51 protein-coding genes and 1 tRNA gene (1 of these 52 only partly in view) are annotated in these 56082 nt (G+C 72.3%); 35 read left to right on the top strand and 17 right to left on the bottom strand.

What is annotated here, in order from left to right; all coding sequences use genetic code 11:
• From ACIOGZ_RS16720 to ACIOGZ_RS16735, 4 genes are all read left to right on the top strand, one after another.
• On the top strand, nt 1–268 hold a 268-nt coding region (locus ACIOGZ_RS16720; protein WP_400986291.1), incomplete at its 5' end, for an acyl-CoA dehydrogenase family protein.
• Between the two features lie 133 nt (nt 269–401).
• On the top strand, nt 402–1100 hold the full coding sequence (locus ACIOGZ_RS16725; RefSeq protein WP_363583972.1) for a TetR family transcriptional regulator: 699 nt from the start codon (nt 402–404) through the stop codon (nt 1098–1100).
• A 204-nt stretch (nt 1101–1304) separates the two neighbouring features.
• Nucleotides 1305–2690 carry a chloride channel protein gene (locus ACIOGZ_RS16730; RefSeq protein ID WP_400986293.1) on the top strand — a complete coding sequence of 462 codons (1386 nt, stop codon included), beginning with the start codon at nt 1305–1307 and terminating at the stop codon, nt 2688–2690.
• Between the two features lie 225 nt (nt 2691–2915).
• Nucleotides 2916–3638, top strand: coding sequence for a DUF2278 family protein (locus ACIOGZ_RS16735; RefSeq protein ID WP_400986295.1), 723 nt, complete (start codon nt 2916–2918; stop codon nt 3636–3638).
• Nucleotides 3639–3663: 25 nt separating this feature from the next.
• On the opposite strand, the gene ACIOGZ_RS16740 is transcribed toward ACIOGZ_RS16735, so the two are convergent.
• From ACIOGZ_RS16740 to ACIOGZ_RS16770, 7 genes are all read right to left on the bottom strand, one after another.
• The gene (locus tag ACIOGZ_RS16740) at nt 3664–4335 is read right to left on the bottom strand and encodes a prolyl oligopeptidase family serine peptidase (RefSeq protein ID WP_400329625.1); all 672 of its coding nucleotides are present in this window, start codon (nt 4333–4335) and stop codon (nt 3664–3666) included.
• 90 nt (nt 4336–4425) lie between these two features.
• A complete protein-coding gene (locus tag ACIOGZ_RS16745) occupies nt 4426–5907 on the bottom strand; it encodes a phytoene desaturase family protein (RefSeq protein WP_400986297.1) in 1482 nt (493 codons plus the stop codon).
• Nucleotides 5908–5984: 77 nt separating this feature from the next.
• A complete protein-coding gene (locus ACIOGZ_RS16750; protein ID WP_400986299.1) occupies nt 5985–6629 on the bottom strand; it encodes a flavoprotein in 645 nt (214 codons plus the stop codon).
• Nucleotides 6630–6646: 17 nt separating this feature from the next.
• A complete protein-coding gene (locus tag ACIOGZ_RS16755; RefSeq protein WP_400986301.1) occupies nt 6647–7177 on the bottom strand; it encodes a hypothetical protein in 531 nt (176 codons plus the stop codon).
• Entirely contained in the window at nt 7174–8085 is a 912-nt protein-coding gene (locus ACIOGZ_RS16760; protein ID WP_363583946.1) for an alpha/beta hydrolase, read from the bottom strand. The genes ACIOGZ_RS16755 and ACIOGZ_RS16760 overlap by 4 nt, the downstream gene beginning before the upstream one ends.
• Nucleotides 8082–8930, bottom strand: coding sequence for a hypothetical protein (locus tag ACIOGZ_RS16765; RefSeq protein WP_400986303.1), 849 nt, complete (start codon nt 8928–8930; stop codon nt 8082–8084). Before ACIOGZ_RS16765 ends, ACIOGZ_RS16760 begins: the two co-directional genes overlap by 4 nt.
• Before the next feature lie 106 nt (nt 8931–9036).
• Nucleotides 9037–9210 (bottom strand): cypemycin family RiPP, encoded by a 174-nt coding sequence (locus ACIOGZ_RS16770; RefSeq protein ID WP_350878031.1) that lies wholly within the window; start codon nt 9208–9210, stop codon nt 9037–9039.
• A gap of 505 nt (nt 9211–9715) precedes the next feature.
• Here ACIOGZ_RS16770 and ACIOGZ_RS16775 point away from each other — a divergent pair.
• Both ACIOGZ_RS16775 and ACIOGZ_RS16780 read left to right on the top strand, forming a co-directional pair.
• Entirely contained in the window at nt 9716–10414 is a 699-nt protein-coding gene (locus tag ACIOGZ_RS16775) for an ATP-binding cassette domain-containing protein (RefSeq protein WP_400986305.1), read from the top strand.
• A gap of 5 nt (nt 10415–10419) precedes the next feature.
• Nucleotides 10420–12096, top strand: coding sequence for a DUF6297 family protein (locus tag ACIOGZ_RS16780; RefSeq protein WP_400986307.1), 1677 nt, complete (start codon nt 10420–10422; stop codon nt 12094–12096).
• Nucleotides 12097–12304: 208 nt separating this feature from the next.
• On the opposite strand, the gene ACIOGZ_RS16785 is transcribed toward ACIOGZ_RS16780, so the two are convergent.
• Nucleotides 12305–12392 (bottom strand) — tRNA-Leu (locus tag ACIOGZ_RS16785).
• A gap of 291 nt (nt 12393–12683) precedes the next feature.
• Here ACIOGZ_RS16785 and ACIOGZ_RS16790 point away from each other — a divergent pair.
• The 3 genes from ACIOGZ_RS16790 to ACIOGZ_RS16800 all read left to right on the top strand — a co-directional run bounded on the left by ACIOGZ_RS16790 (nt 12684) and on the right by ACIOGZ_RS16800 (nt 15696).
• A complete protein-coding gene (locus ACIOGZ_RS16790; protein ID WP_063346934.1) occupies nt 12684–14015 on the top strand; it encodes a M20/M25/M40 family metallo-hydrolase in 1332 nt (443 codons plus the stop codon).
• Between the two features lie 249 nt (nt 14016–14264).
• Nucleotides 14265–14507, top strand: a complete 243-nt coding sequence (locus tag ACIOGZ_RS16795) for a chaplin (RefSeq protein WP_400329642.1) — start codon at nt 14265–14267, stop codon at nt 14505–14507.
• 313 nt (nt 14508–14820) lie between these two features.
• Entirely contained in the window at nt 14821–15696 is an 876-nt protein-coding gene (locus tag ACIOGZ_RS16800) for a chaplin (protein ID WP_400986309.1), read from the top strand.
• Between the two features lie 333 nt (nt 15697–16029).
• Here the strand turns inward: ACIOGZ_RS16800 and ACIOGZ_RS16805 are convergent, their stop codons facing one another.
• Nucleotides 16030–16239 (bottom strand): DUF5703 family protein, encoded by a 210-nt coding sequence (locus ACIOGZ_RS16805; RefSeq protein ID WP_280681853.1) that lies wholly within the window; start codon nt 16237–16239, stop codon nt 16030–16032.
• Nucleotides 16240–16605: 366 nt separating this feature from the next.
• Between ACIOGZ_RS16805 and ACIOGZ_RS16810 the strand changes: the two genes are divergently transcribed.
• A complete protein-coding gene (locus ACIOGZ_RS16810; RefSeq protein ID WP_063346931.1) occupies nt 16606–17211 on the top strand; it encodes a hypothetical protein in 606 nt (201 codons plus the stop codon).
• 86 nt (nt 17212–17297) lie between these two features.
• On the opposite strand, the gene ACIOGZ_RS16815 is transcribed toward ACIOGZ_RS16810, so the two are convergent.
• Complete coding sequence (locus ACIOGZ_RS16815) at nt 17298–19532, bottom strand: helix-hairpin-helix domain-containing protein (protein WP_400986311.1); 2235 nt, start codon at nt 19530–19532, stop codon at nt 17298–17300.
• A gap of 49 nt (nt 19533–19581) precedes the next feature.
• The gene (locus ACIOGZ_RS16820; protein ID WP_350878016.1) at nt 19582–20562 is read right to left on the bottom strand and encodes an aldo/keto reductase; all 981 of its coding nucleotides are present in this window, start codon (nt 20560–20562) and stop codon (nt 19582–19584) included.
• 251 nt (nt 20563–20813) lie between these two features.
• Between ACIOGZ_RS16820 and ACIOGZ_RS16825 the strand changes: the two genes are divergently transcribed.
• Nucleotides 20814–21860, top strand: coding sequence for an LLM class F420-dependent oxidoreductase (locus ACIOGZ_RS16825; protein WP_363583931.1), 1047 nt, complete (start codon nt 20814–20816; stop codon nt 21858–21860).
• Nucleotides 21861–21883: 23 nt separating this feature from the next.
• Here ACIOGZ_RS16825 and ACIOGZ_RS16830 read toward each other — a convergent pair whose 3' ends face one another.
• A complete protein-coding gene (locus ACIOGZ_RS16830) occupies nt 21884–22867 on the bottom strand; it encodes a magnesium and cobalt transport protein CorA (RefSeq protein ID WP_363583930.1) in 984 nt (327 codons plus the stop codon).
• 196 nt (nt 22868–23063) lie between these two features.
• On the opposite strand from ACIOGZ_RS16830, the gene ACIOGZ_RS16835 reads away from it, so the two are divergent.
• The 6 genes from ACIOGZ_RS16835 to mshC all read left to right on the top strand — a co-directional run bounded on the left by ACIOGZ_RS16835 (nt 23064) and on the right by mshC (nt 29057).
• Nucleotides 23064–23756 (top strand): MSMEG_4193 family putative phosphomutase, encoded by a 693-nt coding sequence (locus tag ACIOGZ_RS16835; protein WP_363583928.1) that lies wholly within the window; start codon nt 23064–23066, stop codon nt 23754–23756.
• 356 nt (nt 23757–24112) lie between these two features.
• The gene (locus tag ACIOGZ_RS16840) at nt 24113–24688 is read left to right on the top strand and encodes a DUF3090 domain-containing protein (protein WP_350878006.1); all 576 of its coding nucleotides are present in this window, start codon (nt 24113–24115) and stop codon (nt 24686–24688) included.
• Nucleotides 24689–24744: 56 nt separating this feature from the next.
• Entirely contained in the window at nt 24745–25530 is a 786-nt protein-coding gene (locus tag ACIOGZ_RS16845; RefSeq protein ID WP_063350993.1) for an SCO1664 family protein, read from the top strand.
• Nucleotides 25531–25598: 68 nt separating this feature from the next.
• On the top strand, nt 25599–26528 hold the full coding sequence (locus ACIOGZ_RS16850; protein WP_363618098.1) for an AraC family transcriptional regulator: 930 nt from the start codon (nt 25599–25601) through the stop codon (nt 26526–26528).
• A 65-nt stretch (nt 26529–26593) separates the two neighbouring features.
• Complete coding sequence (locus tag ACIOGZ_RS16855) at nt 26594–27499, top strand: carbohydrate-binding protein (protein ID WP_400986313.1); 906 nt, start codon at nt 26594–26596, stop codon at nt 27497–27499.
• A 328-nt stretch (nt 27500–27827) separates the two neighbouring features.
• Nucleotides 27828–29057: a cysteine--1-D-myo-inosityl 2-amino-2-deoxy-alpha-D-glucopyranoside ligase gene (mshC, locus tag ACIOGZ_RS16860; RefSeq protein ID WP_363618102.1), complete on the top strand. Its 1230-nt coding sequence runs from the start codon at nt 27828–27830 to the stop codon at nt 29055–29057.
• A gap of 91 nt (nt 29058–29148) precedes the next feature.
• Here mshC and ACIOGZ_RS16865 read toward each other — a convergent pair whose 3' ends face one another.
• Complete coding sequence (locus ACIOGZ_RS16865) at nt 29149–30099, bottom strand: PAC2 family protein (RefSeq protein WP_363583922.1); 951 nt, start codon at nt 30097–30099, stop codon at nt 29149–29151.
• A 371-nt stretch (nt 30100–30470) separates the two neighbouring features.
• Nucleotides 30471–31562: a hypothetical protein gene (locus ACIOGZ_RS16870; protein ID WP_400986315.1), complete on the bottom strand. Its 1092-nt coding sequence runs from the start codon at nt 31560–31562 to the stop codon at nt 30471–30473.
• A gap of 143 nt (nt 31563–31705) precedes the next feature.
• On the opposite strand from ACIOGZ_RS16870, the gene metH reads away from it, so the two are divergent.
• The 3 genes from metH to ACIOGZ_RS16885 all read left to right on the top strand — a co-directional run bounded on the left by metH (nt 31706) and on the right by ACIOGZ_RS16885 (nt 38040).
• The gene (gene metH / locus ACIOGZ_RS16875) at nt 31706–35212 is read left to right on the top strand and encodes a methionine synthase (protein ID WP_363583918.1); all 3507 of its coding nucleotides are present in this window, start codon (nt 31706–31708) and stop codon (nt 35210–35212) included.
• 153 nt (nt 35213–35365) lie between these two features.
• Nucleotides 35366–36067 carry an HAD family phosphatase gene (locus ACIOGZ_RS16880; RefSeq protein WP_363583916.1) on the top strand — a complete coding sequence of 234 codons (702 nt, stop codon included), beginning with the start codon at nt 35366–35368 and terminating at the stop codon, nt 36065–36067.
• Nucleotides 36068–36420: 353 nt separating this feature from the next.
• On the top strand, nt 36421–38040 hold the full coding sequence (locus ACIOGZ_RS16885) for an ABC transporter substrate-binding protein (protein ID WP_363583914.1): 1620 nt from the start codon (nt 36421–36423) through the stop codon (nt 38038–38040).
• Nucleotides 38041–38128: 88 nt separating this feature from the next.
• Here ACIOGZ_RS16885 and ACIOGZ_RS16890 read toward each other — a convergent pair whose 3' ends face one another.
• On the bottom strand, nt 38129–38800 hold the full coding sequence (locus tag ACIOGZ_RS16890) for a response regulator transcription factor (RefSeq protein WP_063346919.1): 672 nt from the start codon (nt 38798–38800) through the stop codon (nt 38129–38131).
• Nucleotides 38800–39708: a RecB family exonuclease gene (locus ACIOGZ_RS16895; RefSeq protein WP_363583912.1), complete on the bottom strand. Its 909-nt coding sequence runs from the start codon at nt 39706–39708 to the stop codon at nt 38800–38802. Before ACIOGZ_RS16895 ends, ACIOGZ_RS16890 begins: the two co-directional genes overlap by 1 nt.
• Nucleotides 39709–39876: 168 nt before the next feature.
• Here ACIOGZ_RS16895 and ACIOGZ_RS16900 point away from each other — a divergent pair, with 168 nt between their 5' ends.
• From ACIOGZ_RS16900 to ACIOGZ_RS16910, 3 genes are all read left to right on the top strand, one after another.
• Nucleotides 39877–41097, top strand: coding sequence for a site-2 protease family protein (locus ACIOGZ_RS16900; protein ID WP_363583910.1), 1221 nt, complete (start codon nt 39877–39879; stop codon nt 41095–41097).
• Between the two features lie 45 nt (nt 41098–41142).
• A complete protein-coding gene (locus tag ACIOGZ_RS16905; protein WP_350877994.1) occupies nt 41143–42102 on the top strand; it encodes a tRNA (adenine-N1)-methyltransferase in 960 nt (319 codons plus the stop codon).
• Between the two features lie 125 nt (nt 42103–42227).
• Complete coding sequence (locus ACIOGZ_RS16910; protein ID WP_363583908.1) at nt 42228–42833, top strand: hypothetical protein; 606 nt, start codon at nt 42228–42230, stop codon at nt 42831–42833.
• 13 nt (nt 42834–42846) lie between these two features.
• On the opposite strand, the gene ACIOGZ_RS16915 is transcribed toward ACIOGZ_RS16910, so the two are convergent.
• Nucleotides 42847–43152, bottom strand: a complete 306-nt coding sequence (locus ACIOGZ_RS16915; protein ID WP_363583906.1) for a ferredoxin — start codon at nt 43150–43152, stop codon at nt 42847–42849.
• A gap of 283 nt (nt 43153–43435) precedes the next feature.
• Between ACIOGZ_RS16915 and arc the strand changes: the two genes are divergently transcribed.
• The 12 genes from arc to ACIOGZ_RS16975 form a co-directional block, all read left to right on the top strand.
• Complete coding sequence (gene arc, locus ACIOGZ_RS16920) at nt 43436–45202, top strand: proteasome ATPase (protein ID WP_363583904.1); 1767 nt, start codon at nt 43436–43438, stop codon at nt 45200–45202.
• Nucleotides 45203–45432: 230 nt separating this feature from the next.
• Nucleotides 45433–46944, top strand: a complete 1512-nt coding sequence (dop, locus tag ACIOGZ_RS16925) for a depupylase/deamidase Dop (protein WP_208869055.1) — start codon at nt 45433–45435, stop codon at nt 46942–46944.
• Nucleotides 46945–47118: 174 nt separating this feature from the next.
• Entirely contained in the window at nt 47119–47337 is a 219-nt protein-coding gene (locus tag ACIOGZ_RS16930; RefSeq protein ID WP_031069167.1) for a ubiquitin-like protein Pup, read from the top strand.
• Nucleotides 47338–47500: 163 nt separating this feature from the next.
• Complete coding sequence (prcB, locus tag ACIOGZ_RS16935; RefSeq protein WP_363583902.1) at nt 47501–48343, top strand: proteasome subunit beta; 843 nt, start codon at nt 47501–47503, stop codon at nt 48341–48343.
• A gap of 31 nt (nt 48344–48374) precedes the next feature.
• Nucleotides 48375–49130, top strand: coding sequence for a proteasome subunit alpha (gene prcA, locus ACIOGZ_RS16940; protein WP_363583900.1), 756 nt, complete (start codon nt 48375–48377; stop codon nt 49128–49130).
• Nucleotides 49131–49251: 121 nt separating this feature from the next.
• Nucleotides 49252–50613, top strand: coding sequence for a Pup--protein ligase (gene pafA, locus ACIOGZ_RS16945; protein WP_363618116.1), 1362 nt, complete (start codon nt 49252–49254; stop codon nt 50611–50613).
• Between the two features lie 136 nt (nt 50614–50749).
• Complete coding sequence (locus ACIOGZ_RS16950) at nt 50750–51736, top strand: FKBP-type peptidyl-prolyl cis-trans isomerase (RefSeq protein ID WP_363583896.1); 987 nt, start codon at nt 50750–50752, stop codon at nt 51734–51736.
• Between the two features lie 246 nt (nt 51737–51982).
• Nucleotides 51983–53293, top strand: a complete 1311-nt coding sequence (locus tag ACIOGZ_RS16955) for an FKBP-type peptidyl-prolyl cis-trans isomerase (RefSeq protein ID WP_363583894.1) — start codon at nt 51983–51985, stop codon at nt 53291–53293.
• Nucleotides 53294–53432: 139 nt separating this feature from the next.
• Nucleotides 53433–53840: an FKBP-type peptidyl-prolyl cis-trans isomerase gene (locus ACIOGZ_RS16960; RefSeq protein WP_400329704.1), complete on the top strand. Its 408-nt coding sequence runs from the start codon at nt 53433–53435 to the stop codon at nt 53838–53840.
• 165 nt (nt 53841–54005) lie between these two features.
• Nucleotides 54006–54998 carry a WYL domain-containing protein gene (locus tag ACIOGZ_RS16965; RefSeq protein WP_350877984.1) on the top strand — a complete coding sequence of 331 codons (993 nt, stop codon included), beginning with the start codon at nt 54006–54008 and terminating at the stop codon, nt 54996–54998.
• A gap of 26 nt (nt 54999–55024) precedes the next feature.
• A complete protein-coding gene (locus ACIOGZ_RS16970) occupies nt 55025–55972 on the top strand; it encodes a WYL domain-containing protein (protein WP_363618486.1) in 948 nt (315 codons plus the stop codon).
• Between the two features lie 3 nt (nt 55973–55975).
• Nucleotides 55976–56082, top strand: the start of a protein-coding gene (locus ACIOGZ_RS16975; RefSeq protein WP_063346907.1) for a hypothetical protein. The gene runs 124 nt beyond the window's last position; only the first 107 of its 231 coding nucleotides appear in the window; the start codon lies at nt 55976–55978; its stop codon lies off the right edge, out of view.

Here is a 56082-nt window from a genome sequence, read left to right on the forward strand (position 1 = left end):
GCTGGAGGCGGCGCGGCAGCTGACGTATGCGGCGGCGGCGAAGTCGCAGCGTGGGGACGGGGATCTGACGTTCTTCGGGGCGGCGGCGAAGTGCTTCGCGTCGGATGCGGCGATGGAGATCACGACGGACGCGGTGCAGTTGCTGGGTGGGTACGGGTACACGCGGGACTACCCGGTGGAGCGGATGATGCGGGACGCGAAGATCACCCAGATCTACGAGGGGACCAACCAGGTCCAGCGCATCGTCATGGCCCGCAACCTGCCGTAACAGCGCCTCCGAGGTGCACCGACGGCCGGGCCGAGCACCCGGTCCGGCCGTTCGGGGCCGATGCTATGTTCCGGGAATGAGCGAGAAGGAAGAGCAGGACCTGCCCATGAACGACGGGCCCACCAAGCCGGCGATGCGCGAGGCGCTCGTCGCCGCGGCCTTCGAGCTCTTCCTGGAACGCGGCTTCGAGCAGACCACCATCGACGACATCGTCTCGCTCGCCGGGGTCGGCCGGCGCTCCTTCTTCCGCTACTTCCCGGCCAAGGAGGACGTGGTCTTCCCGGACCACGAGCGCAGCCTCGCCGAGATGACGGAGTTCCTGGAGTCCGGCACCGGCGAGGAGGACCCGGTCAAGCACGCCTGCGACGCGGCCCGGCTCGTCCTGCGGATGTACGCCGAACAGCCCTCCTTCTCCGTCCAGCGCTACCGCCTCACCCGCAAGGTCCCCGGCCTGCGGGCGTACGAGCTCTCCGTGGTCTGGCGCTACGAGCACACGCTCGCGGCCTACCTGCGCGGCCGGTTCGCCGACCGGCCGGACGGCCCGCTGCGCGCCGACGTGACCGCCGCCGCCGTCGTCGCCGCGCACAACCACGCCCTGCGCACCTGGCTGCGCTCGGGAGGCGAGAGCGACTGGGTGGCCGAGGTCGACGCGGCGATGGCCTTCGTCACCGGCACCTGGAACGACCGCCCGGGCGGCGAGAACGGCGCGGGCGGGGAGTCCGGGGAGTCCGGGGCGGACGATGTGGTGGTGCTGGTCGCCAGCCGCCGGGCGCCGCTGTGGCGGATGGTCCAGGGCATCGAGAGCGCACTCGGCGACGCCCACCGGCTCTGACCGCCGGCCGCTGGCTCTGTCCGCCGACGCCGAACCGCTCCTGCCGACGCCGACCCGCCGCGGAGGGCGCTCCCACCCGAACGGCGCAACTCCGCTCGTCCGGCGCCCGACTGACGGGCCGCACGCCGTGCGGGCCGCCCGGCCCCGGGCGAGACTCGGTCGCAGGACGGGGGCCGCGCGCCCCGGGAGCGCGAAGGAGCGGCGATGCCGGGGACGCCCCAGCAGGAGAACGGTGGCCCCACCCTGCGCCAGGTGCTGCTCGGCAAGGGCTACCTCGGCCTGCTGCTGGTCGCCGCCCTGATCGGCGCCCCGGTCTCGCTGGTCGCCTTCGGCTTCGTCGGCCTGGAGCACCAACTCCAGCACTGGGTCTGGGAGAGCCTGCCGGTCACCGCCGGCTTCGACCGCGCCCCCTGGTGGTGGCCGCTGCCCGCGCTGCTGCTGGCCGGCCTGCTGCTCGCCCCCGTGGTCACCCGGCTGCCCGGGCACGGCGGCCACGTGCCGGTGGACGGGCTGGGCGGCCCGCCCACCCCGCCGGGCGCCGTCCCCGGCGTGGTGCTGGCCGCGCTCGCCTGCCTGCCGCTCGGCGCGGTGCTCGGCCCGGAGGCGCCGCTGATGGCGATCGGCGGCGGCCTCGCGCTGCTCTCCGTCCGGTCCGCCAGGCGGTCCCAACACCCGGAACTGGTACCGGTGTTGGGCACGGCCGGGGCGGCGGCCGCGATCTCCACCATCTTCGGCAGCCCGCTGGTGGCGGGCGTGATGATGATCGAGGCGGCCGGGCTGGGCGGCCCGCGGCTGATCGCTCTGGTCCTGCCCTGCCTGCTGGCCAGCGGGGTCGGTGCGCTGGTCTTCACCGGCTTCGGCCACTGGACCGGGCTGTCGATCGGCGCGCTCTCGCTGCCGCGGGTGCCCGAGAGCGGCGTCCCGGACCCGGGTGACTTCCTCTGGGGCGTCCCGCTGGCGGTGGTGATCGCCGTGGTCTGCGTGGCCGGGCAGGCCCTCGGCCGGCGGGTCAAGGCCTTCACCACGGGCGATCCGGACGGCCCCCGGCCGGTGCCGACCGCTCGTCGGACCGCCGTCCGGACGGTGCTGTGTGCGATCGCCGTCGGAGCCTGCCTCGCGGCGTACGCCCTGCTCACCGGTCGCTCACCGGAGGAGGCCGCGCTCTCCGGGCAGGCCACCCTGGGCGCGCTGGCGGCCGACCCGGCGGCCTGGCCGATCGGCGCGCTGCTCGCCCTGGTGCTGTGCAAGACGGTCGGCTGGGGGATCGCCCTGGGCAGCCTGCGCGGCGGCCCGATCTTCCCGGCGATCCTGATCGGTGCCGCGCTCGGGGCGGCCTGCGCGCCGCTGCCCGGCCTCGGCACCGCGCCCGCGCTGGCCGCCGGACTGGCCGCCTCCGGCGCGGCCGTCACCCGGCTTCCGGTCACCAGCACGGTGCTGGCGGCGGCGTTGCTGGGTGGTCAGGCCGCCGATGCGATGCCGCTGCTGATCGTCACCGCGGTGACGGCCTTCGTCACCGGCGAGCTGGTCCGGGGGCGGTCGAGACGCGTCCACGCTCCGCCCGGCGGGGGCAGGCCGGCACCGGCCGACTGACCGTCCAGCCCTCGTCCGGTCCCCGTCCAGCCCTCGCCCGGCCCCCAGGCGCCGGCGCCCCGACGTCAACGTTCTGCGGCGCGAAAATCCCTTCGGGGGACGGCAGATGAACAACTGCGGATTCCACGGTCCCCGGTCGGCGGGGTGCGCGATAACGGAGGCACCCCGGCCGACCGGCCGACGGGGCACCAGGACCAGCAGCCAGGGAACCGAGGAACGACACCCATGCCGATCAGCGACTACGGCGTGCTCGCCGCCACCGCCGTCGACCGGCGCCGCGAGGGCGCCACCGACACCCCGCACTACCAGATCCACCTGCGCGACGCCGGGGGCACCGACTACCGCGCGGCGGTCAACGTCCTCTCCCAGCAGGCCCCCGCCGACCTGCGCTACCTCGCGGTCGAGGACTTCCGGCACCCCGTCACCGGCCTCCTCCCGCCGGCCGGCAGCGGCTGGAACCCGGTGCCGTCCCGGCCGGGCACGGCGGGCCTGGACTTCGTCCGCGGGCGCCTGTTCGACCCCGCGGCGATGCGCGTCCTGCCGCCCGACCTCCCGGGCCCGGACAACGACCTCGCCGACGCGCTCGACCAGCACGTCCAACGGGCGATCGCCGACCCGGCGGCCGCGGTGTACGTCTTCGGGCAGCGCTTCGGGCCCGAACCCGGCGTCCCGGACAAGGTGTTCGGCTTCCTGCCCGGCAACGGCGTGCACGACGTGCACATGAACCAGGGCAACAGCGGGCGGTTCCGGACGGACGACGGCGTCTACCAGGACGGCGCGCTGCTCGTCCACCTGCCGGCGGAGAGCCGGTGGGCGGCGGTGTTCCTGGCCTTCCAGTCGCAGTCCTGGCACACCGACGACCGCACCGGACACGCCCTGCCCGCGTCCGTCCCGAACCCCACCCGCCCCAGGACCGGGCCCCGTCAGGCGACCGGCCCCCAGCAGTAGGTCCTGTCCGGCCGACCCTGGCGGATCAGCCCGCGCTGTGGGACCGGCGGGACTGGGCGAGCAACCAGGCGTAGACCTCGGGGTCGTCGTACGTCCGCGTCCAGGAGTCGTGGCCGACCCCCGGGTAGCGGGTGAACCGCACCGGACCGCCCGCCTCCCGCAGCGCCTCGACCACCCGCTCGGTGTGGGCGACCGGGACGACGTCGTCCTCCCCGCCGTGGAAGGCCCACACCGGGAGGTCGACGAGGCGCGGCGCCGCCTCGCTCAGCCCGGACCCGCAGATCGGCACGGCGGCGGCGAACCGGCGCGGATACCGGGCGGCCAGCGCCCACGTGCCGGTGCCGCCCATGCTCAGCCCGGTGACGTACCGCCGGTCCGGGTCGATCCGGTACGTCCGCGCCACCTCCTCGACCAGGGCCGCCAGCGCGCTCACCTCCGCGACCCACGAGCTGTGCGCCGGGCACTGCGGGGCCACCACCACGAACGGCAGCTTCGCCCCGGCGGCGATCTGCCGCACCGGACCGTGCACGGCGAGCGCCGCCAGATCCTCGCCGCGCTCCATGGCGCCGTGCAGGAACAGCAGCAGCGGCCACGGCCCGGGGCCCTCGTCGTACCCGTCCGGCAGCGACAGGGCGTACCCCAGGTCGTTGCCGTCCTCGTCGACGGCGAAGCGGTGGTGCTGAACAGGTGCGGACATCGGTCTCCTCCAAAAACGTCAGGGGTTCCACGGGGCGGACCCGCCGCCACCACCCTTACCGAGGAGCCTCTCCGATTGATGACGCCGCCGTCACGGTTCACGTCGCAAAGACGCCGGACAGGGCCCGAGCGAGGGCGGCGCGGCGATGCCGAACTCCCGGCGGAGCGCGGAGACGGCGGCGAGGTAGCCGCTCATGCCGTGGACGCCCGGACCGGGCGGTGTGGACGCGGAGCACAGGTAGACGCCGGGCAGCGGGGTCGCGTACGGGTTCCACCGGGGGGTCGGGCGCATGAGCAGCTGGCCGAGGGTCAGGGCCCCGGCCCCGATGTCCCCGCCGACGTAGTTCGGGTTGTACGCCTCGTACTGGACGCCGTTGGTGCTCCGGGCGGCGACGACCGTCTCGGCGAACCCGGGCGCGTACTTCTCGATCTGTGCCGTGACGGAGCCGGTGGGGTCCGCCGCGTACCCGTTGGGCACGTGCGCGTACGCCCAGACGGGCCGCTTCCCGGCGTGGACCCGGTCGGGATCGGCGACGCCGGGATCCACCAGCAGCACGAACGGGTCGCCCGCGTCGACACCGCGGGCGACCCCGGACTCCCGGCGGTAGATCTGCGCCTGCGACCCTCCGAGGTGCACGGTGGCGGCCCTGGCCACCTCGGTGTTCCGCCACGGGATCGCCTCGGACACCAGGAAGTCGACCTTGGCCGCCGCGGGCCCGTACCGGAACCTGCGGAGCCGTCGCCGGTAGGCGGCGGGCAGCCGGTCGCCCGCCACGGCCGAGAACTCCTTCGGCCCGGTGTCGAACATGACGACGCGCGAACCGCGCACCTGCGCCAGGTCGGTGATGCGCGCACCGGTGTGGATCTGCCCGCCGTGGCGCCGGATGTCCTCGGCCAGGCCGGCCGCGATCTCCGAGCTCCCGCCGCGCGGCACCGGCCACCCCGAACTGTGCGCCAGGTGGCCGAGGAAGACCGACACGGCTCCGCCGACGATGCTGGGGAGCCTGCCGACGGCGTGCGCGGCCACCCCGGCGAGGAGGGCGGCCGCCTCGTCGGTCGCGAACCGGTGCGTGGCGAGCGCCGTCCCGTGGACCAGGGACCGCCACGCGAGCATCGCCGGAGTCCGCAGGGACGGGGGGACGGAACGGAAGTCGGAGAGGAAGAGCTCCCCGATCTCGGTGCTGCGGCCGATGAGCGGTGCCATCAGCCGCCGCCAGCCGGCGCCGTCGCGGCCCAGCGCGTCGCAGGTCCGGTCGAGGTCCTGGTACGCCACGGCGGCCCGCCCGTCCGCCAGCGGATGGGCGTAGGACGCTTCCGGCCGGAGCAGGTCGACGCCGCGGGCCGACAGGTCGAACCGGCGGAAGAACGGCGACACGGCGGCCATCGGATGGACGGCGGAGCAGATGTCGTGCCGTACGTCGCTGTCGAAGAGGGCGTGCGTGCGCAGGCCGCCGCCGATCTCGTCCTGGCTCTCGTAGACGTCCACGTGCAGCCCGGCGCGGGCGAAGGTGACGGCCGCCGCCAGGCCGTTCGGCCCGCTGCCCACGACCGCGACGTCCCTGTTCCACTTCATGGTCGGTCCGCCTCGTTCATGGTCGGTCCGCCGCGCGGGATTCCACGGGCGGGGCGGCCGGTCACCGGGAGCTGGTGCTACCGGCGGCCCTTTGCATCGAACATTCCTTCCAGCTCCTTCAGGACCGACGGCAGGTAGAAGCCGGTCTCGCCCTCCCATTTTCGCTTCCCGACGCTGTACGCCGCCACGGTCTGGCTGACCGAGACGTTCGGGCGCCGCAGCAGGAGCTCCATGTTGTGTTCGACGACGGCATTTCCGGCCGGAAAGGCGGTGGCGAGCACGATCGGCTTTTCGGTGATCTGCAACGCCATGGTGGCGGGGGTGTCGCAGTTTCCCGAGGCGAGCCGCATCGCGAAATCGAGCGTCGCGGGGAAGACGGCGAAGGCGTCGACGCGTTCGCCGATCTCCACGTGCGCGGATTCCGGGAGGGAGGGGTCGGCGTAGTCGTCGGTCCACACGTCGCCGCCCACCAGTCGGCGCAGGGCGTCCAGCGTCACGAAACGCTGTGCGGACCTGGTTACCAGGAGATCGCTCGTGATCCGGGGAAACGACTGGCGCAGCCAGTGCAGCCAGTACGGTGTGAGCGCGGCATTGATGGATCCGGTCACGATGAACAGGATCCGCTTCTCGCCCAGATCGGGGATCGCCTGAATTCCGGCGCTTGCGGCGTTTCCGGTGTTCGCAGCGCTTCCGGAGTTTCCGGTGCTTTCGGATTCGGGCATCTCGGTGTTCCCCCGGTTCACAGGGCGAGTTCGGGCGAGATCATGATGGGCTTGATCCCGTCGGCACCCTCGGTCGGGACGGACGCCACGATCATGAACTGGTAGTCCCCCGACTCGCTGCTCCTCCTGCACGCGTCCCGCACGGCCCCGGCCATCAGGTTGTACCCGTCGCTGTTCAGCATCCACTCGAACATGGCCCCGTTCGAGGCGAGCGTGCGCACCTGCGACGCCATGTCGAACAGCGCCTTCGGAACCCGGCTCCCCGGGTTCCACAGCACGGCGAGCGGCTTCGCCTCGTTCCGCATGGCCAGGTTGGCCCACGTGGTCCACCCGTCCGCGGGCGTCGCGCGCGTGCGGTAGAAGACGTACAGGTCCTCGATGCCGGGGTTCGGAGCGAAGAAGCGCCACTGCGGCAGGTCGGGGAAGAACGGCAGGCGCATCTTGATCGGCAGCTTGTCGTCGGGCAGGTTCTCGAAGACCGTCAGCACGACGTGCGTCACCAGGGCGGCCTTGACCAGGGACGTGACGGTCCTGCGCCACGCGCTCATGAGTTCTCCAGGATGATCGCCGCCGTCTGCTGCGCCAGGGCGGGCTTGGCGATGATGGACCGGTGGCTGCTCGCCGGGACGACGTGGAAGTCCGCGGCGACCCGCTCGCTGAGCTTGCGCTGCTGCTCGGTGTTGTTTGCGGCCGAGATGACGACGCGCCGCAGCGGGCCGGCGGCCACGAAGTCCTGGCCGGCGAGGGGCTCGTGGAGGTACTCCTGGCGCGCCGCCAGCAGCACCTGGGGGCTGGAGATCGAGGCCAGGTACGCCCGTTGGATGTCCGGGCGGTACTCGAGTTCCCGCTCGGTGGGGCTCGTCAGCCAGCGGGTGGTGCCCAGGGCCGAGCCGAGCAGCCGTCGCGCGGTGTCCTGGTTGTAGCGCGCCACCCGCCGCTTCGACCCGCGATCCTCACCGAGGAGTACGGCGTCCGTCCCGTCGACGATGTGCAGGACGGTGGCGCGCTCGCGCACGTAGGCGGACTCCGCCGCGACGTTCATGGCGGTGAGGGCGCCGATCGAGTGGCCGCACAGGACGACGTCGCCCTCCGGCGCGAGCTGTTGCAGGAGGAACTCGACCGACTGGGCCGGCCGCAGTCCGCTCTTCGAGCGCCAGTACCCGCTGCGGTGGTAGCGCAGGACCCGGAAGCGCCGGCTGAGCAGCCCGGCCACCCAGTCCCAGGACTCCAGCGGCGCGCCCAGGCCGCTTTCGAGGACCGCGACGGGGGCGGTGGGACCGAGCTCCCCGGCATCGAGCGCGTACTCGATCGCGAGGCCGTCCGGGCCCTGGATCAGGGAGGTCCCCTTGAGCCCGCTGCGCCGGGTGTACTCCTCCTCCAGGCGGATGTACGAGAGGTAGGCGCTGACCGCGGCGGCGGCGCTGAAGGTGGCGACCACCTGGCGTTCGAACCTCATCCCCGGCCCCCGTTCCTGGGCAGGCGGTCCACGGCGTAGAGGACCGCCGCGTGGGCCGAGCTGAATCCCCAGAAGAACCGCGGCAGGCCCATCGTCACGGCGATGCCCAGGTGGAAGAGCTTGACGCCGGCCAGGGCCTTGCGGGCGTCCGCCGGCGCCAGCAGGTAGACGACCGGGAACCCGGTCTCCCAGACGATGGTGAACCACGTCATCGAACTGCACAGCAGCGGGCTCTTCTTCAGCCACTTGGCGACCGCGCTGTCCCCGTACTGCTGGGTCTGCAGGACCTGTTCCAGCGCCTCGCCCGACCGCCAGGTGCTGGAGATCGCCTTCGCCGCGCCGGCGGTCACGTAGGCGATGAAGGTCTGGGCGTTGACCGCGCGCAGGAAGAGGTCGTCGGACTTCTCGGCCTCGGGGACCAGGGCGGTGAGCAGGCGGTAGCCGCAGATCAGGGCGGCCATGTGGTCCGCCCCGTCCCTGCCGAACGAGGTGCGGTACTTGCTCAGGCCGCTGGAGGCCAGCATCAGGCCGGCTCCGGTGATCTGCTGCGCCCGGCTCCTGCGGCCGGTCAGGGTCAGCGCTCCGCCGACGACGCCCATGGCCTTGATGGCGACGGCACCGCCGCGGCTGTCGATCGCCTTGCGGAGGGCCTGCGGGACCACGCTGCGATCACGTTTCGAACTCAGGCCCTGCAAAAGGCCGTTGGGTCCGTAGGCGGCCGTCCTGGTCAAGGCTTCGAGGCCGCTGATGATCTCGCCCACCGCGGCAGGGGCCAGCGTCCAGTAATGCGCGTCCTCGCGCGATATGGGGTGGGAAGGCTCGTTGACGATCTTGGTGAATGGCATTCACGCGTCCTCGTGCTCCAGTCGAGCGGGGCCGGAAAGGGGAACCGCTCGTCCCCCTTTCCGGCCCGTCTGCTCACATGGGTGGTGTCACCGGTGGGTCAGTGGTTCAGCAGCCGAGGCAGATCGTGCTGCCCGTCACGACGACCTCGCATATGGCGACGATGGTGGGGGTGGTCATCGCGGGAGCGTTGTGTGCGTTCACGAAACCCTCCTGCGCCTCCGCGAACGAAGCGTTGACGGCATCGGTCACGAACTCGACACGCGATTCGGTGGCGTTCACTCTTTCTCCTTTTGATGGTGGAGACAGCGGCCAACCCGCAGAGGACCGACGTCCGCTGCCGGCCGCTGCCGTTCGACCATATGTCGTTCCGGTAACCACGGGAAGACCCTTGATGTGTTCATGGTGTGCACAATGCGAATCGGCGGCGGATAATTTCGAAGAAATTGACCAATTCCATTGTAGGTGGACATTCTTCGAATTCTGTGCAATGCCCCTTTTGTTGTGGAGTCACCGGATGCTCCTGTATTCGATCATTGATATCGCAGGTCAGGCCTTGATCGAGAATCCGGGCGGGCGGCGGATTCCGCCGAACAGTCCGTATGGCCTCAAATCGCCCCATTTGACTTGACGGCCTCGGGGCCGACCGGAGGATGCGTGCCGGGCCGTCCGGAGGGCGTATTTGGGTCGGCTTTGCAGGATTGGGGCGCCTTGCTATGATCGGCCCAATGTTCAGAAAAGTGTGAAAATGAACGTTTCGATCATCCGAGAGAAGACGGCTCGTCGATTGAAAAAGAAAACCGGCAAGGCGGCGGACGCACCGCTGCTGCAACTCGTCGACGTCACACACGCGTACGGTGACAGCACCGTGCTCGACCGGGTCTCCCTCCGCATCCACCGTGGTGAGTGCGTTTCCCTGGTCGGGGAGAACGGATCCGGCAAGAGCACGCTGCTCCGCGTGGCGGCCGGCCGGGAGAGACCCTCCGCGGGGTCGGTCGTCTTCGACGGGGAGGAGATCCACGAGGATTCCCTGGACGTGCGCAAGCGGGTCGCGTCGGTGATGGATCCCGGTGCGTTCTATCCGGACCTCACCGTGCGGGAGCACCTGCGGCTCGTGGCGCTGTCGCACGGCATGGGCGCCGGAGCCGATGCCGCGGTCGACGGGGCGCTGGAGTCGCACCGCCTCACGGCGCAGTCCGAACAGTTCCCCTCGGCCCTGTCCTCCGGGCAGACCCAGGCGCTGCTCCTCGCCGCCGCCTTCATCCGGCCGCACGACCTCCTCATCCTCGACGAGCCGGAACAGCGGCTCGACTCCCACGCCCGGACCGCCCTCGCCCGCCTGATCGCGGAGCACCGCGACCGCGGAGCGGCCGTCCTCATGGCCACCCACCACCGGGCCCTGAACGAGGTCGCGGACCAGATCGTCGAAGTCGGCTCGCGTGCGGGGCACTCGGGCCCGTCCGGGGCGGTGCGGGGGGAAGGATGAGCGGTTTGAGCGACAGCGTGGCACCCGCGACCGGGACGAGGGCGCGGGTGCCCGACAGGTCGGGGGACTGCACCGCGGACACCCTGCTGTTCCTGCGCGAAGCCCGGAGTGGCACGCGCCAGGAGAAGCGCAGGAGCGCGTGGTTCATCGCCTACACGGTCCTCCTGGTGGGCGGCTGCTGGGGCGTCCCCGCCCTGCTCCAGTGGACGAGTTCGACCCGGGCGGCCGACCGGCCACCCGTGCAGATCGGGGAACAGGCGTCCGCGACGCTCCTGGCGCTGATCCCGGCGGTGCTGGTCCTCGCCCTGCTGCTCACCGCCCGGGGAGCGATGTGGCGCGGCCCGGTTCTGCTGGACCGGGCCACGACCGGCTTCCTGCTGCCCTCGGCCGTCGACCGGCGAGCCCTGCTCGCGCCGGGGCTGCGCTCCTCGGTGGCGCTGGCCTCCGTGGTGAGCGGCGTCGCCGGCGCGGTCGCGGGTTTCCTGCTGCAGGGCCTGGCCCCGCAGTCGTGGATCCTGCTGACCCTCGCGGGCTCCTGGACGGGCGTCTCGGTGGCGCTCACCACGAGCGCGGTCGGCGTCCTGGTCGAGCGGAACGACCAGTGGATGTCCCGCTACGGCCGCGGGGTCTTCGCCGCGGGGTGGCTCCTCGCCGCGGTCGCCGCCGCCGGCGTGTGGACGGCATGGACGCAGGGGCGGACGGGCTGGCTGCAGGACCTCCTGCTCTGGTCGGGCCCGTGGGGGTGGGCGTCCCAACCGCTCCTGTGGGCGCTCGGCCTCGTGGGTACGGCGGGCGCCGTCGGCACGGTGCTGTCGGTCGGCACCCCGGTGGTCGCCCTCGTCCTCGCCTGGCGGGAACTGCCCGCGATCCCGCAGGCCGCCCTCAGGCTGCGCGCGACGGTCGCCGCCCAGATCAGCACGTCCGTCCTCATGCTCGACCTCCGCCAGGCCCGCTCCGGAGTACCGCGGCTCAAGGAGCGGCGCAGCACCCCCCGGCTCCGCCTCCCCGTGCCGCGGCACCGGCTGCTGCTGGTCCCGTGGCGCGACCTCACCTGCCTGCTGCGCAACCCCCGCCGCCTGGGGTGGGCCGCCGTCTGGAGCGGGCTCGCCGTCGGACTGACCGAGGCCGCCCCCTCCTTCACCTCGACCGCACAGCAGATCGTCGTCGTGCTGTCCCTGGTCGCCGAATACCTGGCGGCCGCTCAACTCACCGAGCCGGCCCGGCTGGAGAGCGACGACCCGCGGCGCTCCACCAACCTGCCCTGGACGTTCAAGTCGCTCGCCCTCCAGCACTCGGCGGTGCCCGGCGGCCTCCTCCTCGCGCTCACCGGAGCCGGCGCACTGGCGTGCGCGCTCGGCGGCCGGGGCGCCGCAGGACTCCTCCCGCTCCTCGCCTCCGTACCCGCACTCACCGCGGCCGCGCTGGTCAGCTCCTACCGGGGCGTCGTGCCCATGCACCTGACGATCGGTGTCAACACCCCTATGGGCAACACCGGCCCCGGCCAGGTGGCGCTCTGGTACCTGCGCGGCCCGCTGGCGGTCGGCACCCTCCTGTTCCCGCTCGCCCGCTCCGCAGCCCAGGGCCACCCGTACGCCGCGGCACAACTCGCCTGGACCCTGGCCGTCACCGCGGTCGCCCTCTGGTGGGTCCGGCGCACCGCCCACCGCCTCCACACCCGATAGCCCCGACCCCACGCCAAGGGCCGGCCGACCCGCCGTCACGTCGGATCGACCGGCCCCACGAGGTCGGCCGACCACCATGCCCGAAGCCACGACTCCCCGGCGGAGACCTCCACCACCACCCGACACCACTCGCCGGGCCGCCGGTCCCGCGGTTGGTCACACGACGGCCGGGAAAAGCAAAAGACCCCTGAATCAACAGGGGTCTTGCTGGTGTCCGAGGGGGGACTTGAACCCCCACGCCCGATAAAGGGCACTAGCACCTCAAGCTAGCGCGTCTGCCATTCCGCCACCCGGACCGGGTGTTGTCTTAGCGGCTTTCGTTCTCTCGTCGGCCGCGCTGACAGATGTAACTGTAGCAAAGATCGGCTTGGGGTCCCAAAACGGTTCGGGGCGGGGGAATGGAGGTGGTGGCGGGGGCAAGGGGGAGTGTGTGGCGGGGGCGTGACCAGGGGGTTTCGGGGGCGCGCAGGGGGTGGATCCGGGTCGGGGGCTGGGGGAGGATGGGCGTACGTGCTCGTACGGCCCGGGTGCAGGTCCTGGGGGTGGCGCGCTGGTGCGTCGGTGCGGGCCAAAGACGAGGAGTGACCGTGAGCGAGCGGAGCGAGTCGGCGGGGCCGAGGGCGACGGCTGAGTCGGAGGTCGCCGGGATCTGTCGCGATCTGATCCGGATCGACACCAGCAACTACGGGGACGGCTCCGGCCCGGGGGAGCGCAAGGCGGCGGAGTACGTCGCCGAGCAGCTCGCGGAGTTCGGGGTGGAGCCGCAGATCTTCGAGTCGGCCAAGGGGCGGGCCTCGACGGTGGTGCGGATCGAGGGCGAGGACCGTTCCCGCCCGGGCCTGCTGATCCACGGCCACACCGACGTGGTGCCGGCCAACGCCGCGGACTGGACGTACGACCCGTTCGGGGGCGAGATCGCGGACGGCTGCGTGTGGGGGCGCGGCGCGGTCGACATGAAGGACATGGACGCGATGACCCTCGCGGTGGTCCGCGACCGGCTGCGCACCGGCCGCAAGCCCCCGCGCGACCTGGTGCTGGCGTTCGTCGCGGACGAGGAGGCCGGCGGCACGTACGGGGCGCGGTTCCTGGTGGACAAGCACCCGGAGCTGTTCGAGGGCGTGACCGAGGGCATCGGCGAGGTCGGCGGCTTCTCCTTCACGGTCAACGACCAGGTGCGGCTTTACCTGGTGGAGACGGCCGAGAAGGGCATGCACTGGATGCGCCTGACGGTCGAGGGCCGCGCCGGGCACGGCTCGATGGAGAACGACGACAACGCGATCACCGAGCTGTGCGAGGCGGTCGCCCGGCTCGGCCGGCACAAGTTCCCGCTGCGGATCACCAAGACCGTACGGGCGTTCCTGAACGAGCTGTCGGACGCGCTCGGGGTCGAGCTCGACCCGGAGAACATGGACGAGACCCTGCGGGTGCTCGGCGGCATCGCCAAGATGATCGGCACCACGCTGCGCAACACCGCCCAGCCGACCATGCTCGGCGCCGGCTACAAGGTGAACGTGATCCCCGGCCAGGCCACCGCACACGTGGACGGGCGCTTCCTGCCCGGCTACGAGGAGGAGTTCCTGGCGGAGCTGGACAGCGTGCTGGGCCCGCGCGTGAAGCGGGAGAGCCTGCACTCGGACAAGGCGATCGAGACCACCTTCGACGGCGCGCTGGTGGAGGCGATGCAGACGGCGCTGCGGGCGGAGGACCCGATCGCCCGCGCGGTGCCGTACTGCCTGTCGGGCGGGACGGACGCCAAGTCGTTCCAGGACCTCGGGATCCGCTGCTTCGGCTTCGCGCCGCTGCAGCTGCCGCCGGAGCTGGACTTCGCCGGGATGTTCCACGGTGTGGACGAGCGGGTGCCGGTGGACGGGCTGAAGTTCGGCGTCCGGGTGCTGGACCGGTTCCTCGACGCCTGCTGAGCACCTTGGGTGGACGGCCCGTTCCCGGAGTGCCGGGGGCGGGCCGTCCGCATTGTCCGAGCTAATGATTTGGGACAGAGCGAAGGAGATCAACAGAAACGATCCTGCAAGGAAATGCGGATCGACCGTGTGTGCGGACCGTCACCGTTGCGAGTGAATGGCAAATCTGTTCCGTACCCCGTTTGCCACACCCTCGTTCATCCCTGTGCAACCCGCCGAACGGGTTGCGTTGTCCATACAGGAGGAATGATGAAGGTCAAGAAGATCGCCGCTGTTGCCGCCGCCACCGGTGGCCTGGTGATCGCCGCCGCCGGTGTCGCGTCCGCTCACGGCGGTGCCGGCGCCGAGGGTGTGGCCGCTGGCTCCCCGGGTGTCGTCTCCGGCAACCAGGTGCAGATCCCGGTGCACGTCCCGGTCAACCTGTGCGGCAACACCATCAGCGTGATCGGCGTGCTGAACCCGGCGTTCGGCAACCACTGCGCCAACTTCTGAGTCACGCTCCGAGCTGCTGAGGCTCGTTGAGCCGACTCATTCGGCCCCCGGGCGGCGGACGCGCCGCCCGGGGGCCGCTTGCATGCGGAGTGAGGGGAGCTGGGTGCAGGGAGCTGGATGCGGAGGGGCAAACAAGAGAGCAATCGCTCGATCGGGTGAAGTTGGTTCGTTCGGCTCAACCTCTCCGCCGCTCTCTCGTTAACTCCTGTGCAGTCGAAGACCTTGCCGGATATCCGGATATACGGAAATTCCGACTTTCGGAAGGTATTTACGTCAAGGTCGTCACGTCGTTCTCGATACGTCAGGGGAAAAGATGAGGAATGTAGCCAAGAAGGGGATCCTCACGGTCGTGGCCACCGGCAGTGTCCTGGCCTCGACCGCCGGCTACGCCTACGCGGGTGCCGAGGCCCAGGGAGGTGCCGCCGGATCGGCGGGCGTCGCCTCCGGGAACTCGGTGCAGGTGCCGGTCGAGGTGCCGATCAACGCCTGCGGCAACACCGTCGACGTGATCGGCGTGCTGAACCCGTCCTACGGCAACCGCTGCGCGAACGTCAGCGGCCACCCCGAGGCCGCCAAGCCGGGCGGCTCCCACGCGGGCTCCGGTTCCCACACCGGCTCCGGCTCCCACACCGGCCCCGGGGCCAACACCGGCTCCGGCCGGGGCTCCTCCGCCTCGGGCACGTCCGCCTCCGGCGTCGCCGCCAACTCGCCCGGCGTGGTCTCCGGCAACAGCATCCAGGCCCCCGTGCACGTCCCGGTCAACGCCTGCGGCAACTCCGTCGACGTGGTCGGCGTCGGGAACCCGGCCTTCGGCAACGACTGCGCCAACGTCGCGCAGCCCGCCCCGGCCCCGAAGCCGGTCGACGACTGCCCCGAGAAGCACAGCCCGTCCATCCCGCCGCAGGCCGGCGGGGAGGTCCCGGGCAACCCGCGCAACGGCGGCCCGTCCACCACCCCCGAGGCCGGCGCACACTTGGCCCCCGCCGTCGCGCCGGTCGCGAGCGGCCAGGTCGCCCCGGTCGCGGCCCGCGCCGCAGCCCCGGTCGTCGCCTCCTCGCCGAGCGGCGCCGTCGGCAGCCAGCTGGCCTCCACCGGCGCCGGTGACGTCGAACTGCTCGCCGCCGCCGGTCTCGCCCTGCTGCTCGGTGGCGGCGTGCTCTACCGCCGCGCCCGCGCCGGGGCCCGCTGAGCCGCCGGTAGGCCACATCCCGCGGCGCCACACCCCCGCGGCGCCGCCGGAGCACGAGGCCGGAGCGTGACGCGCCCGCGGCCGCCTGGAGGTACGGGCGGCCGCGGGCGGGCGGAGGTCCGGTGTGAGAACCCGCATCAAGGCCTGACATGACGTGAAGCCCCGGCTCGAAAGCCCGGCGTGAGATCCCCACCGCGACGGGCGCGTTCCCGGGCCCGGAGCTCGCCGATCCGGAGCTCCCCGACCCGGCCGCCTCCCGCCTGGGCCTTCCCCACCCAGGCGCCCCGCCCGTCCATCCCCGTGGCGGCGGGTGGGTTCAGGCGCGCTCGCCCGTCACCAGCTCCGGACCTGCCGGATGATCCGCCGCCGCAGCCGGACCGTCCGGCTCCCGTCGGGGAACAGCCTCAGCCGGTCGAGCTCCCAGTGCCCGTACTCGGCGTGCTCGGTGAGCAGTTGGCGTGCCGCGTTGCGCGTGGTGCCACGCGGCATGCGCAGCGACTGGTACTCGTACTCCGGTTGCCGGACCGGCTTCGGTGGGGTCAAAACGCTCCTCCTGAGGATCACCTGCGCGCAAGCCTACGACCTGCCTCGGACAGTCGGCCCGGGTATTTCCGGACGTCCTCCCGGCCGTCCGTCCGACCCGGTGGGACGCCCCGGACCGGCCGGGGCACGCCAGCCCGACTGACAGTGCATCAGTCCCGTTGTTCCTCCGGACGGGATACCCCGATCCCGGCGCGCGAAGCGGCACCCGATCGGCCCCGCGCGGCCCGGCCGCACGCCCTTCGCGCCGGGCATGCGCGGGGACAGAACCACGCGGATCGGACATCAGGGGGGAAGTTGCGGTGAAATCGCGGGTGTAGGTGACAACCGCTGTGCGTACCGACACCGCGGGGAGATAGCGTCTGCACCATGTCTGATGCCGCGCAGCCAACCATTGCCGAGGTACGCGCCGCCGCCGAGGCGGTCAAGGCCGCCATCGACCGTCATCTGGAAGCGGTGTCAAGCCCCAGCGCAGCGGATGATCCCGCTGTGTCCGCCGCCTACGAGCAGCTCGCGACGGCGGCCATCGCCTACGACCAGATCCTCTACGAGGTCTACGACGAGGTCACCCCCTTCGAGATCCCCGGGGACGAGGGTCCGGGCGGCTACCACGGCCCCGAACAGCCGGAGGCGATCAGCGTGCTGATCCGCCGCGACTACCACGTCGCCGACCCCAAGCGGCTGCGCGCCCAGGCCGAGCGGCTCGACGAGTCGCTGACCCCCGGCGGGGGCGGCACCAGCGGGGTGAACGCCGCGATCGGTGTGCTGTTCGGCGAGTACGAGCCGGACGAGATCGCCGCCCGCAGCGAGGAGTTCGGCCTGGAGGAGGCGGACTCGACGCTCTGGGTCGCGGCGGCGGAGCCGACCGAGCCGGGGGAGTGGCTGCCGGAGCCCTTCGAGCACGCCGACCCGCAGATGCTGATCTGCCGGTTCGACGTGAGCGAGGTCTACGACGACGAGGACCCCGACGACTGAACCGTTCGTCGTGCGGACACCCGGAGGGCGGGCCCCACCTGTAGGGGGCCCGCCCTCCGCGCGTTCCGCCGACCGGCGCGCAGGACCTAGTACGCCGAGGCGGCGTTCTCGGCGAGGATCGCCCGCAGCCGGGTGGTGCGCGGCTGCGCCGGGCGCTCGGTGACGGCCTGGGCGAGCGCCGGGCCCGCCGCGTGCACCACGGACAGGTGCCGCTCGCCGCGGCCGAAGGCGGTGTAGACCCACTGCCGGGTGAGCGCCGGGCCGGCGTCCTCCGGGAGCACCACGACCGCGCCCGGCCAGCGGCGGCCGAGTGCCTGGTGGACGGTCAGCGCCCAGCTGTGCCGCAGCCGGCCCACCTGGGCGGGCGGGACGGTCCGGCGCGAGCCGTCCGCGTACGCCAGGTGCAGGCCGGTGGCGTCGCCGTCCAGCACCCGGGCCGGGCGGGTGACGCCGGGGGCCGGGGAGTCGACCACCCGGTCGCCCGGGTCGAAGCCGCCGAACCGGCCGGGCCCCGGGTTGAGCCGGGCCTTCGCGGCGGCGTTCAGCGCCCGGGTGCCCGCCGGGCCGCCGTGGCCGGGGGTGAGCAGCACCACCTGCTCGGCGGGGATGCCGAGGGCGCGGGGGATGGAGTCGGTGAGCAGCTGGAGGGCGCGGTGGACGGCTTCGCCGCCGTCCTTCGCGGTCAGGATGACCACCTCCTTGTCCGGCGCCTCGACGGGCTGGAGCTCGCCGATGCCGACGCCGGAAACCAGCTCGCCGATCGGGCCGAAGTCCGGGGTGCGGGAGGCGACCGCCGGGCAGACCTTGGCGGCCAGCAGGTCGGCGAAGAACCGGCCGGGGCCGGCCGACCAGAGCTGGCCGGGGTCGCCGCTGAGCACCAGCCGGGTGCCGTCGGCGAGCGACTCCAGGACGGTGGCGGCCAGTTCGACGTCCAGCAGCGGGGCGTCGAGGACGACCAGGACGTCCAGGGCGAGCGTGCCGTCGGAGGCGCGGCCCGGCCCGGCGGCGCCGGAGAGCAGGTCGGCGAGGGTGATCACGGAGGCCGGGGTGTCGGTGAGCGCGGCGAAGGACTCCCGGCCCTGGTCGGTCCAGGTGGCGGCCCAGGCCCGCAGCCCGAGGCCGCCGGCAGCGGCCAGCAGCGCGGCGGGTTCGGCGCGGGCGGCCTCGCCGCCGGTGTGCAGCACCAGGGCGCTGTCGGCGACGGCCTGGATCAGGGCGGTCGCGGAGGAGGACGGCGCGGCCTCGCCGGCAGCCGCCCACGCCGTCGGGCCGGGCGCGGCGGGGGCCTGCGGAGCGTCCTCCGCCGTGGCCTCCGCGGGGGCCACGCCCGAGTCGGAGCCGGAGGTCGGCTCGGAGCCCGCCTCGGAGTCGGAGGCCGGCGAGGAGTCGGCCGCGGACTCGGCGTCCTCCGTCGTCCCGGCGTCCTCCGCCGTGTTCTCCTCCGGATCCTCCTCGCCCGGCTCCGGGTCCTCGCCCGGCTCCGGGTCCTCGCCCGGCACGAAGGTCGACATCAGCCGGACCAGCCCGTCCGCGAGGCTCTCCTCGGCCAGCGCGAGCCGCTCCAGGGCGAGCAGCGTCCGGGTCGGCGGCTCCTCGTCCTCGTCGCCGCCCGCCGCGTGCGCCTCGGGACCGGTCAGCTCCTCCTGGAACGGCATCGCGCGCCCGTCCAGGACGGCGGCCTGGATCGCCGCGGCCGAGTCCGGCAGCCCGTGGCGGTCGAGCCCGGCCGCGATCTCGGCGACCTCGACGGCGGAGTGGCCGCGCAGCGCCGCCTGCTCCAGCAGCCACGGCACCAGCGCCTGGGCGCGGCGCGGGTCGCCGGGGCCGGCGGCGGGGCCGAGCAGGCCGCGGGCGAAGCCGTCCGCGTGCTCGGGGCGGACGCCGGGCAGGGACAGCACGGCCCACGGGTCGGAGCGCAGCTGTTCGGCGGCGCCGTCGCCGAACTCGGCCACCGCGGCGGCCGCGAGATCGGCCGGGGCGCCCCCGGCGGTCAGCACCTCGGCGGTGTCCTTGAGGGCCTGCGCGCGCTGCTGGTCGGGCTGCGCGGAGGGCGGGGCCGGGGCCTTGGCGTCCTTAACGTCCTCGGCGTCCTCGGGAGCCGCGGGACGGCCCTCGCCCTCCGGCGGTGCCGCCTGCGGGCCGACACTGCGGATCCGCTGCGCCAGCTCGGCGATCGCCGCCGCCTTCTCCGCCGGGCTCGCCTTCTCCGCCGGGCTCGCCGTCTCCGCGGGGCTCGCCGTCTCGGCCGGGCCGACCGACTCCGTCGGGCTCACCGAGACTGCCGAGGTCTCCTCCGGAGCGCCGTTCTCCGTGTCACTCATCGTCCGCTCCAAGGGTCACTCCACTGCGTGTTCAGCTGAACGAGGGGGGCTACAGCTCGCTCCACCCCTGGTCCGGGTAGCGGTGCACCGGCGACGAGATGTCGTCCAGCGCACCACGGATCTCACCCGGAAGCGTAAGCGCCTCCACCGACAGTGCCGCCTGCAGCTGTGCCACCGTACGGGCCCCGACCAGCGCGCTCGCCACTCCGGGCCGGTCCCGGACCCAGGCGAGGGCGACCGCGAGCGGGCTGCTGGCGAGGCCGTCGGCGGCCGTGGCGACGGCGTCGACGATCCGCCGCGAGCGCTCCCCGAGGTACGGCTGGACGAACCCGGACAGGTACGGCGAGGCGCCGCGCGAGTCCTGCGGGACGCCGTGCCGGTACTTGCCGGTGAGCACCCCGCGCCCGAGCGGTGAGGAGGCGAGCAGCCCGACTCCGGCGTCCGCCGCGGCGGGCAGCGCCTCGCGCTCGATGCCGCGCTGGAGCAGTGAGTACTCCAGCTGGGCCCCGGCCAGCGGCGTGCGCCCGTGGTGGGCGCGCTGCCAGGTGGCGGCCTTGGCGAGCTGCCAGCCGCTGAAGTCGCAGACCCCGACGTACCGGGCGCGCCCGGAGGAGACGGCGATGTCGAGGGCGCTGAGCGTCTCCTCGACGGGCGTCATGGGGTCGAAGGAGTGCACCTGCCACAGGTCGACGTAGTCGGTGCCGAGCCGGCGCAGCGAGGCGTCGAGGGCGGCGAGGAGGTGGCCGCGGGAGCCGTCGAAGCGGCGGGCGGACTCCGGCACGCTGCCGGCCTTGGTGGCGATGACGAGTTCGGAGCGGGGGATGAGGCTGTCGGTGAGCCGGGAGATCAGGTACTCGGCGCCGCCGTCGGCGTACACGTCGGCGGTGTCGAGCAGGGTCCCGCCGGCGTCGACGAACTCCTTGAGCTGCTCGGCGGCCTCGTGTTCGTCGGTGTCGCGGCCCCAGGTCATGGTGCCGAGGCCGAGCCGGGAGACCTGGAGACCGGTACGGCCGAGGTGACGCTTTTCCATCGGACGGGCCCTCCACTGGCCGGTGGCACCGGGCGCCCCGGTAGCCCTGAGAACGCGCAGGTGGGGAGAGCGCTCCCCACGTCGGCTGAGCGTAGCGGCCGGTGTCCGGGCAGGGGTGGCGACCCGCAGAACGATCACCGGGTCCGGGCGGCGGCGGGTGTGACCCAGACCACCACTACCGGTCAGTAGCATGACCGGTGAGTGCGCGGCTACCCTCGCCACCAACCCTCACCGACTGGAAGGTTCGGCACATGCGACTCGGAATCAACCTCGGCTACTGGGGTCTCGGCATGGACGCCGACAACATCGCCGTGGCCCAGGAGGCGGACCGGCTCGGCTACTCGGTGTGCTGGGCGGCCGAGGCGTACGGCTCGGACGCCGCGACGGTGCTGAGCTTCGTCGCCGCGAAGACCGAGCGGATCGACGTCGGTTCGGCCATCTTCCAGATCCCCGCCCGCACCCCGGCGATGACCGCGATGACCGCGGCGACCCTGGACACGCTGTCCGGCGGCCGCTTCCGGCTCGGCCTCGGCGTCTCCGGCCCGCAGGTCTCCGAGGGCTGGTACGGGGTGAAGTTCGACAAGCCGCTCGCCCGCACCCGCGAGTACGTGGAGATCATCCGCAAGGCGATGTCCCGCGAGCGGCTGGTCCACGAGGGCGCGCACTGGACGCTGCCGCTGCCCGGCGGCCCCGGCAAGCCGATCAAGCTCACCGTGCACCCGGTGCGCGAGCACATCCCGCTGTACATCGCGGCGATCGGCCCGAAGAACCTGGAGCAGACCGGCGAGATCGCCGACGGCTGGCTCGGCATCTTCTTCTCGCCCGAGCACGCCGCGCTCTCCCTCGACCCGCTGAAGGCCGGCCGCGCCAAGGCGGGGCAGGGCCTGGACGGCTTCGACCTCTGCCCGACCGTCACCATCGCGGTCGGCGAGGACATCACGGCCGGCGTCGACTCCCAGCGCTCCTACGCCGCGCTGTACATCGGCGGCATGGGCAGCAAGGAGAAGAACTTCTACAACCAGCTCGCCCGGCGGATGGGCTACGAGCAGGCCGCCGACGAGATCCAGGAGAAGTACCTGGCCAAGGACTACGCGGGCGCCGCGGCCGCCGTCCCGCACGACCTGATCGACGCCACCTCGCTGATCGGCGACACCGCCCGGATCGCCGACCGGATGCAGGCCTACGCCGACGCGGGCGTCACCACGCTCACCCTGGCCCCGTCCGGCTTCACCCTGGACGAGCGGATCCAGGCGCTGCGCACCGGCGTCGAGGCCTTGGAGCGCGCCGGCCTGGCGTAGCCGCCCGGGGCCGTCGGGCGGCACTACAGCCAGTCGTGCCGCTTGAACACCCGGTGCAGCACTATGCAGACCGCGACCATCAGCGACAGCACCGCCGGGTACCCCCAGGGCTGGTGCAGTTCGGGCATGTCCTCGAAGTTCATCCCGTAGACGCCCGCGATCATCGTCGGCACGGCGGCCAGCGCCGCCCAGGCCGAGATCTTCCGCATGTCGTTGTTCTGCTGCACGCTGACCTGCGCCAGGTTGGCGTTGAGGATGTCGGACAGCAGCCGGTCCATGCCGTCGACCTGGTCGGTCACCCGGGCCAGGTGGTCGGCGACGTCCCGCAGGTAGGGCAGGGTCTCCGGGCGGATGTACGGTTCGCCGCCGCGGGCCAGGCGCAGCGTCGGTTCCAGCAGCGGGCCGGTGGCGCGGCGGACGGTCATCACCTGGCGTTTGTAGCCGTAGATCCGGCCGGCGGTGTCGCGGCCGACCCGGTTGGGGGCGAAGACGTCCGCCTCCAGTTCGTCCAGGTCGGTCTGGAGCCCGGTGGCTACCTCCATGTAGCCGTCGACGATGGTGTCGCACACCGAGTGCAGCACCGAGCTGGGCCCGTAGCGCAGCAGTTCGGGCTGCTTCTCCAGCCGGGCCCGCAGGCCGGAGAGCGGGGCGTCGGCGCCGTGCCGGACGGTCATCACGAAGTCCGCGCCGAGGAAGACCATCACCTCGCCGATGGTCACCGCGTGGGCGCCGGGGTGGTAGCCGAGCGTCTTGAGGGCGACGAACAGGGAGCCCTGGTACGGCTCGATCTTGGGGCGCTGGTGGGCGCTGACGGCGTCCTCGACGGCCAGTGGGTGCAGGGCGAACTCCCTTCCGACGTGGTTGAGTTCCTCGGCGGTGGGCTCGAACAGGCCTATCCAGACGAAGCCGCCGGGCCCGGCGGCGCGGGCGGCGGCGAGCGCGCCGGCGAGGTCGTCGGGGGCCTCGATCCGGTGGCCGTCGTGGTAGCTGGCGCAGTGGACGATCATCGGGCCATTGTGGCCCGGGGAGGGGTGCCCGGGGCGGAGCCGGGCCAGGACGGCCTCGCGGGCCGGTGCCGGCGGCGGCCCAGGAGGACCCGTACCCTGCCCCCGCGTTGCGCGCCCGCACCCCGCGCCGGCACCCGACGGCCGCACCTCGCACCGACACTCCACGCCCGCGCCCGGAGGCCGTAGGCTGAGCCCCATGCCCACCCTGCTGCTCGTCCGCCACGGCCGCTCGACCGCGAACACCGCCGGAATCCTGGCCGGTTGGACGCCCGGCGTGGACCTCGACGACACCGGACGCGCGCAGGCCGCCGCGCTGGCCGGCCGGCTCGCGGGGATCCCGCTGGTGCAGGCCGTCAGCAGCCCGCTGGAGCGCTGTCGGCAGACCCTGGAGCCGTTGCTGGCGGCCCGGCCCGAGCTGGGCCCGCCCGCCGAGGACGAGCGGCTGGGCGAGTGCCACTACGGCGAGTGGACCGGTCGGCCGCTGGCCGAGCTGGCCAAGGAGCCGCTCTGGCGCACCGTGCAGGACCACGCGGCCGCCGCGGCCTTCCCCGGCGGGGAGTCGTTGCGCGAGCTGAGCCACCGGACGGTCGGTGCGGTCCGGGAGTGGAACGAGAAGGTCGCCGCCGAGCACGGCGCGGACGCGGTCTGGCTCGCCTGCTCGCACGGGGACGTGATCAAGGCGGTGGTGGCCGACGCCCTCGGCCTGCACCTGGACCACTTCCAGCGGATCAGCGTCGAGCCCTGCTCGGTCACCGCGATCCGCTACACCCCGCAGCGGCCCTTCGTCCTGAGGATGGGCGACACCGGCGACCTCGGCTCGCTCGCGCCCAGGCCCGGCGCGGCCCCGGCCGCCCCGGCGGGCGACGCGGTGGTCGGCGGCACCACCTGAGACGGTCGCCCCGCCTGACCCGCCTGACCCGCCTGACCCGCCTGACCCGCCTGACCCGCCTGGTACGACCCTGGTTCGACCGGCGCCATCCGACCTGACCGGAGCCGCCCGGCCCGGAGCCGCATCACGTGGGCGGGAGCGCCGCCGCACGCCGCTCCGCAGCGGCCGGCGGCACCACCTGAGCTGGCCGGTGCCACTGCGGCTCGGCTCCCCTGCGGGGGCCCGGAGGTCGTAGGGTGACTAACGAGCCCCGCCGCGTGGCGAGCCCGCGCTCGGGCCGCCGTACGGCAGCCCGAGCCAATGACGTCCGAACGATCCCTGTGATCCCCACGACCGACACGATCCGGAGCGAGAGCGTGCCCCGTCAGGTCTTCTTCTACGACCAGCCCGAACGGTTCGTGGCCGGCACCGTCGGCCAGCCCGGCGCCCGGGCGTTCTACCTGCAAGCCAGCGCCCGGGGCCGGATCACCAGCGTCCTGCTGGAGAAGACCCAGGTGGCGGCGCTCGCCGAGCGGATCGACGAGGTCCTGGACGAGGCGCTGCGGCGCAGCGGCGGCGACGTCTCCATCCCGGCCGCCGCCCCGCAGGACCTGCTCGACACCGCACCGCTGGACCTGCCGCTGGAGCAGGAGTTCCGGGTCGGCACCATGGCCCTGGCCTGGGACAGCGTGGACGGCTGTCTGGTGGTCGAGGCGCAGGCGCTGATCGAGGTGGAGGAGGACGAGGACGAGGACAGCGCCGCGGCGGTCTTCGAGGACGACGACAACGGTCCGGACATGCTGCGGGTGCGGCTGTCCGGCGCGATGGCCCGGGTGTTCGCCAAGCGGGCGCTGGACCTGGTCTCGGCCGGCCGCAAGCCCTGCCCGTTCTGCAACCTGCCGCTCGACCCGGAGGGCCACCTGTGCCCGCGCGCGAACGGCTACCGGCGCTGAACACCGAGACCCCGCCCCAGGCGGATCCGGCTGCCGCCGCCGCCCTCGCCGCCGACGTGCCCACCGCGCTGGAGCTGCTGCGCGAGGGCGAGTTGACGGTGCACGGGCGCCTCACCGAGGCGTCCAACGCCGCGCTGTACTGCACCGCCACACACGGTTCGCTGAGCGCGCAGGCCGTCTACAAGCCGGTCGCCGGGGAGCGCCCGCTGTGGGACTTCCCGGACGGCACGCTGGCCGGCCGCGAGGTCGCCGCGTACGAGGTGTCGGCCGCGACCGGCTGGGCGCTGGTGCCGCCGACCGTGCTGCGCGACGGGCCGCACGGGCCCGGGATGGTGCAGCTGTGGGTCGAGCCGGATCCGCAGGCCGAGCCGCTGCTGGCCCTCCAGGACCCGCGCGGCCCGGAGCACGGCTGGCTGCCGATCGTGCGGGCCGAGGTCGGCGGGGGACGCACCGCGCTGCTGGTGCACCACGACGACCAGCGGCTGCGCCGGCTCGCCGTGCTGGACGCGGTGCTCAACAACGCCGACCGCAAGGGCGGCCACCTGATCCCGGCCGCCGACGGCCGGGTCTACGGCATCGACCACGGCGTCACCTTCAACACCGAGGGCAAGCTGCGCACCCTGCTCTGGGGCTGGGCCGGCGAGCCGCTGCCCGCCGAGGCGCTGGAGGTGCTGACCCGGCTCGCCGAGCGCCTGGACGGCGAGCTGGCCGCGCGCCTCGCTCCGCACCTGACCGCCGCCGAACTGGAGGCGACCCGCGCCCGGGTGGCCGGGCTGCGCCGCACAGGCCGGCACCCGCTGCCCTCCGAGGACTGGCCCTCGATCCCCTGGCCGCCGGTCTAGGGCCTGTGGACCGGTTCGGGCCGGCTGATGGTCTGGACCTGTCCGCGAACCGGCAGCACACTGCTCCGATGGACGCGTTACGGACCACCCCCACCCCCCGTACCACGCCGGACCTGCCGCTGCACCGGCTACAGGTCCCGCTGCCGCACCTGCTCCCGTTCGCCATCGGGAGCTTCGACACGATCGGCCCGCTGTCCCGGGCGGGCTTCCCGCACCGGCACTCGTTCTACGAGATCGTCCACGTCACCGGCGGCCGCGGCGCCCACGTCCTGGACCTGGTCCACCGGCCGCTGGCGCCACCGCAGTTGTGCGTGATCACGCCCGGCCAGGTGCACTACTGGTCGGACGCGGACGAACTCACCGGCCAGGTCGTCCTGTTCAACGAGGACTTCCTGCTCCGGAACCCGCAGGACCTCGCCGCGCTGCGCACCCTGGCCACCCGCCCCGCGCTCGGGCTCGGCGAACAGGCCGGGCCGGTCGGCGCGTTGCTCGCCGACATGGAACACGAGTACCGCTCCAGGCAGCCCGGCTACCAGGGCGTGCTGCGGGCCAGTCTGCACATCCTGATCGTCCGGGCGCTGCGCGCCGGCCGGCCGGGGGAGCGGCCGTCGCCGCCCGGCCGGCCGACCGAACTGGCCTCCGCCTTCACCCGGTTGATCGCCGGCCCGGGCGGGGTGCGGCACTCGGTGGCGTCCAGTGCGCAGGAACTCGGCGTCTCGCCGGGCCACTTGCAGACCCTGGTCAAGCAGGCCACCGGCCGCACCCCGGGCGGGCTGATCCGGCGCCAGCAGACCCTGGAGGCCAAACGGCTACTGGCCTGCACGGATCTGACGATTCGTCAGGTCTCGAAGGAGGCGGGCTTCGCCGACCCGGCCTACTTCTGCCGTTTCTTCCGGCGGGAGACCGGGATGACGCCGGGGGAGTTCCGGGCCCGGGTCGACGGAAATCACCACGATCCCCGGATCGCGTCCATCGCGGCGGCCCCGGACTGCCCGTAACTTTGCTGGTGGCCACCGGTGGCCGGTCCGGCGCGCGCGGACGGGCGGCCGGTTCGGCCCTTGTCATGCCCCCACCATGGCAAGGGCCGCCCCCCACATCCACCCCACCCCCCACCCGAAGGAGAGGGCGCATGCCCACGCCCGACGGCATGATCAGCCGCAAGACCGTCCTGAAGGCCGCCGCCGCGCTCGGCGCCGCCCCGCTGCTGGTCGGCGGCGGCGTCGCGCTGGCCCGCGAGCAGGCCGGCACCGGTCGGCCCCCCGGCCTCACCCCCGAGTGCCACGACGGCGACGACCCCACCATCGAGCAGACCGAGGGCCCCTACTTCAAGCCCAACTCCCCACTGCGCAGCTCCATGGTCAACGACGGCCCCGGCACCCGGCTGACCGTCAGCGGCTACGTCTTCGGCCGCGCCTGCCGACCGATCTCCGGCGTCCTGCTGGACTTCTGGCAGGCCGACGACAACGGCGCCTACGACAACACCGGGTTCACCTTCCGCGGCCACCAGTTCACCGACGCGAACGGCGCCTTCAAGCTGGACACGATCGTCCCCGGCCTCTACCCGGGCCGCACCCGGCACCTCCACGTCAAGCTCCAGGCGCCCGGCCGCCCGGTGCTCACCACCCAGCTCTACTTCCCCGGCGAGCCGCGCAACAGCACGGACACCATCTACGACGCCCGGCTGCTGATGAACGTCCGCCAGAACGGCCCGGGCCGTGAGGGCAGCTACGACTTCGTCCTGGACGTGCCGCAGACCCCGGGCACGCCGAGCCCGACCCCCACCGCCACCCCGACCGGAACCCCCACCGGAACGCCCACGCCGCCGAGCGGCAGTTGGAAGCCCGGGGCCTCGTACAACGCGGGCGACCGCGTCACCTACTCCGGTGCCTCCTACCTCTGCCTCCAGGCGCACACCGCCATGGTGGGCTGGGAGCCGCCGAACGTGCCGGCCCTCTGGCAGCGGTCGTAGCGGCTCCGGCCGCGTCCCCCGGGGTGCCGGGCGCCCGGTCGGCGGCAGGGTCGACCGGGCGCTCAACCGTGTCCGAAAGCCTGCCCGAAGCCTGTTGAAAGCCCGCCCAACGCCTGCCCGACGCCCGCCCGAAGCCTGCCCGACGCCCGCCCGAAGCCCGCCCGACGCCCGCCCGAAGCCTGCCGCATGCCTGCCGGAAACAACGCCGGTCCCGTCAAGGTCCGTTCCTTATCAGTCGGGAAGCGGTCCGGCAATGACAGGAAGCGAATCCAGTCGATCTTGTGTACTGGTTAGGCTTTCAAATGTTCGCAAGGTTAAAGTCGGTTCCATGCATGCCTGGCCCGCCTCCGAGGTTCCCGCCCTGCCTGGTCAGGGGCTCCCCCTCCGTATCTTCGACACCGCAGCGGGCACGGTCCGTGAGGTCGTGCCGCAGGACGGCACCGCCCGGATCTACGTCTGCGGCATCACCCCCTACGACGCGACCCACATGGGCCACGCCGCCACCTACAACGCCTTCGACCTGGTGCAGCGCGTGTGGAAGGACGCCGGCCACGACGTCCTGTACGTCCAGAACGTCACCGACGTGGACGACCCGCTGCTGGCCCGGGCGGTCGAGACCGGTCAGGACTGGGTGGCCCTCGCCGAGCGCGAGACGGCCCTGTTCCGCGAGGACATGACCGCCCTGCGGCTGCTCCCGCCGGCCCACTACATCGGCGCCGTCGAGTCGATCCCGTGGATCGTCCCGCTGGTCCAGAAGCTGCTCGCCAGCGGCGCCGCCTACCAGGTGGACGGCGACATCTACTTCTCGGTCGACTCCGACCCCCGCTTCGGCCAGGTCTCCGGCCTCGACCGGGAGGCCATGCGCCCGGTCTTCGCCGAGCGCGGCGGAGACCCGGACCGCCCGGGCAAGCGCCACCCGCTGGACGCCCTGCTCTGGCTCGCCGCCCGCCCGGGCGAGCCCGCCTGGGAGACCGAACTCGGCCACGGCCGCCCCGGCTGGCACATCGAGTGCGTCGCCATCGCGCTGCAGTACCTCGGCATGTCCTTCGACATCCAGGGCGGCGGCAGCGACCTCTCCTTCCCGCACCACGAGATGGGCGCCTCGCACGCCCAGGTCGCCACCGGCGCCCACCCGTACGCCAAGGCGTACGTGCACGCCGGCATGGTCGGCCTGGACGGCCACAAGATGTCCAAGTCCCGCGGCAACCTGGTCTTCGTCTCGGCGCTGCGCCGCGAGGGCGTCGACCCGGCGGCGATCCGCCTGGCGCTGCTTTCGCACCACTACCGCGAGGACTGGGAGTGGACCAAGGCGACCCTGGACGAGGCCGTCGAGCGCCTCGCCCGCTGGCGGGCCGCGGTCTCCCGGCCGGACGGCCCGGCCGCCGAGCAGCTGCTCGACGAGGTCCGTACGGCGCTCGCGGACGACCTGGACGCGCCCGCCGCGCTGGCCGCCGTCGACCGCTGGGCCGAGCGGCAGGAGGCCGGGGGCGGCACCGACATGGGTGCGCCCGGCCTGGTCAGCCGCACCGTGGACGCCCTGCTCGGCGTCGCGCTGTAGGACCTGCCTCCTCTCAACACGCCGAAGGGGCGTCCGGACCACGCGTCCTGACGCCCCTTCGGCGTTGTCCGGGGCGGGCCCGGGGCGGCGGCTACTCCTCGTCGCCGTCCTGGCTCTCCCGGGCCGAGCCCGGGGACTCCGGCTCGGCCGGCCGCTCCGCCGTGGCGTGCCCGGCCACCGGCTTCTCGCCGGTCGGCCCGACGTTCTCCCGGCGGCGCAGGTAGCGCTCGAACTCGCGGGCGATCGCGTCGCCGGAGGCCTCCGGCAGCTCCGCGGTGTCCTGCGCCTCCTCCAACTGCTGGACGTACTCGGCCACCTCGCTGTCCTCGGCGGCCAGCTGGTCCACGCCCAGCTGCCAGGCCCTGGCGTCCTCGCCGAGCTCGCCCGGCGGGATGCGCAGGTCCAGCAGGTCCTCCAGCTTGTTGACCAGGGCCAGCGTCGCCTTGGGGTTCGGCGGCTGCGCGACGTAGTGCGGCACGGCCGCCCAGAGTGTCACGGCCGGGACCCCGGCGTGCGTGCAGGCCTCCTGGAGCACCCCGACGATGCCGGTCGGGCCCTCGTAGCGGCTCTCCTCCAGGTCCAGCCGGCGGGCCAGCTCCGGGTCGGAGGTGACCCCGCTGACCGGCACCGGGCGGCTGTGCGGGGTGTCGCCGAGCAGCGCGCCCAGGATCACCACCAGCTCGATGCCGAGCTCGTGTGCGAAGCCGAGCAGCTCGTTGCAGAACGAGCGCCAGCGCATGCTCGGCTCGATGCCGCGCACCAGGACGACGTCCCGGGTGGTCGGCTCGGTCACCCGGATCACCGAGAGCCTGGTGGTCGGCCAGGTGATCCGGCGGATGCCGCCGTCCAGCCAGACCGTGGGCCGGTTGACCTGGAAGTCGTAGTAGTCCTCCGCGTCCAGGGCGGCGATCACCTTGCCGCCCCAGGTGTCGTCCAGATGTGCCAGGGCCGCGGAGGCGGCGTCGCCCGCGTCGTTCCAGCCCTCGAAAGCGCAGACCATCACCGGGTCGATCAACTCGGGAACATCTTCCAGCTCGATCACCCAGCGTCTCCCTCCGGTCGGCGGTCGAACCTGCGCCGCCTCGGCTGGCCTGCCGGGGCGCCGACGGGTCGGCTGCCGACTGTCGAACCTCTCGTCACCCATGGAACGCCTCGCCCCATGGTCCCTACCTGCCCAGCCTACGGGCTTTGATGCGCACCGCGGCCGGGCACCGGGACAGTCTGGGGGAGCGTGCCGCCCCGATCCAGCGGATATCCGGACGGTCCGGGCTGACGGGTCGTCAGCTCCTCCGGGGCGGGCGCGGACGGTGTCCGAGCGGCGACGCGGCGCGACGACGCACCCTTCCCGCACGCGCCGTTCCCGCACGCACTCTTTGCCGCGCGCGCCGTTCCCGCACGCGCCGCCGGAACCCCTCAGGCGTCCACCCACCCGCGCCGGTACGCCGCCCAGTGCTCCGGGGTGGCGGCGAAGTCCACGTAGAGCGCGACGCCGAAGTTCCGTCGCCCCGGGTCCTGGCGGCCCAGGCCCAGCCGGACGCCCCGGACGGCGGCCGGCACGGTCTCGGCGTCACCCCGATGGCCGTGCCGGTCGTCCCAGAAGAACGGCAGGCCGATCAGCAGGTCCACCCCGGCCGGGGTGGCCTCCAGCGCCAGTTCGGTCTGCAGGGCGACGTAGCCGCCGAACAGCGGCTCGGTCGGCATGCTGGTGTCGTACGCCATCACGGCGACCTGGTCGACCCGGCGGGCGGTCTCGGTGAAGTACGCCTGGTCCCACCACTTGCCGTGGTCGGTGAGCAGGATCCCGGCGGTGTGCAGGCCGGGCACCGGGTCGAGCTGCGGGGCCGCCACCGAGAGCGCGGCGCCGTGCTCGGCCGTGACCGGGCGGACCTGGTCGAGCAGAGCCAGCCAGCCGGCGCTGCCGGGCCGGATCGGTTCCATGTCGAAGTGCACGCCGTCGAAGCCGAGGTCCAGGACCTGCCGGGCGGAGGCGGCGACCCGGTCCCGGGTGGGGGCGTCCTCCAGGTCCAGGGCGTCCTTCTCCGGCTTGACCTCGTCGCCCAGCCAGCTCTGCACCCGGACGTCCGGCAGCGCCCGGTGCACCGCGTCGGTGAACCAGCGGGCCCGGGGGTGGACGGCGGGCGGCAGCGAGCCGTCGTGTTCCAGCGGGCCGGTGTGCACGTACAGGTCGCGGACGCCGGTGCCGGCCAGCTGCCGCACCAGCGCGGCGACGTCGGCCTCGCCCTTGCGGCCGTCCACCCAGGCGTGGCCGAGCCAGAGCGCGTCCCGGCCGCGGGTGCGGGCCTCGGCGGACGGGTCGCCGGTGTAGTGCAAGCGGATCGCGACGAAGGCCGAGCCGAGCGCGGCCGTCGGCACGGCCGCCGCGAGGCCCAGTGCCAGCAGCGCCCGGCGCCACCAAGACCAGCTCCGCCAGCGCTTGCGCAACGCCCGGAACGGGGCCGCCAGGGCCCCCGTGACGCGTCGCGCGACGGTCGGGAATCGGCCCACGCGGTTGCTCCCCCCTTGCGGTCGAACGCTCAGGATACGGAATGCGACCGCAGGCCGGGGCGCGGGCCGGATACCCTGGCCACGTGCGGGCCCGAGTAAGCGGGCCCGCAAAGCCGACAGCCGTCGCACCAGGGAGAAGCCCCATGGCCACTGCAGCCAATCCGTCCATCACTCAGCAGAGCCGCGCGAACGCGCTGCGTGAAGCGCTCGCCACCCGGGTGGTGGTCGCCGACGGTGCAATGGGCACCATGCTCCAGGCACAGGATCCGACGCTGGAGGACTTCCAGAACCTGGAGGGCTGCAACGAGGTCCTCAACGCCACCCGGCCCGACATCGTGCGCTCCGTCCACGAGGCCTACTTCGGGGTCGGCGTGGACTGCGTCGAGACCAACACCTTCGGCGCCAACTTCTCCGCACTCGGCGAGTACGAGATCGCGGATCGCATCTTCGAGCTGTCCGAGTCGGGCGCCCGGATCGCCCGCGAGGTGGCCGACGCCCACGCCGCCGACGGCCGCACCCGCTGGGTGCTCGGCTCGATCGGCCCCGGCACCAAGCTGCCCACCCTCGGCCACGCGCCGTACGAGACGCTGCGCGACGGCTTCCAGCAGAACGCGGCCGGCCTGATCGCCGGCGGCGCCGACGCGCTGCTGGTCGAGACCAGCCAGGACCTGCTGCAGACCAAGGCCGCCATCCTGGGCTGCAAGCGCGCCCTCGCCGAGGCCGGGCTGGACCTGCCGGTGCTGGTGCAGGTGACCGTGGAGACCACCGGCACCATGCTGCTCGGCTCCGAGATCGGCGCCGCGCTGACGGCCCTGGAGCCGCTCGGCGTCGACTACATCGGCCTCAACTGCGCCACCGGCCCGGCCGAGATGAGCGAGCACCTGCGCTACCTGGCCAAGAACGCGCGGATCGGCCTGTCCTGCATGCCGAACGCGGGCCTGCCGGTGCTCGGCAAGGACGGCGCCCACTACCCGCTCTCCCCGTCCGAACTGGCCGACGCGCACGACGTGTTCACCCGCGAGTACGGCCTCTCGCTGGTCGGCGGCTGCTGCGGCACCACGCCCGAGCACCTGCGCCAGGTGGTCGAGCGGGTGCAGGGCCGGCCGGTCACCCCGCGCACCCCGCAGCCGGAGTCCTCGGCGTCCTCGCTGTACCAGGCGGTGCCGTTCCGCCAGGACACCTCGTACCTGGCGATCGGCGAGCGCACCAACGCCAACGGTTCGAAGAAGTTCCGCGAGGCGATGCTGGCCGGCGACTGGCAGGCCTGCGTGGAGATCGCCCGCGAGCAGATCCGGGACGGCTCCCACCTGCTGGACCTGTGCGTGGACTACGTCGGCCGCGACGGCGTCGCCGACATGAAGGAGATCGCCGGCCGGCTGGCCACCGCCTCCACCCTGCCGATCGTGCTGGACTCCACCGAGCCGCAGGTGCTGCGGGCCGGCCTGGAGGCGCTCGGCGGCCGTGCGGTGCTCAACTCGGTCAACTATGAGGACGGCAACGCCCCGGATTCGCGCTTCGGCCGGATCGCCTCGCTGGCCCGCGAGCACGGCGCCGGCCTGATCGCGCTGACCATCGACGAGGAGGGCCAGGCCCGCACCGCCGGCAAGAAGGTCGAGATCGCCGAGCGGCTGATCGCCGAGCTGACCGCCGACTACGGCGTCGACGAGGGCTCGATCCTGGTGGACTGCCTCACCTTCACCCTGGCCACCGGCCAGGAGGAGTCCCGCCGGGACGGCATCGAGACCATCGAGGCGATCCGCGAGCTCAAGCGCCGCCACCCGGCCGTGCAGACCACGCTGGGCCTGTCCAACATCTCCTTCGGCCTCAACCCGGCCGCCCGGGTGGTGCTGAACTCGGTCTTCCTGCACGAGTGCGTGGAGGCCGGCCTGGACTCGGCGATCGTGCACGCCTCCAAGATCCTGCCGATCTCCCGGATCCCCGAGGACCAGCGCGAGGCCGCCCTCGACCTGGTCTACGACCGCCGTCGGGACGGCTACGACCCGCTCCAGCACCTGCTGGAGCTGTTCGACGGCGTCTCCTCGGCCTCGGTCAAGGCGTCCAAGGCGGAGGAGCTGGCCGCGCTGCCGCTGGACGAGCGCCTGCAGCGCCGGATCATCGACGGCGAGCGCAACGGCCTGGAGGCCGACCTGGACGAGGCGCTGGCCGGGCGGCCCGCGCTGGAGATCATCAACGACACCCTGCTGGCCGGCATGAAGGTGGTCGGCGAGCTGTTCGGCTCCGGCCAGATGCAGCTGCCCTTCGTGCTCCAGTCCGCCGAGGTGATGAAGACCGCGGTGGCCCACCTGGAGCCGTACATGGAGAAGTCCGACAGCGAGGGCAAGGGCACCATCGTGCTGGCCACCGTCAAGGGCGACGTCCACGACATCGGCAAGAACCTGGTGGACATCATCCTGTCCAACAACGGCTACAACGTGGTCAACCTGGGCATCAAGCAGCCGGTCTCGGCGATCCTGGACGCCGCGCAGGAGCACAAGGCGGACGTGATCGGGATGTCCGGCCTGCTGGTGAAGTCCACCGTGATCATGAAGGAGAACCTGGAGGAGCTCAACCAGCGCAAGCTGGCCGCGAGTTACCCGGTGATCCTGGGCGGCGCCGCGCTCACCCGGGCCTACGTCGAGCAGGACCTGCACGAGATCTACGAGGGCGAGGTCCGCTACGCCCGGGACGCCTTCGAGGGCCTGCGGCTGATGGACGCGCTGATCGCGGTCAAGCGCGGCGTGCCCGGCGCGAGCCTGCCGGAGCTCAAGCAGCGCCGGCACGCCCGGGTCGAGGTGGTGGAGGAGCCGGAGGTCAACCTCGGCCAGATCCGCTCGGACGTCACCGTCGACAACACCGTGCCGACCCCGCCGTTCTGGGGCGACCGGATCGTCAAGGGCATCCCGTTCGCCGACTACGCCTCCTGGCTGGACGAGGACGCGCTGTTCAAGGGCCAGTGGGGCCTGAAGGCGGCCCGCAGCGGCGAGGGGCCCTCGTACGAGGAGCTGGTGGAGACCGAGGGCCGGCCGCGGCTGCGGATGTGGCTGGACCGGCTGCAGACCGAGGGCTGGCTGGAGGCGGCCGTGGTCTACGGCTACTACCCGGCCAACTCCAAGGGCGACGACCTGATCGTCTTCCACGAGGACGGCACCGAGCGGACCCGCTTCACCTTCCCCCGCCAGCGGCGCGGGCGCCGGCTCTGCCTGGCCGACTTCTTCCGCCCGGAGGAGTCCGGCGTGCGGGACGTGATCGGCCTCCAGGTGGTCACCATGGGCAACCGGATCTCGGAGGCGGCGAACGAGCTGTTCGCCGACAACTCCTACCGCGACTACCTGGAGCTGCACGGCCTGTCGGTGCAACTGGCCGAGGCGCTGGCCGAGTTCTGGCACGCCCGGGTCCGCTACGAGCTGGGCTTCTCCGGCGAGGACCCGCAGGACGTCAAGGACATGTTCGCGCTCAAGTACCGGGGCGCCCGCTTCTCGCTCGGCTACGGGGCCTGCCCGGAGCTGGAGGACCGCGCCAAGATCGCCGAGCTACTGAAGCCCGAGCGGATCGGCGTGGTGCTCTCCGAGGAGTTCCAGCTACACCCGGAGCAGTCCACCGACGCGATCGTCATCCACCACCCGGAGGCGAAGTACTTCAACGCCCGGTAACCCCGGCGCCTCGTTCCGTTCGCTCTTTTCGGGCGAACCGGGCGTATCCTGGATGATCCTGAACGGGCCGGTCCGCTCACCAGCGGGCCGGCCCGCGCCATCCCCGGGGGGCGCTCGAACGCACCCGGGGGTACCGACGGAAGGACTCCCGCCATGACCACCTCCACCGCCGCCCGGATCCTCGACCACGGGGACGGCCGCGGCCTGCAGGCGGTGCTGCTGGACATGGACGGGACGCTGGTGGACACCGAGGACTTCTGGTGGCAGGCCGAGGTCACCCTGTTCGCCGAGCTGGGCCACGCGCTGACCGACGAGGACCGGGCCCAGGTGGTCGGCGGTCCGATGACGCGGGTGATCGACTACCTGGTCGGCACCACCGGGGTGGACCTCGCCCCGGCGGACCTGACGGTGCTGATCAACCAGCGCTTCGTCGACCTGCTGGCGGGCGGCGTGCCGCTCATGCCGGGCGCCGAACGTCTCCTCAACACCCTGGCCGCACACGGGATTCCGGCCGTTCTGGTGACCGCCTCGCACCGGCACGTGGTGGACATCGTGCTGCGCTCGCTGGGCTCCCACCACTTCGCCTTCACGGTTGCCGGGGACGAGGTGCCGCGCACCAAGCCGCACCCGGACCCGTACCTGGAGGCGGCCCGGCGGCTGGGCGCGGACCCGGCCCGCTGCGTGGTGGTCGAGGACGCGCCGACCGGGGTGCGGGCGGCCGAGGCGGCGGGCTGCCCGGTCGTCGCGGTGCCCTCGGTGGCACCGATCGAGCCGGCCCCGGGGCGGCTGGTGCGCTCCTCGCTGGAGCAGGTCGATCTTGAACTGCTGCGCTCGCTGGTCGCTTCGCGGGTGTGATTGTCATCTCATTGCGAGGGTGGTCTACTCGCCGGTAAGCAGCCGGATCCAGCCACCGCCGACGGCCGCCCGGGGAGAAAAAGGGCATTGCCTGACAACTCGTCGGGTGTTTCGCGATGCCCTCAACCACCGTGTCCCAAACGTCATCTGCACGGGTATCGGTCGTGCGTGTTCGATATGGCACGCTACTCCAGTTCGTTCCCCTCCCTCGCGCCCTGCCACCGCCGACGACGGGCAACCCCGTCCCGCCCGCGGTCGTACGGGCGCCAGGCCCGCGCACGCCTTCCGCACCCGGAGCGCCCTCGACGCGGGCCGCCGGCCCCGGTCGGACCGCACCCAGAAGGACGCGCCCCGTGAAGACTTCAGCTGAACGCCTGGCAGCACTCGGCTGCGCCGGTCTTGTCGCCGTGACGGCGGCAGGCTGCGGATCGGTCACCGACGCCGTCAAGGGGGACGGCGGCAAGGCGATCGTCATGGGCACCACCCAGCTCACCGGCGTGCTGGACCCGGCCGCCGCCTACGACTCCGGGTCCTGGCTGCTGCTGCGCAACACCTTCCAGTCGCTGCTCACCTTCCCGGCCGCCTCCAGCGCCCCCTCCCCGGACGCCGCGCAGTCCTGCGAGTTCACCGCGGGCGACGCCACCCAGTACCACTGCACCATGCGGACCGGCCTGAAGTTCTCCAACGGCCACCCGCTGACCGCGGCCGACGTGGTGTTCTCGATCGAGCGCACCAAGAAGATCAACGACCAGAACGGCGCGGCCCCCCTGCTCTCCTCGATCAGGAGCGTCGAGGCCAAGGGCGACACCGAGGTGATCTTCCACCTCTCCACGCCCGACGCCACCCTGCCGGCCAAGCTGGCCGGCCCGGCCGGCGCCATCCTCGACCACCAGGCCTACCCGGCCGACAAGGTCGTCCCCAACGACAAGCTGATCGGCTCCGGCCCGTACCGCTTCGAGACGGTCGAGGTCATGGGCGGCAACGGCGACACGGCCAAGCAGCTGGGCAAGGTCGTCCTGGTGCCCAACGACAAGTACAACGGCGAGGCCAAGCTCCGGAACAGCAAGTTCACCGTCCGGTACTTCGACAAGCCCGCCGACCTGAAGGCCGCGCTGGACAAGGGCGACGTCGACCTCACCGACAACAGCCTGGACCCGAACACCGCCGCCCAGATGCACTCCGACCAGCAGGGCGGCAAGACCGACCTCCAGGTCGTCGAGGGCGACAGCAACGACACCCGCTCGCTGGTCTTCAACACCAAGGACCCGGTCGCCGGCAACGTCGCCGTCCGCCAGGCCGCCGCCCAGCTGCTCGACCGCAAGTCGCTCGCCCGCGACGTCTTCGCCCGGACCGTCCAGCCGCTGTACGCGATGGTCCCGGCCGGCGTCACCGGCCACACCACGGCCTTCTTCGACCGCTACGGCGACCAGGACAGCGGCAAGGCCAAGAAGATCCTCACCGACGCCAAGGTCCAGCTCCCGGTCAAGCTCACCCTCACCTGGTCGCGCTCGCGGGCCGGCAGCGCCGAGCCCGAGACCCTGAAGAAGCAACTGGAGGCCGGCGGCCTGTTCCAGGTGACCGTCCAGACGGAGCCGGACTGGGACAAGTACCGGGCCGGCTGGTCCGAGGGCCGCTACCAGGCGTACCTCATCGGCTGGTTCGCCGACTACCCGGACCCGGACAACTACATCGCCCCGCTGCTCATCGACGGCGGCGCCTACCACCACGGCTGGGACGACCCGAGGATCAGCCAGAAGCTGGTGCCGGACGGCCTCAAGCAGGCCGACCGCAGCGCCGCGGTGGCCGGCTACGCCCAGATCCAGCAGATCGTCGCCGAGAACGCGCCGCTCATCCCGCTGTACCAGAACAAGGGCTTCTTCGCGTCGCGTTCGTACATCATCGGCGTCGAGTCGACCATCGACACCACCGGCGTGTTCCGCTTCTGGGAGATCAGCCGCAGCGCCGGCAAGTAGACGACCGGACGACACCCCTCAACACGGCGGCCCGCCCGCCTTCCCCCAGGGTGCACGGGGAAGGCGGGCGGGCCGTCGGCTGCAGGGTCTACAGGGCGCCCGGGCGCACCAGCCCGCTCTCGTACGCGTACACCGCCGCCTGCACCCGGTCGCGCAGCTGGAGCTTGGTCAGCACATGGCCGACGTGCGTCTTCACGGTGGTCTCGCTGACGAACAGTTCGGCCGCGATCTCCGCGTTCGAGAGCCCGCGCGCCACCAGCTTCAGCACCTCCAGCTCGCGCTCGGTCAGCGCGCTCAGCGCCTGCGGCGGCGCCTCCTCGCCCGAGGGCAGCTTGGTGGCGTACATGTCCAGCAGCCGGCGGGTGATGCTCGGCGCCAGCATCGCCGCGCCGTCCGCCACCACCCGGATCGCCTGCACCAGTTCCTCCGCCGGGACGTCCTTCAGCAGGAAGCCGCTGGCGCCCGCGCGCAGCGCCTCCACCACGTACTCGTCCAGGTCGAAGGTGGTCAGCACCAGCACCTTGGCCGGGCCGTCCCGCCCGGGGCCGGCGATCCTGCGGGTCGCCTCGACGCCGTCCATCCTGGGCATCCGGATGTCCATCAGCACCACGTCGGGCTGCAGCGCCCGCACCTGGTCCAGCGCCTGCTGACCGTCGCCGGCCTCGCCGACCACGACCAGGTCGGACTCGGCCTCCAGGATCATCCGGAAACCGGTGCGCAGCAGCGGCTGGTCGTCGACCAGCAGCACTCGGATCGTCACTAGGACTCCTTGCTCATCTGATCCCCCGTGGGATCGTCTTCGTCAGACGTACGCGACAGCGGCAGCGGGTACGGCGGGGGAGTGCCGCCGAACTCCGGGCAACTGGCCTGGTGGTCGCACCAGTCGCAGAGGCGGTTGCGGGTCGCCGGGAACTCCCCGGTGGCCACCGCGTGGGTGATCCGCTCCCAGAGCGCCCGCAGCTTGCGCTCCACCGCGAGCAGGTCGGCCTCGTCCGGGTCGTAGCTGACCACGTCCCCGCCCCCGCCGAGGTAGACCAGCTGGAGCCGCTTGGGGACGACACCCTTCCAGCGCCACACCACGAGCGCGTAGAACTTCATCTGGAACATCGCCTTGCCCTCGAAGTCCCGCGAGGGCGCCCGGCCGGTCTTGTAGTCCACCAGCCGGACCTCACCGCTCGGGGCGACGTCCACCCGGTCGATGTAGCCGCGCAGCAGCAGCCCCGACTCCAGGGCCGTCTCCACGTACAGCTCGCGCTCCACCGGGTGCAGCCGGGTCGGGTCCTCCAGCCGGAACCACTGGCCGACCAGCTTCTCGGCGTCCGCCAGCCAGCGGGCGAGCGCCGCGCCGTCCGGATCGTCCGGGAACAGCGAGCCCAGCTCCGGGCGCTCGCCCAGCAGCCGCTCCCACTGCGGGCGCAGCAGGCCCAGCGCCCGCTCCGGCGTCCGATCGGTCGCGGGGCTGTCGAAGAGCCGCTCCAGCACCGCGTGCACCAGCGTGCCCCTGGTCGCCGCCGCGCTCGGCGGCTCGGGCAGCCGGTCGATCACCCGCAGCCGGTACAGCAGGGGACAGGTCAGGAAGTCCCCCGCCCGGGACGGGGACAGGCCGGTCGGGGGCGCCGCCGGGCGCGCCGGGGCCCCGGCGGCGCTGGTGGTGTCGGTCTGCTGCATGCCTCCGACCCTATTGCCCTTCGCTGTCATCCTGCTGCCACGGTGCTGCCACACCGCGCGGCACAGTGGGTATGAAGCCTGACAGAGGGCCGCATGCCACCGGAGGGCCGCGATCACGTAGCGTGGGCGCACCGGGGCACGACGGGGCAGACGACCGAAGGGATCACGGTGAGCGACAGCAGGGGGCAGCAGACCTCCGACCAGCCACCGCAGGACGACGGCGGCCGCCCGGCAGGGCGACCGCCCCGGCCGCCCGAGCGCGGCAGCGGCCTCCTGGTGGGCCGCCCCTTCGGCGTGCCCATCTACGTGACCCCCTCCTGGTTCGTCATCGCCGCGCTGATCACCTGGGTGTTCGGCGGCCAGCTCGGCGACGTCCTGCCGGACCTCGGCGCCGCCCGCTACCTGCTCGCGTTCTTCTTCGCGGTCGCCTTCTACGCCTCCGTCCTGGTGCACGAGCTCGCTCACACCCTGGTCGCGCTGCGCTACAGGCTCGGTGTACGGCGGATCCAGCTCCAGTTCTTCGGCGGCGTCTCGGAGATCGAGAACGAGGCCGAGAGCCCGTGGCGCGAGTTCTGGCTGGCCTTCGTCGGCCCGCTGCTCTCGCTGGTGCTCGGCGGCGTGTTCTACCTCGCGATGCAGGCCGTGGAGCTCTCCACGGTGCCCGGGGTGCTGCTCACCGGGCTGATGGTCTCCAACCTGGTGGTCGCCGCGTTCAACCTGCTGCCCGGCCTGCCGCTGGACGGCGGTCGGATGCTGCGCGCGGTCGTCTGGGCGATCAGCGGCAAGGCGATGACCGGCACGGTCGCCGCCGCCTGGGTCGGCCGGGCGCTGGCCGTCGCGGTGCTGGTCGGCCTGCCGCTGTTCAGCGCCGCCCGCGGGATCGAACGCACCACGACCGACACCCTGGTGGACGCGGTGCTGGCCGCCGTCCTCGCCGCGATCATCTGGAACGGCGCCACCGGGAGCCTGCGCAACGCCCGGCTCAAGGAGGTGCTGCCCGGCCTGCGGCTGCGCGAGTTCGCCCGCCGGACCGTCGAGGTCACCGCCGACACCCCGCTCGGCGAGGCGCTGCGCCGGGCCCGCGAGGCCCAGGCCGGCGCGGTCGTGGTGGTGGACGGCCGGGGCGACCCGATCGGCATCGTCCGCGAGTCCGCCGTCCGCGCGGTGCCCGAGCACCGCCGCCCGTGGGTCGCCGTCGGCCCGCTCGCCCGCGACCTCGAACCCGGCCTTCGGCTGGACGCCGACCTCGGCGGCGAGGACCTGCTGCGCGCCGTCCAGGCCACCCCGGCCGGGGAGTACCTGGTGGTCGAGGCGGACGGCCGGGTGTTCGGCGTGGCCGCGCTCACCGACATCGAGCAGCGCCTCACCGCCGCCGTCGCCGGCCGGTGATCACTCTGGTCGGGCGGACCGTCCGCTTCCCTTAGGATTGACCGCATGTCCGAACCGACCGGTGCCACCCGCCGACGCGGGCCCTTCCAGGTCGGGGACCAGGTCCAGCTGACCGACCCCAAGGGCCGCCACTACACGTTCACGCTCCAGGCCGGGAACCAGTTCCACACCCACAAGGGTGCGTTCCCGCACGACGAGCTGATCGGCGCCCCCGAGGGCACGGTCGTGCGCACCACGGGGAACGTCCCGTACCTCGCGCTGCGCCCCCTGCTCCCCGACTACGTCCTGTCCATGCCGCGCGGCGCCGCCGTGATCTACCCCAAGGACGCGGGGCAGATCCTGGCCATGGCCGACATCTTCGCCGGCGCCCGCGTCGTCGAGGCCGGTGTCGGCTCGGGCGCGCTCTCCACCTACCTGCTGCGCGCCGTCGGCGACACCGGCATGCTGGCCTCGTACGAGCGCCGGCAGGACTTCGCCGACATCGCCAAGGGCAACGTCGAGCGCTACTTCGGGGGGCCGCACCCGGCGTGGAAGCTCACCGTCGGAGACCTCCAGGACAACCTGGTCGAGGCCGACGTCGACCGCGTCATCCTCGACATGCTCGCCCCCTGGGAGTGCCTGGACGTCGCCTCCAAGGCGCTCGTCCCCGGCGGCCTGATCTGCTGCTACGTGGCCACCACCACGCAGATGTCCAAGACCGTCGAGGCACTGCGCGACCACGGCACCTTCACCGAGCCGCAGGCCTGGGAGACCATGGTCCGCACCTGGCACCTGGAGGGCCTGGCCGTCCGCCCGGACCACCGGATGATCGGCCACACCGGCTTCCTGCTCACCGCCCGCCGCCTCGCCGACGGCGTCGAGCCGCCGCTGCGCCGCCGCCGCCCGGCCAAGGGCGCGTACGGCGAGGACTACGACAACGGGGGCTCGGAGCCGAGCCTCCAGGAGCGCGCCGCGGCCCGTGCCGCCGCCCGCGCCGTCGAGACCGAGCAGCCCGACCTGGGCTGACCGGGATCGCTTCCCAGGGGTGGTACGAGCCTGCTCGTGCCACCCCTCGGCATTCCGGCCGCCGGCGTGTGGGACGATGCTCGCGCACGCAGACCAGCTCCTGGGAGCACTGGAGGGGACGCCTGGTGGAGACCGCGGTCGGGACGACGGCTGGACAGCAGACACCGCGGGGCCGCACCGGGCCCGGGCACGCGCGCACCGCCCCCTGGCACTGGGCCCTGGCCCTGGCCGGCTGCGGCGCGGTGGTGGCCGCGGCCCTCGCCGCCAGCCCCGCCACCGGCACCCCGGTGCCCGTCCACGGCACTCCCAAGGCCCTCGGGGCGAGTGCCGCCCCCGACCCGGCCAAGGCCCAACTTCCGCTCGACTGCGGCCCGTTCCCGGTCGCGACGGCCATCAGCATGCCGGCCGACCTGGGCGACGGACGGCCCGGCACGGTCGTCGCCGCGCACTGCGCGGCCGAGAACGGCACCCCGCCGGACGCCGTCTACCTGCTCGGTTTCGGCCCCGGCGACCGCCCGGTGGTGCTGGCCACGCTCCTCTCCGAGCGCGAGAACCTCACCCTCGGCCGGCTCGCGCTGCGCTCCGACGGCGCCATCACCGGCCACGCGCAGGGGTATTCGAGCGACGAGGTGCCGCGCTTCCGTCCCGACATCTCACTCGACCTCACCTGGATGCGCAAGGGCGGCGGCTGGGAACGTTCCCAGACCGCCGCCCCGGTCAGCCAGACCTGAGGGGGAGGACGCGTCAGTCCGCGTCCGGCCCGTACACCTCGACCCGGTCGGTGACCCGGCGCACGTGGATGCAGTCGCCGGGGCACTCCTTCGCCGAGTCCACCACGTCCTGAAGGATCGTCAGCGGCACCGGGGCGGTCTCCCCGGGCTGCTGGCGCAGCTCGTCGTCCGGCCCCTTCACGTAGGCGAGGCCGTCGATGTCCAGCTCGAAGACCTCGGGTGCGTACTGCACGCAGATGCCGTCGCCGGTGCACAGATCCTGGTCGATCCACACCTCCAGCTGTTCGGCCGCCGCGGCCGTCTGCTCGGTTACCGACATGGTCCCCTGCCGTTTCTGTCCCGGGTCGCCCTTTTCCGGGGCAATCCCGCCATTCGTACAACGATCGGACCCAGGCGCCCGGTCGCGATCGGATATCACTTCGCTCGACGATACATCTGGCCCGCTTTGGGTGGTGAGCGGTGGGTATCCCCTTAGCAGAGGGGAAGCACGCTGGGGCGAAGATCGGACACGCCCGTTCCATCTTTCTTGATCTAGGGGTTTACGGACCCCTGGTCCCAGGTAGGGTCTGGAAGCGTCCAGCTCCCCGGAGGAGGTGAGGACCGTGGCAGCCCACGATGACGACTACAACCGCAGCACCGGCAGGCCCGCTCGTGGTTCCGACGAGGCCGCTCAGGTCTCGTTCCTTGAGCAGGAAATCGCTGTGCTGCGCCGCAAGCTCGCCGACTCGCCGCGCAATTCGAGGATCCTCGAAGAGCGGATCGTCGAGCTCCAGACCAACCTGGCCGGAGTGTCCGCCCAGAACGAACGGCTCGCCTCCACCCTGCGAGAGGCCCGCGACCAGATCGTGGCCCTCAAGGAGGAAGTGGACCGGCTGGCACAGCCCCCGGCCGGGTTCGGCACCTTCCTCGAGGCCAACGAGGACGGCACCGCCGACATCTTCACCGGGGGGCGCAAGCTCCGCGTGAACGTCAGCCCCAACGTCGCCCTCGACGAACTGCGGCGCGGCCAGGAAGTGATGCTCAACGAGGCCCTCAACATCGTGGACGCGATGGCCTTCGAGCGCATCGGCGAGATCGTCACCCTCAAGGAGATCCTCGAGGACGGCGAACGCGCCCTGGTCGTCGGCCACACCGACGAGGAGCGGGTGGTGCGCCTCGCCGAACCGCTGCGCGAGCTCACCGTCCGGGCGGGGGACGCCCTGCTGCTGGAGCCCCGCTCCGGCTACGTGTACGAGGTCGTGCCGAAGTCCGAGGTCGAGGAGCTGGTCCTCGAAGAGGTCCCGGACATCGACTACCGCCAGATCGGCGGACTGAGCAACCAGATCGAGCTGATCCGGGACGCGGTCGAGCTGCCCTACCTGCACGCCGACCTCTTCAAGGAGTACGAGCTGCGTCCGCCCAAGGGCGTGCTGCTCTACGGCCCGCCCGGCTGCGGCAAGACGCTGATCGCCAAGGCGGTCGCCAACTCGCTGGCCAAGAAGGTCGCCGAGGTCACCGGACGCCCCCAGGGGAAGAGCTACTTCCTCAACATCAAGGGCCCCGAACTGCTCAACAAGTACGTGGGCGAGACCGAGCGGCAGATCCGCCTGGTCTTCCAGCGGGCCCGGGAGAAGGCGAGCGAGGGCACGCCCGTCATCGTCTTCTTCGACGAGATGGAGTCGCTGTTCCGCACCCGCGGTTCCGGCGTCAGCTCGGACGTGGAGAACACCATCGTCCCGCAGCTGCTCGCCGAGATCGACGGTGTGGAGGGCCTGGAGAACGTCATCGTCATCGGCGCCTCGAACCGCGAGGACATGATCGACCCGGCGATCCTGCGGCCCGGCCGCCTGGACGTCAAGATCAAGATCGAGCGCCCGGACGCCGAGGCCGCGAAGGACATCTTCTCCAAGTACCTCAAGGAGTCGCTGCCGTTCCACCCGGACGACCTCAAGGAGCACGACGGCTCCCTGGGCACCACGGTGGCCGCGATGATCCAGTCGGTCGTGGAGCGGATGTACTCCGAGACCGAGGAGAACCGCTTCCTGGAGGTCACCTACGCCAACGGTGACAAGGAGGTCCTGTACTTCAAGGACTTCAACTCCGGCGCCATGATCCAGAACATCGTCGACCGCGCGAAGAAGATGGCCATCAAGGACTTCCTCGACCACGGTCAGCGCGGTCTGCGCGTCTCCCACCTGCTCGCCGCCTGCGTGGACGAGTTCAAGGAGAACGAGGACCTGCCGAACACCACCAACCCGGACGACTGGGCCCGCATCTCCGGCAAGAAGGGCGAGCGGATCGTCTTCATCCGCACGCTGGTCACCGGCAAGCAGGGCGCCGAGTCCGGCCGCTCGATCGACACTGTCGCCAACACGGGGCAGTACCTGTAAGCACGCGGTGAGACCGGGCCGCCCGGCGGTCCCCGGAACAGCACGCACCCCGTCCGGCTGTGGCGCCTCGCGGCCCCGCAGCCGGACGGCGCGTCTCGGGGTCCGCCCGTCGGCGCCGGGTTCTAGGCTCGACCCACCGATCGCGGGCAGAACGCCGGCGCCGGTGTTGTTCAGCGGTACGTCGGCGTGCTCCGCCCGTGGGGGGCGGCGCACCGGGCAAGGAGGGCCGCATGACCGTACGGCGCGTGATGGGCATCGAGACCGAGTACGGGATCTCCGTGCCCGGGCACCCCAACGCCAACGCCATGCTCACCTCGTCCCAGATCGTCAACGCGTACGCGGCGGCGATGCACCGGGCGCGGCGGGCCCGCTGGGACTTCGAGGAGGAGAACCCGCTGCGTGACGCCCGGGGCTTCGACCTGGCGCGCGAGGTGGCGGACGCCAGCCAGCTGACCGACGAGGACATCGGCCTGGCCAACGTCATCCTCACCAACGGGGCCCGGTTCTACGTGGACCACGCGCACCCCGAGTACAGCTCGCCCGAGGTCACCAACCCGCGCGACGCCGTGCTCTGGGACAAGGCCGGCGAGCGGATCATGGCCGCCGCCGCGCAGCGCGCGCTGGAACTGCCCAACGGGCAGAACATCCACCTGTACAAGAACAACACCGACAACAAGGGCGCCTCCTACGGCACCCACGAGAACTACCTGATGAAGCGGGCGACGCCGTTCGCCGACATCGTCCGCCACCTCACCCCGTTCTTCGTCTCCCGCCAGGTGGTCACCGGTGCCGGCCGGGTCGGCATCGGCCAGGACGGCTCGACGCACGGCTTCCAGATCAGCCAGCGGGCCGACTACTTCGAGGTCGAGGTCGGCCTGGAGACCACGCTCAAGCGCCCGATCATCAACACCCGGGACGAACCGCACGCCGACGCGGAGAAGTACCGCCGGCTGCACGTGATCATCGGGGACGCCAACCTCTCCGAGATCTCCACCTACCTCAAGCTGGGCACCACCTCACTGGTCCTGTCGATGATCGAGGACTCCTTCATCGCCTCCGACCTCGCCGTCGACCAGCCGGTGCGCACCCTGCACCGGGTCTCCCACGACCCCACGCTCAAGCACCTGATCACCCTGCGCAACGGGCGCAAACTCACCGCCGTCCAGCTCCAGCTGGAGTACTTCGAGCTGGCCCGCAAGTACGTCGAGGACCGCTTCGGCACCGACGCGGACGAGCAGACACTGGACGTGCTGGCCCGCTGGGAGGACGTCCTCGGGCGGCTGGAGCGCGATCCGATGTCGCTCTCCAGGCAACTGGACTGGATCGCCAAGCGGGAGATCCTGGAGGGCTACCGCAGCCGGGACGCCCTGGGGTGGGAGAACCCGCGGCTGCACCTGGTCGACCTCCAGTACAGCGACGTGCGGCCCGACAAGGGCCTCTACAACCGGCTGGTGGCCCGCGGCCGGTTCGAGCGGCTGGTGACCGAGGCGGAGGTCGAGCGGGCCGTCTCCAAGCCCCCGGAGGACACCCGGGCGTACTTCCGCGGGCGCTGCCTGGAGCAGTACGCCGACCACGTCGCCGCGGCCTCCTGGGACTCGGTGATCTTCGACCTGCCGGGCCGGGACTCGTTGCAGCGGGTGCCCACGCTGGAGCCGCTGCGGGGCACCCGCAACCACGTCAAGGAGCTGCTGGACCGCTGTCGCACCGCGGAGGACCTGCTACGGGTCCTCTCCGGCGGGTAACTTTTCGATCACCATGGGTGAACGTCCGCCGAATGGGAATCATCCGGGGTGGCGGCGGGTGTTGGACAGGAAGCGCCACCGGCAAACCGGGAGCGGCAGTCGCACCTTGTGTATAGGGTCGGTGCAGCAAGCAACGACCAAACCGTGCCAGAAGAATCGAGCGGGGTGAGGGAAATGGCGAGCAAGGACACCGGCGGCGGCCAGCAGCGGGCGAACCGCTCCTCCGAGGAGGTCGAGGAGCAGGCCGCGGAAACCCAGAATTCCGACGACCTCAAGGAACGCCAGGAAAAGCTGAGCGACGACGTCGACGCGGTGCTGGACGAAATCGACGAGGTCCTGGAGTCGAATGCGGAAGATTTCGTCCGCGGATTCGTGCAGAAGGGCGGGCAATAGCCCGTCCCCGGTATTCGGGAATTCACGGTCGTGACCGTCGAGGGCGGTCGGGCGGCGAGGGCCGCCCGGCCGTCCGGCACCGGCCCCCTGCGCGCGTGGACAGTGATCGTCGGGCGGGTAGGGTGCGGGCAACGCGAGCTTCAAGCTACCTGGAAGGAATCGTGTGGAAGCCAACACTCGTGGCACCGGGCGTCTACCGGCTGCCTTCCTGACCCCGGGGTCCTCCTCCTTCGTGGACTTCCTCGCCGAGCACCGGCCGGAGCTGATCCCCGGCCACCGCGGGCTCCCCGCGGGGGCCGTGGTCGACGCCCCGCACGGGACCACCATCGTGGCCGCGGTGTTCGACGGCGGCGTGGTGATCGCCGGTGACCGCCGGGCGACGATGGGCAACGTGATCGCCCAGCGCGACATGGAGAAGGTGTTCCCGGCCGACGAGTACAGCGCGGTCGGCATCGCCGGCACCGCAGGCCTCGCCATCGAGATGGTCCGGCTGTTCCAACTGGAGCTGGAGCACTACGAGAAGATCGAGGGCGCGGTGCTCTCGCTGGAGGGCAAGGCCAACCGGCTCACCGCGATGATCCGGGGCAACCTGGGCATGGCGATGCAGGGCCTGGCGGTCGTCCCGCTGTTCGCCGGCTACGACCTGGACCTCGGCCGCGGCCGGATCTTCAACTACGACGTCACCGGCGGGCGTTCCGAGGAGCGCGGCTTCGCCGCCACCGGCTCGGGCTCGGTCTTCGCCCGCGGCTCGATGAAGAAGCTCTACCGCGACGGCCTGACGGCCGACCAGGCCGCCATGCTCGTCGTCCAGGCGCTGTACGACGCGGCCGACGACGACTCCGCCACCGGCGGCCCCGACCTCGCCCGCAAGATCTTCCCGATCGTCTCGCTGATCACCGAGGACGGCTTCCGCCGGCTCACCGACGCGGAGGTCACCGAGATCGCGGTCGCGATCACCGACGAGCGCCGCTCGCACCCCAACGGCCCGCAGGCCCCGCTGCTCTAGCCATCACCTCTCAGGAAAGGGACGACCGCCGGTGTCGACACCGTTCTACGTCTCGCCCCAGCAGGCCATGGCGGACCGCGCGGAGTACGCCCGCAAGGGCATCGCGCGCGGCCGCAGCGTGGTCGTGCTCACCTACGCCGACGGCATCGTCTTCGTCGCGGAGAACACCTCCAGAGCGCTTCACAAGGTCTCCGAGATCTACGACAAGATCGCCTTCGCGGCGGTCGGCCGCTACAACGAGTTCGAGAACCTGCGCATCGGCGGCGTCCGCTACGCCGACCTGCGCGGCTACTCCTACGACCGGGCCGACGTCACCGCCCGGGGCCTGGCCAACGTCTACGCCCAGACGCTCGGCACCATCTTCTCCTCGGTCGGCGAGAAGCCCTACGAGGTCGAGCTGATCGTGGCCGAGGTCGGCCGCACCGCGGACGAGGACCAGATCTACCGCCTCACCCCGGACGGCTCGATCGTCGACGAGAAGAACTACGTCGTGGTCGGCGGCAACGCCGACTCGATCGGCAACTACCTGGGCCAGCGCCACCGGGCCGGGATGAGCCTCACCGAGGTGGTCCGGGCCGCCGTGGACTCGCTCGCCCGCGACCCCAACGGCGGCAGCCCGCGCGCCCTCACCCCGGAGCAGCTGGAGGTGGCCGTCCTCGACCGCCAGCGGTTCCAGCAGCGCAAGTTCAAGCGCATCCTGGGCAACCAGCTCGCCCGGCTGCTCGACGGCGACCAGTCCGCCGAGTCGGACGACGAGGACGACCCGGCGGACACCGCGCCGGAGTAGCAGTGCCTGCGGAGTCCCGTACGGCGGCCGGACGGAGGCCGTACGGGACTCCGGTGCCCCTGCGGCGGCCCAGTCGTCGTGGAGGCGGTTTCGGACAGCTCCGACACAGAATGGAGTGCTCATGGACCGCCGGATTTTCGGGCTGGAGAACGAGTACGGCGTGACCTGCACGTTCCGCGGGCAGCGCAGGCTGTCGCCGGACGAGGTGGCGCGGTACTTGTTCCGCCGGGTCGTCTCCTGGGGCCGCAGCAGCAACGTCTTCCTGCGCAACGGCGCCCGGCTGTACCTCGACGTCGGCTCCCACCCCGAGTACGCCACCCCCGAGTGCGACGACGTGGTCGAGCTGGTGACGCACGACAAGGCGGGCGAGCGGATCCTCGAAGGGCTCCTGGTCGACGCCGAGCGGCGGCTGCACGAGGAGGGCATCGCGGGGGACGTCTACCTGTTCAAGAACAACACCGACTCGGCCGGCAACTCCTACGGCTGCCACGAGAACTACCTGGTGGCCCGGCACGGCGAGTTCTCCCGGCTGGCCGACGTGCTGATCCCCTTCCTGGTGACCCGCCAGCTGATCTGCGGCGCCGGCAAGGTGCTGCAGACCCCGCGCGGCGCGGTCTACTGCGTCAGCCAGCGCGCCGAGCACATCTGGGAGGGCGTCAGCTCCGCCACCACCCGCTCCCGCCCGATCATCAACACCCGCGACGAGCCGCACGCGGACGCCGAGCGCTACCGCCGGCTGCACGTGATCGTCGGCGACTCCAACATGTCGGAGACCACGACGCTGCTCAAGGTCGGCGCCACCGACCTGGTGCTGCGGCTGATCGAGGCCGGCGTGGTGATGCGCGACCTCACCCTGGAGAACCCGATCCGGGCGATCCGCGAGGTCAGCCACGACCTCACCGGCACCCACCAGGTGCGGCTCGCCAACGGGCGCGAGGCCAGCGCGCTGGACATCCAGGAGGAGTACTACACCAAGGCGCTGGAGTTCGCCGACCGCAAGGGCATCAACACCGGCACCATCGGCCGGGTGCTCGAACTGTGGGGCCGGACCCTGGAGGCCGTCCGCACCGAGAACCTGGACGAGGTGGCCACCGAGATCGACTGGATCATGAAGTACAAGCTCATCGAGCGCTACCGCGAGAAGCACCAGATGAGCATGTCCAACCCGCGGGTGGCCCAGATCGACCTGGCGTACCACGACATCCACCGCCGGCGCGGCCTGTTCTACCTGCTCCAGGGCAAGGGCCAGGCGAAGCGGGTGACCACCGACCTCAAGACCTTCGAGGCCAAGTCCATCCCGCCGCAGACCACCCGGGCCCGGCTGCGCGGGGACTTCATCCGCCGGGCGCAGGAGCAGCGCCGGGACTTCACGGTGGACTGGGTGCACCTGAAGCTGAACGACCAGGCGCAGCGCACGGTGCTCTGCAAGGACCCGTTCCGCTCGGTGGACGAGCGGGTGGAGAAGCTGATCGCCGGGATGTGAGCCCCGCAGGGGATCCCAGGTTTGTGATCAAGGCGGTGTCCGGCCCCGGTGGTGTCTACCGGGGCCGGACGCCGTCCGGGCATACGCTGTCCGTCGAAGTCAGGAGAGCCGACCTCGATCGACAGTTAGGACCACCGTGCGCCGCACCGCCGGTTTGCTACTCACCCTGCCCCTGCTGCTGGCGGTCGCCTGCAGCAGTTCGCCCAAGGCGGCCGGCCCGGCGACTCCGTCCGCGGCGAGCGCGCCTCCGACGGTGCCCGCACCGGTCGGCGAGGCGTCGCCGATGCCCACGCTCTCGGAGGGCGGTTTCGGCAGCAAGGCCACCATCACCCTCCCGGAGGGCCAGCCCGGCGGCCAGTTCGTGGTGAACACCGTCAGCGAGGGCGAGCGGTCGACGGTCAACAAGGGCGACTGGGTGACGGTCAACTACACGGCGAAGGACTGGACCACCGGCAAGGACCTGCCCAGCTCGTACGACCCGAGCGGGAAGCCGCAGCTCTACCAGGCCGGCAGCGGACAGCTCGTGCCGGCGCTGGACCAGAGCGTGATCGGCAAGAAGGTCGGCAGCCGGCTGCTGGTGGTCGCCCCGCCGGCGGCGGCCTTCGGCGAGCAGGGCAGCACCCAGCTCGGCGTCAACAAGGGCGACACCGTGGTGTTCGTCCTGGACATCATGGAGAGCCTGCCGCAGGACTCCACGCTGACCGGCGCCATGACCCCGCCGCCGGCGACGATGCCGCAGGTCAAGGACAACGGCAAGGCCCCGGTGACGATCACCGTGCCGACCGGGCAGGCCGCGCCCACCGACCTGGAGCAGGCGGTGCTGATCAAGGGCGAGGGCAAGCAGGTCAAGAGCGGGCAGACCCTGGTGGTGCAGTACACCGGGGTGCTCTGGAACAACGGCCAGCAGTTCGACTCCTCCTGGACGCACGGGGGCGCGCAGGCGGTGCAGATCGGCACCGGCAGCGTGATCGAGGGCTGGGACAAGGCGCTGGTCGGCCAGACCGTCGGCAGCCGGATCCTGCTCGTGGTGCCGCCCGGGCTCGGCTACAAGGACCAGGCGCAGGGCTCGGTGCCGCCCAACTCGACGCTGGTCTTCGTGATCGACGTTCTGGAAGCGGTTTAGGGAAGCGGCTCAGGGAAGCGGTTTAGGGCGGACACGCTCTAGGAAGTCCCCCCTGGGATTCCGTACGCTTGGGCGGACGCTCGTACAACGAAGCGTCCGCCCTCATCCTGAGCTGTCATACTGCCCTCGCACTGTGGCAGGCGCCGCCCGGCGTCGAGGTCCGGGGCGGACGGTGCGACGGCAGACCGGCAGTCAGCACGCCGGTCGCAGACCTGGAAGACCTCGTGGCGAGATGGATGGGGAGTCATGACTGAGAAGACGCCGAGCCCGGGCGGGGCCGGCACCGCGGCGAACGACAGCTCTGCGGGTGACCCGGCCGCCTCGCGTCCCGGCGGCCCGCTCCCGGGGGACGGCGAGTCGATCGTCGTCCCGCCGTCGATCCTGAAGCAGCAGGCCGGCTGGGCGCAGCCCGGCGAGCAGCCGCGCGCCTCGGGCGGGACCAAGACGGACGACACCCCGCAGATCTTCGCCTCCACCGTGCGTCGGGGCGACACCTCGGAGGCCGGGTACGACGAGAACCCGCCCGGGGTGGGCCGGCTGGGCGTGATCCTCGGCACGGTGCTGGCCGTGCTGCTGGCCGGCAGTGCCGTGACGCTGTACCTGGTGAACAAGGACGGCAAGTCGGACACCGCCGCCAAGCCGGACGCCGCCAAGAGCGCGCCGCCCACGCCGACCGCCGACCCGGTGCCGCCGATCAAGGACAGCGCCAAGGTGCTGCCCACCGTCACCGGTGACTTCGGCAAGAAGGCCGAGATCCAGGTGCCGGGCGAGGCCTCCGACGGCTCCTTCGTGGTGAAGGTGCTGACCGAGGGCACCGGTCCCAAGGTGGACAAGAACTCCTGGACCTCGGTGGACTACACCGCCAAGGACTGGACCACCGGCAAGGACATCCCGAGCTCGTACGACAACAACGGCAAGCCGCAGATCTTCCAGGCCGGCACCGACGCGCTGATCCCGGCGCTGGACCAGGCCGTGGTCGGGAAGAAGGCCGGCAGCCGGGTCCTCGTGGTGGCCCCGCCGGCCGCCGCGTTCGGCTCCCAGGGCAAGGCCGACATGTCGATCGGGGCGAAGGACGACCTGATCTTCGTGATCGACATCCGCAACGCCAACGCGCCCGACGCCGTGGTGAGCGGCACCGTCACGCCGCCGCCCGCGGACTTCCCGCAGGTCAAGGACAACGGCAAGAAGCCGGCCGAGATCACCCCGGTGGCCGGCGCGAAGGACCCGACCGAGCTGAAGTCGCACGTCCTGATCAAGGGCACCGGGCCGGCGGTGGAGAAGGGCGAGAAGGTCGTCGTCCAGTACACCGGCGCGCTGTTCAAGGACGGCAAGATGTTCGACTCCTCGCTCAGCAAGGGCCAGGCGTTCTCCTTCCCGGTCGGCGGTGGCCAGGTCATCCAGGGCTGGGACCAGGGGCTGGTGGGCCAGACCGTCGGCAGCCGGGTGGAGCTGGTGATCCCGGCCGCGCTGGCCTACGGCGACAAGGGCCAGGGCGACATCCCGCCTGGCGCGCCGCTGGTCTTCGTGGTGGACATCCTGGACGCCGGTCAGGGCTGATCCACTTTCGGGTGACAATGGTGTGCGTGTGACCTTCAGGTCCGGCCGCGTGGCCGGACCACCCCGGGCGGTGGGCGCCCGTACCGTGGTCCGGGAACGGACCGGGGGTGCGGGCGCCCGCCGCTTGGTCGTGACTGCAATGCGAAACGTGAGAAGAGGGACTGTGAGCGTCAACCTCAACGAGAAGCCCGAGATCGACTTCCCGATCGGCGACGCCCCGGCGGACCTGCAGATCCGCGACATCGTCGTCGGTGACGGCGAGGAGGCCAAGCCGGGCCACAACGTCAAGGTCCGCTACGTCGGCGTGACCTTCGAGACCGGCGAGGAGTTCGATGCGAGCTGGAACCGGACCCCGAACGAGTTCCGCTTCCCGCTGGGCGGCGGCCGCGTCATCAAGGGCTGGGACCAGGGCGTCGTCGGCATGAAGGTCGGCGGTCGCCGCGAGCTGACCATCCCGTCGCACCTGGCGTACGGCAACCAGTCGCCGACCCCGCTGATCCCGGCGGGCTCGACCCTGATCTTCGTGGTCGACCTGCTGGGCGTCTGAGCCTGCCGCGGCCGTGGGCCGGACCCCTCCGGGGGCCCGGCCCACGGGCGTTTCGGGAGGCCGCTTTTGCCGTGCGTACCGCTACCGGTACGGTCGGTCCCGCCGGGTGGTGATCGCCCGGTTGGCGCACCCCGCGCACGGCGCGGCACACCGGAAGGGTCAGCGATGGCGATCGCCAAGGCAGAGCGGCTGATGAATCTCGCCCTGTGCCTGATGAACACCAGACGTCCGCTCTCCAAGAAGGAGCTGCGGGAATCCATCGAGGCGTACCGCGAGGCCTGGCAGAACAGCAGCGAGGACGCCTTCAACCGGATGTTCGAGCGGGACAAGGACGACCTGCGCGAACTCGGCCTGGTGATCGACGTCGACGAGAGCGCCCTGGACGGCGAGCTCGGCTACCTGGCCCGCGCCGACCGCAACCGGCTGCCCGAGATCGCGCTGGACGCCGAGGAGGCGGCCGCGCTGACCCTGGCCGCCCGGGTCTGGCAGCAGGCCAAGATGTCCGGCGCGGCCAGCGGCGCGCTGCAGAAGCTGCGCGCCGCCGGGGTGCCGTTCGCCGAGCCCGAGGGCCGGACCGCCCTGGAGCCGCGCATCCCCGCCCGGGAGGCCGCGTTCGAGCCGCTGCTCACCGCCGCCCGGGACCGCCGTCCGGTCGGCTTCGAGTACCGCAAGGCCGGCGCCGCCGCCGGCGAGCTGCGCACCGTCGAGCCGTGGGCGCTGGAGTGCTGGCGCGGGCACTGGTACCTGGCCGGGTGGGACCGCGACCGCGGCGACGCCCGGGTGTTCCGGCTCAGCCGGATCACCGGCAAGGTCCGGGCCAGGACCGGCGCCTTCCTCGGCACCGTGCCCGAGCACGTCGACGTCCGCGCGACCGTCGCCAAGTTCGCGGGCGAGGGCGCCACCGCCACCGCCACCGTCCGGGTCCGCCGGGGAGCGGGCTTCCCGCTGCGCACCAAGGCGCTGAGCAGCGCGCGGGTGGACGACGGCTGGGACGAGCTGGAGATCCCGTACGGCAACGGGCTGGGCGCCGACCTCGCCGAGTTCGGGCCGGACGTGCTGGTGCTCGGGCCCGAGGAGCTGCGGGCCGACGTGATCGACCGGCTGCGGGCCGTGGCCGGGCTGGACGTGGTGAACGGAAGCGGAGGGGTTCAGGCGTGAGCAACGCGATCGACCAGACGCGGCGGATGCTGTCGCTGGTCACCTACCTGCGCGAGCGCCCCGGCGCCGAGGTGGCCGAGGTGGCCCGCGCGTTCGGGATCTCCGAGCGCGAGCTGATCGGGGACCTCAACGTGCTGCCGATGTGCGGCACCAGCTTCCGCGGCGGCGACCTGCTCGACATCGACACCGACGGCGAGCGGATCTGGTGGCACAACGTCGACGACGTGGCCCAGCCGCTGCGCCTCGCCGCCGACGAGGCCACCGCGCTGCTGGTCGCCGCCCGTGCGGTGGCCGGGCTGCCCGGCCTGCGGGCCGGCGACCGGGAGGCGCTCACCCGGGCCGTCGTCAAGATCGAGAACGCGGCGGGCGAGAGCGCCGCCGGCAGCGCCCGGGTCGGCGTGACCTTCGAGGCGGAGGGCCACGTGTTCGCCGACATCGACCGCGCGCTCAGCGAGGGGCGCCGCCTGTGGCTGCGCTACTACTCGCACGGGCGCGGCGGGATGACCGAGCGCGAGGTCGACCCGATCCGGCTGCTCACCGAGGGCCACACCTACCTCGAGGCCTGGTGCCGCACCTCCGAGGACCACCGGATGTTCCGGTTGGACCGGGTCGCCGAGATCCGGGTGCTGGACGTCCCCGCCGACCCGCCGCGGCGCGAGCCGCGCGACCTGAGCGGCGGGCTGGTCAACCCGTCCGCGGACGACCCCGAGGTGGTCGTCGAGGTCACCTCCGGCGGGCGCTGGGTGGCCGAGTACTACACCCACGACCGGGCCGAGGAACTGCCCGACGGCGGGCTGCGGATCACCCTGCGCAGCGCCGATCCCTCCCAGCTGCGCCCGCTGGCGCTGCGGCTGGGCCGGGACGGCCGGATCGTCTCGCCGCCCGGGCTGGCCGGGCAGGCCCGCGCGGCCGCCCTGGAGGCGCTGGCCGCTTACGGGGAGCAGACCGTCGCCGACGGGGAGGGGCGGGTCTGATCGGTGGAGCCCGGGACCAGATTCAAGGTGTACTGCTCCGAGTGCCGGGAGAAGGTCGAGCTCCCGGCGGAGGAGTTCCGGCTGACCCTCGGTCGCACCCCGGCCCAGGC

Source organism: Kitasatospora sp. NPDC088160, assembly GCF_044741445.1.
Taxonomy (GTDB): Bacteria; Actinomycetota; Actinomycetes; order Streptomycetales; family Streptomycetaceae; genus Kitasatospora.

Excerpts from the sequence above, each read along its gene's own strand:
- ACIOGZ_RS16725 (WP_363583972.1), top strand. The coding sequence starts at position 402 with ATGCGCGAGGCGCTCGTCGCCGCGGCCTTCGAGCTCTTCCTGGAACGC.
- ACIOGZ_RS16730 (WP_400986293.1), top strand. The coding sequence starts at position 1,305 with ATGCCGGGGACGCCCCAGCAGGAGAACGGTGGCCCCACCCTGCGCCAG.
- ACIOGZ_RS16735 (WP_400986295.1), top strand. The coding sequence starts at position 2,916 with ATGCCGATCAGCGACTACGGCGTGCTCGCCGCCACCGCCGTCGACCGG.
- ACIOGZ_RS16740 (WP_400329625.1), bottom strand. The coding sequence starts at position 4,335 with ATGTCCGCACCTGTTCAGCACCACCGCTTCGCCGTCGACGAGGACGGC.
- ACIOGZ_RS16745 (WP_400986297.1), bottom strand. The coding sequence starts at position 5,907 with ATGAAGTGGAACAGGGACGTCGCGGTCGTGGGCAGCGGGCCGAACGGC.
- ACIOGZ_RS16750 (WP_400986299.1), bottom strand. The coding sequence starts at position 6,629 with ATGCCCGAATCCGAAAGCACCGGAAACTCCGGAAGCGCTGCGAACACC.
- ACIOGZ_RS16755 (WP_400986301.1), bottom strand. The coding sequence starts at position 7,177 with ATGAGCGCGTGGCGCAGGACCGTCACGTCCCTGGTCAAGGCCGCCCTG.
- ACIOGZ_RS16760 (WP_363583946.1), bottom strand. The coding sequence starts at position 8,085 with ATGAGGTTCGAACGCCAGGTGGTCGCCACCTTCAGCGCCGCCGCCGCG.
- ACIOGZ_RS16765 (WP_400986303.1), bottom strand. The coding sequence starts at position 8,930 with ATGCCATTCACCAAGATCGTCAACGAGCCTTCCCACCCCATATCGCGC.
- ACIOGZ_RS16795 (WP_400329642.1), top strand. The coding sequence starts at position 14,265 with ATGAAGGTCAAGAAGATCGCCGCTGTTGCCGCCGCCACCGGTGGCCTG.
- ACIOGZ_RS16800 (WP_400986309.1), top strand. The coding sequence starts at position 14,821 with ATGAGGAATGTAGCCAAGAAGGGGATCCTCACGGTCGTGGCCACCGGC.
- ACIOGZ_RS16810 (WP_063346931.1), top strand. The coding sequence starts at position 16,606 with ATGTCTGATGCCGCGCAGCCAACCATTGCCGAGGTACGCGCCGCCGCC.
- ACIOGZ_RS16815 (WP_400986311.1), bottom strand. The coding sequence starts at position 19,532 with ATGAGTGACACGGAGAACGGCGCTCCGGAGGAGACCTCGGCAGTCTCG.
- ACIOGZ_RS16820 (WP_350878016.1), bottom strand. The coding sequence starts at position 20,562 with ATGGAAAAGCGTCACCTCGGCCGTACCGGTCTCCAGGTCTCCCGGCTC.
- ACIOGZ_RS16825 (WP_363583931.1), top strand. The coding sequence starts at position 20,814 with ATGCGACTCGGAATCAACCTCGGCTACTGGGGTCTCGGCATGGACGCC.
- ACIOGZ_RS16830 (WP_363583930.1), bottom strand. The coding sequence starts at position 22,867 with ATGATCGTCCACTGCGCCAGCTACCACGACGGCCACCGGATCGAGGCC.
- ACIOGZ_RS16835 (WP_363583928.1), top strand. The coding sequence starts at position 23,064 with ATGCCCACCCTGCTGCTCGTCCGCCACGGCCGCTCGACCGCGAACACC.
- ACIOGZ_RS16850 (WP_363618098.1), top strand. The coding sequence starts at position 25,599 with ATGGACGCGTTACGGACCACCCCCACCCCCCGTACCACGCCGGACCTG.
- ACIOGZ_RS16855 (WP_400986313.1), top strand. The coding sequence starts at position 26,594 with ATGCCCCCACCATGGCAAGGGCCGCCCCCCACATCCACCCCACCCCCC.
- mshC (WP_363618102.1), top strand. The coding sequence starts at position 27,828 with ATGCATGCCTGGCCCGCCTCCGAGGTTCCCGCCCTGCCTGGTCAGGGG.
- metH (WP_363583918.1), top strand. The coding sequence starts at position 31,706 with ATGGCCACTGCAGCCAATCCGTCCATCACTCAGCAGAGCCGCGCGAAC.
- ACIOGZ_RS16880 (WP_363583916.1), top strand. The coding sequence starts at position 35,366 with ATGACCACCTCCACCGCCGCCCGGATCCTCGACCACGGGGACGGCCGC.
- ACIOGZ_RS16895 (WP_363583912.1), bottom strand. The coding sequence starts at position 39,708 with ATGCAGCAGACCGACACCACCAGCGCCGCCGGGGCCCCGGCGCGCCCG.
- ACIOGZ_RS16905 (WP_350877994.1), top strand. The coding sequence starts at position 41,143 with ATGTCCGAACCGACCGGTGCCACCCGCCGACGCGGGCCCTTCCAGGTC.
- ACIOGZ_RS16915 (WP_363583906.1), bottom strand. The coding sequence starts at position 43,152 with ATGTCGGTAACCGAGCAGACGGCCGCGGCGGCCGAACAGCTGGAGGTG.
- dop (WP_208869055.1), top strand. The coding sequence starts at position 45,433 with ATGACCGTACGGCGCGTGATGGGCATCGAGACCGAGTACGGGATCTCC.
- ACIOGZ_RS16930 (WP_031069167.1), top strand. The coding sequence starts at position 47,119 with ATGGCGAGCAAGGACACCGGCGGCGGCCAGCAGCGGGCGAACCGCTCC.
- pafA (WP_363618116.1), top strand. The coding sequence starts at position 49,252 with ATGGACCGCCGGATTTTCGGGCTGGAGAACGAGTACGGCGTGACCTGC.
- ACIOGZ_RS16955 (WP_363583894.1), top strand. The coding sequence starts at position 51,983 with ATGACTGAGAAGACGCCGAGCCCGGGCGGGGCCGGCACCGCGGCGAAC.
- ACIOGZ_RS16960 (WP_400329704.1), top strand. The coding sequence starts at position 53,433 with ATGCGAAACGTGAGAAGAGGGACTGTGAGCGTCAACCTCAACGAGAAG.
- ACIOGZ_RS16965 (WP_350877984.1), top strand. The coding sequence starts at position 54,006 with ATGGCGATCGCCAAGGCAGAGCGGCTGATGAATCTCGCCCTGTGCCTG.
- ACIOGZ_RS16970 (WP_363618486.1), top strand. The coding sequence starts at position 55,025 with ATGCTGTCGCTGGTCACCTACCTGCGCGAGCGCCCCGGCGCCGAGGTG.